We start from the raw sequence: 54,726 nt of genomic DNA, 5'->3' as shown, positions 1-54,726 counted from the left end.
TGGTGCTCGGCGTGGACCCGCGCTGGCTCGTCGGGTCCCTGCGCAGCCACTACGCGGACGTCCTGCGCGGTCCCGGAACTACGCCGTCGTCGTGGCGGGTGCTGCCGGAGGACTACCTGGAGAAGATCATCAACATCCCGTTCACGCTGCCCGAGATGCCCCGGGGCAGCCTGGGCTCGGTGCTGAGCTCGATGGTCGAGACCAAGACCGCCACCCCGTCCGACCGGTCCACCGCGGAACCGCGCCCCGCGCCGGCGCCGTCGGCCGAGCTGGAGATCGAGGCGGGCGCGCAACTGGACGCACCGCGTTCGCCCGCGCCCGCCCGGCTGCTGACCAGGCCCGAGCTGGAGTTCCTGAGCGCGCTGGAACACCTGGTGGGCACACCGCGCGCGGCGAAGCGGCTGCTGAACGTGTACCGGATGATCCGGGCGACCCGCTTCCTCGGTGACGCCGCCGGCTTCCTCGGCGCCGCGGGCCGCCCCGGCGAGTTCCAGGCGGTGGTCGTGCTGCTGGGGGTGACCGCCGCCGCGCCCGCCCTGGCCGCCGACGTGTTCGACGCGCCGAAGTCGGACGACGCCCGCGGTGGCCTCGTGCACCGCGACCCGGCCACGCCGTGGGTGTCGTTCGCGGCGGACCTGCTGCCCCGGGACGGCCACTCGCCGGTCGTCGGATCCGTCGGGCAGGACGCCGCGGCCCAGTGGTCGAGGCTGCACCAGGGGCTGGAAGAGGTCACCGAACTGGTCACCCTGCCGGACCTGACCGCGTTCCAGGCGTGGACTCCGCACGTCCGCCGGTTCTCCTACCTCAGCCGCTGAACCTCCCGCCTGGGTGAAGACCCGACGGAGGTCGGTGAGGTGCGGGCGGTGGTTCTGGCATCATCTCGAAAGTGACAATCACTGGCGAGATCCGCGGATCGCGCCCGCGCCGCACGCCGCCGCGCTGGAAGATCACTTCGCTGGAAGTGCTCTGCGCGCTGCTCGTGCTGGCGCTGGTGTTGCAGGACTGGCTGGTCGGCGTGCTCGACGTGCCGGTGCTGCGCACCGCGTCCACCGTGTTCGTCGCGGTCTGCGTGCAGGCCCTGCCCTTCCTCGTGCTCGGCGTGCTGATCAGCGGCGCGATCGCGGCGTTCATCCCGGCCGGCGCGCTGCGGCGGGCGCTGCCCCGCAAGACGGCCGTGGCGGTGCCCGTCGCCGGGGTCGCCGGGGTCGCGCTGCCCGGCTGCGAGTGCGCCTCCGTGCCCGTCGCCCGCCGGCTGATGCAGCAGGGCGTGGCGCCCGCGGTGGCGTTGACGTTCCTGCTCGCCGCGCCCGCCGTGAACCCGATCGTGCTGGTCGCCACCGCCGTGGCGTTCCCCAACGCGCCGATGATGGTGCCCGCGCGGTTCTTCGGCGCGCTGCTCACCGCGATCGTCATGGGCTGGCTGTGGACCCGGTTCGGCAAGGCCGAGTGGATCGCCGAGCGCGCCCTGCGCCGGCTGCCGGACAACGACGGCACGTCGCGCTGGGTGGTGTTCGCCGAGACCGCGCGGCACGACCTGGTCGACGCGGGCGGGTTCCTGGTGCTCGGCGGGGTGTTCGCGGCGGCGTTCAACGTGCTCGTGCCGCAGGCGTGGCTGGAGACGCTGGGCGGCCAGGTCGTGCTCGCCGTGGTGGTGCTGTCGCTGCTGGCCGTGGTGCTGGCGCTGTGCAGCGAGGCCGACGCGTTCGTCGCGGCCTCCATGTCGGCGCTGCCGCTGCTGCCCCGGCTGGTGTTCCTGGTGGTCGGCCCGGCGGTCGACGTCAAGCTCATCGCGCTGCAGGCGGGCGCGTTCGGCAAGTCCTTCGCGGCGCGCTTCGCCCCGGCCACGTTCGTGGTGGCGATCGCGTCGGCCCTGGCGGCGGGAGCGGTGTTCCTGTGAGGCGGAGCGACCATGAGGCGTGAGACGCAGAACATCCTGCTGGTCCTGCTCGGCGGCGCGCTGCTGAAGCTGGCGCTGACCGGCACCTACCTGCGGTACGTCAAGGAGTCGCTGCAACCGTGGCTGGTCGGCACCGGCGCGGTCATGGTGGCGCTGGCGCTGGTCTCGATCGTCCGCGACGTCCGCGGCGGCCTGCCGCACCACGGCGGGCACGAGCACGGCACGTCCCGCAGCCCGTGGATGCTGCTGCTGCCGGTGCTGGCGGTGTTCCTGATCAGCCCGCCCGCGCTCGGCGCGGACACGGTCAACCGGTCCGACCGCAACGCCGCCCAGGAGTCCAGGGCGTCCAGCGGGTTCGCGCCGCTGCCGTCGGACGCGGTCGTGCCGCTGACCATCTCCGAGTTCGTCACCCGCACCGCCTGGGACGACTCCGGCTCGCTGGACGACCGCACGGTCGAGCTGACCGGGTTCGTGGTGCGCAAGGACGCCGACGTGTTCATCGCCCGGCTGACCATCTCGTGCTGCGCCGCCGACGCCTCGCCGGTCAAGGCGAGGATGACCGGCCAGGACTTCGCCGCCCTGCCGACCGACCAGTGGGTCCGGGCCACCGGCCGGGTGGTGCCCGGCTCGGCGACCAAGGAGACCGCGTTCGTGCCGACGTTCACCGTCTCGCGGGTGACGCCGATCGCCACGCCCGAGGACACCTACGAGGGCTGAGCCTTCCCGCAGCACTCGCGGCAGGTGCCGAAGATCTCCACGGTGTGGCTGACCTCGACGAACCCATTCTCCGCCGCGACCCGGTCGGCCCACTTCTCCACCGCGGGGCCCTCCACCTCGACCGTGCGGCCGCAGTTGCGGCACACCAGGTGGTGGTGGTGGTGCTGCGAGCAGCGGCGGTAGATCGCCTCGCCCGAGTCGGTGCGCAGCACGTCCACCTCGCCCGCGTCGGCCAGCGACTGCAGCGTGCGGTACACCGTGGTCAGGCCGATGCCCTCGCCCCGCTTGCGCAGCTCCTCGTGCAGCTCCTGGGCCGAGCGGAACTCGCCGAGCGAGTCGAGCAACTTGGACACGGCGGTGCGCTGCTTGGTCGAACGCAGCCCCGGCACCGCGGTGGTCGGGCGCTCGCTAGTGGTCACATCTCCTCCGTCCGGGGGGTCCGGTCGGTCTCGTTGATACCACGCGGCCCCTCGTCGACGTGGGTCACGGCGTCCACCACGATGTGCGCCAGGTGCTCGTCTACGAGCCGGTAGACGACCTCGCGGCCGTGCCGCTCGCCGTGCACCACGCCCGCGGCCTTGAGCACGCGCAGGTGCTGGCTGATCAGCGGTTGGGCCACGCCCAGCGCCTCGACCAGCTCGTGCACGCACCGGTCCGCCTCGCGCAGCTGCAGCACGATGGCGATCCGCACCGGGGCGGCGAGCGCCCGCAGCAGCTCGCCGGCCGCGGACAGGGTCCGGGTGGGTTTTCGCGGCGCGGGCGGCGGCACGTGGCGTTCCGGGGAGTGCACGTGCTCGCCTCGCACTCCGACCGTCACGGCGCCTCCCACGTGGTATGGATTTTCACCACCGATACTACGGCGCTAGAGCACGGACACCGTGATGAGCACCAGCACGGCCAGCACGAGCACCCTCAGGAGCCGCGCGCTGGGCGTGAGCAGGGGCCAGGTCACGGCGAGCAGCGCCCCCACGCCGAGCGCCAGCACGCCCAGCAGGAGTGCGCCGACCGCCCCCTGCACCCACACGCCCGCCACGAACAGGGCCAGGACCAGCAGGAACGCCGCCGGCGCGGGCACCCGGGAGAGGGGGCCGGAGCCGGGGATCAGGGTGCGCTTCGAGTCACGAGCCACCGTGGCATCCTTGCACCGTGCTGCTCGTGTGCCGCTTCACCGTGGCGGAAACCGAAGTCGAGGCGTTCACCGGGCGGGTCGACCGGGCGCTCGCGCTGCTCACCGCGCAGCCCGGCTGCCCGCGGGCGCAGCTGTCGCGGTCGACGGACGAGGCGGACCGGTTCGTGCTGACCGCCGAGTTCGACTCGGTGGTGGCCTACCGGCGGGCGATGTCGCCGTTCGAGGTGCGCGAGCACGTCATCCCGCTGCTGTCCGAGGCGAACACCGACGAGCCCGCCGCCTACGAGCCGCTGCTGGTCGCCGCGGACGGCGCGGTGCGCCGCGAGGTGAGCCTGCTGGCCCGCGACGCGGGCACCGTCCGCCTCGGCGAGGCCGCCGGGCCGGCCACGCCGCGCTGACTCAGCCCTTGACGCCGTAGAAGTGCACCGTCGAGTTCGGCCGCAGGCCGATCCGCCGGTACACGGGCGCGCCGGCGGGGGTCGCGTGCAGGGTGGCGCGGGTCAGCCCGGTGGCCCGGTGGCCCTCGTGCAGCGCCTTGCGCGTCACCGCCTCGCCGTAACCCCGGCGTTGGCAGTCCGGGTCGGTGGCGACCAGCGCGACGAAGAGGCGGCCGTCCGCCTCGACGGCCGCGGCGCACGTCACCGGGACGCCGTCCCGCAGCCCCAGGTAGGCGAACGCCCCTTCCTTCCACAGCGCGGAGCCCGCGATCCCGTCGCGACCGGCTTCCAGCGGGAAGTCGTAGGCGCGCGAGTTGAGGTCCGCGTAGTCCCGCAGCTGCTCGTCGGTGCTGACCCGGGCGAACGTCAGCTCGGGGTGCTCCGGCTCGTCGTCGAACACCAGGTCACCCGCCATGCCGACGCCGGGGAAGGCGTGCTGGAGCCCCGCCCGCTCGGCCGCCGCGTCGAGCGAGGCGCGCGCGTCGTCGGTCAGGAGGTCTTCGAACAGCCACAGGAAGCCGGACCGCCGCTTCGAGCGCATGATGTCGGCGACCTGGCCGAGGCGTTCCCCGAGCAGGTCCGCGTCCGCGCCGACGTCGGTCAGCGTGACGCAGTTCCAGAACGGGAACAGGCAGTCGGCCCAGCGGACGGCGATGCCGGGCAGGTCGCGCACGTCGGCCGCCGGGTCGCGGTCGAGGACCGCGCGGCGCCAGACCAGGGCGAGCTGTTCCGCCGATTCGATCGAGCTCGCGAGATCCGCCACCGAAGCTCCCCGTGGGTTGTCGAGTCGGCGGATCCTACCGGGGTGACGCCCCGCCGGTCGCTGGGTGTGCGCCGGTCGCCCGATGGCGGCACGGGAGCTAGGACTACCCTGGCAAGCCCCTTTCCCGTCCTCTTCTGCTTCTCCCGATGGAGTGTCCGTGGCAGCCGATCGCATCGAGACCGTCGTCAGCCTCTGCAAGCGTCGCGGGTTCGTGTACCCCTGCGGCGAGATCTACGGCGGCACCAGGTCGGCCTGGGACTACGGTCCGCTCGGCGTCGAGCTGAAGGACAACATCAAGCGCCAGTGGTGGAACTTCATGGTGCGCGGCCGGGAGGACGTCGTCGGCCTGGACTCGTCGGTGATCCTGCCGCGCGAGGTGTGGGTCGCGTCCGGCCACGTCGAGGCGTTCGTCGACCCGCTGGTCGAGTGCAACTCGTGCCACAAGCGGTTCCGGCAGGACACGCTGGTCGAGGAGTACGCGGAGCGCACCGGCAAGCAGGTCGCCGAGGGCGACGTCTCCGACGTCCCGTGCCCCAACTGCGGCACCCGCGGCCAGTACACCGAGCCGAAGATGTTCAACGGCCTGCTCAAGACCCACCTCGGTCCGATCGAGACCGACGAGGGCCTGCACTACCTGCGCCCGGAGACCGCGCAGGGCATCTTCACGAACTTCCTGAACGTGCAGACCACGTCGCGCCGCAAGCCGCCGTTCGGCATCGGCCAGATCGGCAAGAGCTTCCGCAACGAGATCACGCCGGGCAACTTCATCTTCCGCACGCGCGAGTTCGAGCAGATGGAGATGGAGTTCTTCGTCGAGCCGGGCACCGACGAGGAGTGGCACCAGTACTGGATCGACGAGCGCACCCGCTGGTACAACGACCTGGGCATCTCCAAGGAGAACCTGCGGCACTACGAGCACCCCAAGGAAAAGCTGTCGCACTACTCGAAGCGCACCGTCGACATCGAGTACCGGTTCCAGTTCGGCGGTCAGGAGTGGGGCGAGCTGGAGGGCGTCGCCAACCGCACCGACTTCGACCTGAACACCCACTCCAACCACTCGGGCGTCGACCTGTCGTACTTCGACCAGGCCACCAACTCGCGCTACCGGCCGTTCGTGATCGAGCCCGCGGCGGGCGTCGGCCGGCCGATGATGGCGTTCCTGCTGGAGGCCTACAGCGAGGACGAGGCGCCGAACGCCAAGGGCGGCGTGGACAAGCGCGTCGTGCTGCGCCTGGACCGCAGGCTCGCGCCGGTGAAGGCGGCCGTGCTGCCGCTGTCGCGCAACGCCGACCTGTCGCCCAAGGCCAAGGACCTGGCCAACGCCCTGCGCAAGCACTGGAACATCGAGTTCGACGACGCGGGCGCCATCGGCCGCCGGTACCGCAGGCAGGACGAGATCGGCACGCCGTTCTGCGTCACGGTCGACTTCGACACGCTGACCGACCACGCGGTGACCGTGCGGGAGCGCGACACGATGTCGCAGGAGCGGGTGTCGATGGACCAGCTGGAGGGCTACCTCGCCGCGCGCCTGATCGGCGCCTGAGCGGGTCGCGTCACGCGTTGGCGCGGTGCTCGGACGGGCTCACGCCGCGTTCCCGCTTGAACGCCGTGCTCAGCGCGAACGCGGTGCTGTAGCCGACCCGGCGGGCCACCGCGCCGACCGTGGCGCCCGGCTCGCGCAGCAGGTCGGCGGCCAGCGCGAGCCGCCAGTCGGTCAGGTAGGCCATCGGCGGTTCGCCGACCAGCTCGGTGAACCGCCTGGCCAGCGCCGCCCGCGACACGCCGACCGCCCCGGCCAGCGAGCCCACCGTCCACGGTCGCGCCGGGTCGCCGTGCAGCAGCCGCAGCGCCCGGCCGACCACGGGGTCGGCGTGCGCCGAGTACCAGGCGGGCGCCCGCGCCTCCGGTCGGCAGAACCACGCCCGCAGCACGGAGATCAGCAGCAGGTCGAGCAGCCGGTCCAGCACCGCCTCCTGGCCGGGCTCGTCGCGGGCGACCTCGTCGGCCAGCAGCGGCACCAGCGGCAGTTCCGCGCGCGGCACGACGAGGGACGGCGGCAGCGCCGACAGCAGCCGCCCGCTCACCTCGCTGTCGAGCTGGTAGGCGCCGCTGAGCAGCACCACGGACCCGTCGGCGTTCGCGCCCCACGTGCGCACGCCGAGGCCCCACTGCTCGCACAGCGCGGACCCGTCCGGCGTCGTGGTGATCCCGCCGGGGTGCACCACCGCCTGCACGGGCGTGGCCGGGTCGTCGGCCAGCGCGTACGGGTCCGGCCCGCGCAGCACCGCCACGTCACCGGCGCGCAGCGGCGCCGGTTCGCCGTCGTGCGGCAGCAACCACCCGTCGCCGCGCACCAGCGCCACCACGGTCAGCGGCGCGCGGTCCTCGACGCGCAGCGACCACGGCGGGTCCAGGACGGTCCGCATGAGGAACGCGCCACGGGCGCGCGGTCCGTTCAGCAGTCCGGCGAGAGCGTCCACGGGGTCAAGCCTAGAGATGTGCGGGACGATGTCGGCCGCGTTCGTCGTGCCCGTCGTGTCCGTCGTGGAGCCCCGCCGTCGAGACGATGGCGCATGCGATCGAGTCGCTGGGCGATGGCCGGTCCGGGACCCGTCGGCTTGACTGGCCCCATGTTCCCCACGGTGACGATCGTCGCGGCTCTCGGCTGCGGGATGATGGCTGGGGTCTTCTTCGCGTTCTCCGCGATGGTCATGCCCGGGCTGCGGCGGGCCGGGCCCGAGGTCGGGGTCGCGGCCATGCGGGCGATCAACCTCGCGGTGGTGAACCCGGCGTTCATCGGCGTCTTCCTCGGCACGGCGGTGGTCGGTGTGGTGGCGGCGTTCGGGGGCGGTCCGTGGGCGTGGGCGGGCGCGGTCCTCTACCTGCTGGGCGGTGTCGTGCTGACGGGCGCCTTCCACGTCCCGCGCAACAACGGGCTGGAGCGGTCGGGCACGCCGGAGGACTGGACCCGGTACCTGCGCGAGTGGGTGCCCGCGAACCACCTGCGGGCGCTGCTCTCGCTCGCCGCCGCCGTCTCGTTCACCGCGGCGGCACTCCAGTAGTAGTGACTTTCTGTAATCATTCAGTCTTTCGATGATCTGCGTCACGAACTATCGGGTGAATATCGGTCGGATTGCACGAAGACGCCTTTCTGTTAACCCGCGCATCACCCGGCTTTGTGACACTTGAGCGAGGCGCAGCTCATCGGGGGGTGTCATGGCGCGGGTCGTTGTCGTCGCACTCGCATTGGCGCTCCTCGCCGTGCTCGCGCCATCTCCGTTCGGTCACGCGCAGGCCGTGCGGGCCCTCCCGGTGGGCCACTCGACGGCCTTCGTCCCCGAGGAGGAACCGCCCAGGGAGTGCCGCAAGGGCCCCGAGCCGCGATCTTGGTCCACCCGATCATCGCCGGCCGGACCTGCGCCCGTTCCCGGACGACCCGCCGCGCGCCCGAACCGCCGCGAGGCGCGGGCCCGCGTCGCCCCGCCCGTGCGCCGCGGCCGCGCGGAACACCTCCACCCGTGGTCCAGACCCTCGGCACTGCAGGTGTTCCGGCACTGATCCACACCCCACCGCAGTCGATCGCACCGTCCGACCAAGACGAGTGGGGAAAGCAGATGGAATTCCGTCAACCGGTCCACCACGCCCGCGCGCATTCGTTGCGCGGTTCCCAGGAAATGGGACGCGGGCTCGCCGGTGGCCAATCACCGACCGCCCTCTTCACCACCTGCGCGGACTCACGCATCGTGACCGCCGCCGGCACCGGGGACCGGCCCGGCAGCCTCCTGGCGCAGCCGGGCGGCCACCCGTTCGTGCGGGACCGGGTCGATTCCGGCGACCTGCGCGTGCACGGGCGGTTCCACGACATCGAGTCCGGTGAGGTCCTGGCCCACCGCTCGGACCTCCTCCAGCCGCTGTGACCGGCTGCACCGACTTCCGCGGAGCTGACGAGTGAGCACTCGAACCGAACGACCCGCCCCACCGGGGCGGAGAACCCCGTGGCCCGACGTCGGAGCGTCGCTGGTGGTGTTCCTGGTGGCGCTCCCGCTGTGCGTGGGCATCGCCGTCGCCTCCGGCGTCCCGGCCGAACTGGGCATCATCACCGGCGTGGTGGGCGGCCTCGTGGTCGGCCTGCTGCCCGGCAGCACCATGCAGGTCAGCGGACCGGCGGCGGGGCTGACCGTGCTGGTCGCCGACACCGTCGCGGCGCACGGCCTGGGCGCGCTGGGCGTCATCGTCCTGGGCGCGGGCCTGCTCCAGGTGGCGATGGGCCTGCTGCGGCTCGGCCGCTGGTTCCGCGCCATCTCGCCCGCCGTGGTGCAGGGCATGCTGGCGGGCATCGGCCTGGTGCTGGTGCTCGGCCAGCTCTACCCGTTCGCCGGGCAGGACCAGCCGGCCACGACCGGCGCCAAGTTCGCCGGCCTGGTGGACCTGGTCCGGGCCGCGGTCACCACCGCGGTCGGCCTGAGCGGCGTGGCCGTCGGCGTGCTGACGCTGGTGGTGGCGTGGCTGTGGAAGCGGACGCCGTGGCGTGCCGTGCCGGGGATGCTGGTGGCCGTCGTGGTCGCGTCCGCGGTCGGGGCGCTGTTCCCGCTGCCGCGGATCTCGGTCGGTCCGCTGACCGACGTGGTGGCGCTGGTCGACTTCGACCTGCTGGACGCGGGCGTGCTCGGCGCGATGCTGACGTTCGCCCTCGTGGCGTCGGCGGAGAGCCTGTTCAGCGCGGCGGCCGTCGACCGGATGCACGGCGGGCCGCGGACGCGGTACAACCAGGAGCTGGTCGCGCAGGGCGTCGGCAACGCGGTGTGCGGCGTGCTCGGCGCGCTGCCGATGACCGCCGTGATCGTGCGCAGCGCGACCAACGTGGAGGCGGGCGCGCGCACCCGGCTGTCCCGCGTGCTGCACGGCTGGTGGCTGCTGGTGTTCGTCGTGCTGCTGCCCGGCGTGCTGTCCTACGTGCCGCTGGCGGTGCTGGCCGCCCTGCTGGTGCAGGCGGGCTGGAAGCTGCTGGCGCCCGGGCAGGTCGTGGCGCTGGCCCGCGTCGACCGCGCCGAGGCGGGCGTCCTGGTCCTCACCGCGGGCCTGATCGTGCTGACCGACCTGCTCACCGGCACCCTCGCGGGCCTGCTGGCGGCGGTGGTCAAGACGGCCTGGGACATGTCCCGGCTGACCGTCACGGTGACCGCCCAGGGCGAGGACCACCACCACGTGGCGGTGCGCGGCAACGCGACGTTCCTGCAGCTGCCCAACCTGCTGGAGACCCTGGAAGCCCTGCCGGACAGCAGGCCCGTCCGGATGGACCTGACCGGCGTGCGCCACCTCGACCAGGCGTGCGGCCAGGCGATCGAGCACTGGGCCGCGCAGCGCGGCAGCGTGGAGCTGATCCGCCCGACGCCCGACCGGGTGTGACGACCGGGGCCCGGTGCGACCGCCCTCGCACCGGGCCCCACCTCACCTCGCGCGCCGGGCGTGGTTCGCGTGCTTGCGCGCCGCGAACCCGTGCGCCTCGACCAGCAGCGGCCGGACGGCCTCCAGCGTCGCCCCGCTCGGCGACACGACGCAGACCCAGTGCTGCGACGCGTAGAACGGGTGCGGCAGCAAGCGATCCCGCTCCGCGTAGTCGAACCCGGAGTCCAGGACGCCGTCACCGTCGCGCTCGGTCGGCACGGCGCCGAACATCGCCGCGTAGGACGCCTTGGTCAGCCCGATGTTGAGCCGGTACGCGCCGTCCTCGCCCAACCGCGAGACCCGGTCGTAGCGGTCGCCGGTGACGATCGTGGCGAACGGCATCTGCCGTTCCGGCGGGAGGTCGCCGTCGGGGTCGTAGAGGAAGAACGTGTCGCCGGACGCCTCCACGACGCGGATGCCGGCGAAGGTCGAGCTGATGTGGTCCTTGAGTTCATCGACGTTCACCCCTTCAACCGTATCGTTGAACTCCTTTGTGAGGCTTCGACGCGGAACCGCCAGGGAGTCGACTGAAAACCTTCAACTCGCGCTTCAACCCGCCGGGCCGGTGAGCCCGCTGATGAGGGCGGTCGTGATCGCGGTCAGCCGGTCCTTGGCGTCCTGCTCGTCCACGCCGGTCTGGACCGACAGCACGGCGACGGCGTACCGGTTCGCGACCACGCCCGCGCTGTGCAGGTGGAGGTCCGCCGGCAGGTACCACATCCAGCCCTGCTTGGCGTACGCGTCGACGCCCGGCGCGAGCAGCCCGTAAGCCTGGTCGAAGCCGTCCGCGGCGGTGGGGGAGGCCGACGACAGGGCGGTCACGACGAACTCCCGGTCGGCGGAGGGCAGCCCGGTCAGCACGTACCGGTAGAGCCGCGCGACGTCGGCGGCCGACATCTCGACGTCGCCCCACTGCGAGGCGTCCGCCGGCGCGCGGGTGGTGGTCAGGCCCGCCCGTGCGGCCACGCGGTCGATCGCGCCCATGCCGTCGTGCAGCGTCCACAGGGCGTTCATGGCGTCGTCGTCGCTCAGGCGGAGCGCCCGGGACAGGAGGTCGAGGTCGTCGGACGGCACCTCGCCGGAGGTCAGCAGGTCCACGGCCACCAGCAGCTTGCTCAGCGACGCCGAGCGGAACGGGGTGTCGGCGCCGGAACCGGCCGCGGCGCCGGTGTCGAGGTCGACCACGGCCAACCCGAGGTCGACACCGGCGCCCACCTCGGCCGCCCGCGCTACCGCCGCCGGGAGGTCCGGGGCGGGTGTCCCGGCGGCACGTGGCGCGGCCGGGTGCGGGGTGTCCGCCGGAGCGGTGGCCGACGGTCCGCCGGCGGTCGACGGCCTGTCAGCGGTCGCCGGTCCGTCGGCGGTCGACGGCGCGGCGGTGCCCGGCGGTGCGGTGAGCGACGCCTCGGCGGCGTCCTCGGGCAGGCTCGGCCACACCAGCGCGGCCACGCCCACGACCAGCGCGACCACGACTACCGCCCAGCGTCTTCCCACTCCTCCACGGTCCGGTTCACAACCGCCTGGTGTCGAGGGGTTCCTCCTGTGCGGTTGCTGAAGACTCGTCGCGGGTGACGACGTAGGCGCCGCCCGTCGACCGCTCGGACACCGCCTCCACCAGTTCGGCGCCGTGGTAGACGAGTCCGGCTCCGTCGTCGGTGCAGTGCGTCACCGGCAGGGCGCCCGCCGCGACCGCCGCGTGGATGGTCGGCCGGCGCGCGGCCTCGGTGTCGTAGTGCACGCCGTTGCCGTACGGCAGGAAGCCGAGCCCGTTGGTGACGATCCGCAGCTCCGGGCCGAACGAGTCCGTCGAACCGCCCACGAACCAGCAGATCGACCCGGCCGACACGCCGCCGAGCACGACGCCGTCCTGCCACGCCCCGCGCAGGACCGGCCCGAGGTCGTGCACCGCCCACACGGCCAGCAGGTTCGCCACCGAACCACCGCCGACCCACACCACGTCGTGCTCGCCGACGAAGCCCGCGAGGTCGGTCGTCGGCGGCATGGTGAACAGGTTCAGGTGCGACACCTCCCACCCGGCGAGCTGCCCGGCTTCGGAGATGTCGGCGTTGAACCACCGCTGGTCGCCCGCCGCCGTGCCGACGTGGCACAGCTTCGGCTTGCGCCCGTGCACGCCGGACAGGTCGACGGCGTGGTGGACGAGTCGGTGGAACTCCAGGTGGGTGCGACGCCCGGCGCGGAATCCGCCCGAGGTGGCCACGATCGTCGGCTGGTCTGCTGGCATGGGAGCGATCCTGGCAGGGGTCGTGCCGGAGCGGGTGTGCCATTATCCGGGGCGTGACGTTCCTGCCGAGGCTCCGCAGGCTGGTGACCCGCGTCGTGCTCGGCGCCGTCGTGATCGGGTTCCTCGTCGTCGGGGGCACGGCGTTCCGCGTCTGGCAGGTGGCGCGCGAGGACGACCGCACGCACGCCGACATGGCCGTCGTGCTCGGCGCGGCCCAGTTCAACGGCGTGCCGTCGGAAGTGCTCGAAGCCCGGCTGGAGCACGCCCGCCGGCTGTACGAGCAGGGGGTGGTCAACTACATCGCCACCACCGGCGGCCGGCAGCCCGGCGACAACTTCACCGAGGGCGAGGCCGGTCGGATCTGGCTGGAGGAGCACGACGTGCCCGCCGACCGGATCCTCGAGGTCGGCGAGGGCACCGACACGCTGGGCAGCATCCGCGCGCTCGCCGCCGCGGCCCGCGAGAAGTCCCTCACCACCGCCGTGATCGTCAGCGACCCGTGGCACTCCCTGCGGGCGCGCACGATGGCCGAGGACGAGGGCCTGTCGGCGTGGACGTCGCCGACCCGCAGCGGGCCGAACGTGCAGACCCGCGAGACCCAGTTGTTCTACATCCGCCGCGAGACCGGCGCGCTGCTCTACTACCACCTGATGAAGGCCCCGGCGGGCGCTTTCGACGGCATCCTGCTGTAGCTCATACCCTGTCCGGATGACGCAGGGCTACACCCCGCACGACTCGGCGCGGTTGCTGTCCGAGCGGCCGAAGGGCGCCGTGCTGCCCGGCGCCCGCACCGAGCGCCGCTCGCCGTTCTCCCGCGACCGGGCCAGGGTGCTGCACTCGGCGGCGCTGCGCAGGCTCGCGGGCAAGACCCAGGTCGTCGGACCCGGCGAGGGCGCGGAGGTGACCGGTGTGCCGCGCACCCGGCTCACCCACTCGCTGGAGGTCGCCCAGATCGGCCGGGGCATCGGCGAGGAGCTCGGCTGCGACCCGGACGTGGTCGACACCGCCGGGCTCGCGCACGACATCGGGCACCCGCCGTTCGGGCACAACGGGGAACGCGCGCTGGACGAGCTGGCCGGGCCGTGCGGCGGCTTCGAGGGCAACGCCCAGACCCTGCGCATCCTGACCAGGCTGGAACCCAAGACCGCCAAGGGCCTCAACCTGACCAGGGCGTGCCTGGACGCGGCGGCCAAGTACCCGTGGACCCGCCGTCCCGGGGTGGTGAAGTTCGGCGCGTACGACGACGACCTCGCGGTGTTCACCTGGCTGCGCGACGGCGCGCCGGAGGGCAGGCGGTGCCTGGAGGCGCAGGTCATGGACTGGGCCGACGACGTCGCCTACTCCGTGCACGACGTGGAGGACGGCGTGCTGGCTCACCGGATCAGCCTGTCCGCGCTCGGCGACCCGGCCGAGCGGGCGGCCATCGCGGAGCTGGCCGCCAAGCACTTCTCCGCCGAACCGGTGTCCGCGCTCGAAGCCACCGCCGGCGACCTGCTCGCGCTGCCGGTCATCGCCGAGCTGGCCGAGTACGACGGCTCGCTGCGCGCCCAGGTCGCGCTGAAGCGGCTCACCAGCGAGCTGGTCGGCCGGTTCGCCTCGGCCGCCGTCGGCGCGACCCGCGAGGCGCACGGCGACGGCCCGCTGAGCCGCTACCAGGCCGACCTGGTCGTGCCGCCCCGGGTCGCGGCCGAGGTGGCGCTGCTCAAGGCGGTCGCGGTGCGGTACGTGATGAGCGACCCGGCGCGGCTGGCCGTGCAGGCGTGGCAGCGGGAGCTGGTGGCCGAGCTGGTCCACCTGCTGCTCGACCGCGCGCCGGACTCGCTCGACCCCGCCTTCCACCCCGCGTGGGCCGCCGCCGGCACGGACGCCGAACGGCTGCGCGTCGTGGTCGACCAGGTCGCCTCGCTGACCGACGCCCAGGCGGTGGCGTGGCGGTCGGCGCTGGCGAAAGCCGCCCCCGAACCGCTGTGACCGGTGGCACACTCGGTGGCATGGCCGATGAGTCCAGGAGACCGCCAGGCCGTCCGTGGCCGTGGCGCAGACCGTCCCGTGAACCGGTGCACGCCGGTTTCGAGGTGCCGTACGACGGGTGGGACGACGAACCCGACGACGGTTCCGCCGGGGTGCGCGAACCACGCCACCCCAGGCCGCTCGGACCCACGAGCGGCGCGGGTGAACGTCCGATCCCGGACGAGCCCACAGCTGTCAAGGAGACCCTGTGCCTGATCGAGCGCACCTGACGTTCGCCCTCACCCTGCACGACGCCGTCGCGCCCGATCGCACCCGGAACGCGTGCTGGTCGCCGTACTCGGTGGCCAGCGCCCTCGGTCTGACCGCGCGAGCGGCGCGCGGGCAGACCGAGGCTGAGCTGGTCGCGCTGTTGGGCGCGGACCACGCGGACGTGCTCAAGGCCGCGGTGGTGGGCGACGACGCCGAGTTCGCCGTGGCCAACACGCTGTGGGCGTCCGACGAGCTGCCGATCGACGAGGGCTTCCTCGCCGACCTCGCCGGGTGGCCGGGCGCGGCGGCGCGCTCCGCGCCGTTCGCCGCGGACCCGGAGGGCGCCCGCAAGCTGATCAACGCCGACGTGGCCGAGACGACCCACCAGCTGGTCCCCGAGCTGCTGGCGTCGGGCGCGATCACGTCGGACACGGTCGCGACGCTGGTCAACGCGCTGTACCTGAAGTCGGCGTGGACCGACGAGTTCCCCGAGCACGACACCGCCGACCTGCCGTTCCGCGGCGCCGGCGACGTCCCGACCATGCGCCGCGAGGGCAACGCGCGCTACGCCCGGCAGGCCGGGTGGGAGGCCGTGGCGCTGGCCGCGCAGGGCGGCGTCGAGGCGGTCGTGCTGCTGCCGGAGGGCGACCTGGGCGGCACGGAGGGCGTGCCCGAGGTGCTGGCCGCGCTGGAGCACGACCGGGTCGAGCTGTTCCTGCCGAAGCTGGAGCTGTCGGTGAACTGCTCGCTCGCCGAGGCGTTGCAGCAGGTCGGCGTGCGGACCATGTTCACCGACGCGGCCGACCTGACCGGGCTGAGCCCCGACCCGCGGCTGCGCGTGGACGACGTGGTGCACGAGGCCGTGCTGCGGCTGGACGAGCAGGGCTTCGAGGGCGCGGCGGCGACCGCGGTGGTGATGCGGCTCACGTCGTTCATCCCGGCCGAGCCCGCGCGCACGGTCCGCGTCGACCGGCCGCACCTGCTGCTGGTCCGGCACGCCGGAACGGGTGCGATCTTCTTCTTCGCCCAGGTCGCCAAGCCGTAGCCGCCGTTCCGGCGGGGGACTGTCACGTCCCGGGCGCCCTCCTCGTCCACCGGGTGCAGACCCGAAACGAGGAGGGGACATGCCCAGGATCCCGGTCGTCACCACCAGGCAGGCCAACCCGCTGGTCCGGCTCGCGTACCGGTTCGCCAAGCGGCGGTTCGGCGCGGTGCCGGAGCCGTTCACCGTCGCGGCGCACCACCGCCGGCTGTTCGTGGCGAGCGCGCGGCACGAGCTGGCGGTGGAGAAGGCGGCCACGACGCTGCCGGTGTCGCTGCGCGAGCTGGTCGTCCTCCTGACCGCGGTGAAGCTCGGCTGCTCGTGGTGCGTCGACTTCGGCACCATGCTGATCAAGCACGAGGGCCTGGACGTCGACCGGCTCAAGGAGATCCACGACTACCGGACCTCGGACTCCTACACCGAGCTGGAGAAGCTGGCGCTCGCCTACGCCGACGCGATGACCGAGACGCCGACCGCCGTCACCGACGAGCAGGTCGCCGAGCTGGACCGGCGGCTCGGGCACCGGGGCCTGGTCGAGCTGACCTACCTGATCGCCCTGGAGAACCAGCGCGGCCGGTTCAACTCGGCGTTCGGCATCACCGACCAGGGCTTCACCTCCGGCGACGCCTGCCGGGCGCCGCTGCCCTAGGCGGGTTCGGGGAACGGCACGTGGCCGAGCTTGTCCGGGTTCGAGATGTCGTACACGCCGGCCACCCTGCCGTCCCGCACCGCGAACGCGCTGACCCGCGCGGTGAGCTTGCCGCGGGCGGCGAACAGCAGCCCCAGGTCGCCGTTGACCAGCACCGGTCGCCCGGTCTCCAGCGCGCCGTCGTACTGCCGCAGCAGGCCGAGCACCAGGCGCGCCACCCGGTCCGCGCCGCTGACCACGTTGACCGCGGTCTTGGCCTTGCCGCCGCCGTCGCCCACCAGCACCGCGTCCGGGTGCAGCAGGCTCACCACGGCGTTGACGTCACCGGAGGCCATGGCCCGGAGGAACCGCTCCAGCACCTCGCGCTGCTCCTCCAGCGCCACCCGCGGCGGCGGGTCGGCGTCGGCCGCCGCACGCCTGCCCCGCGAGGCGTGCTGGCGGGCGGTGGCGACCTCGCAGCCCAGCGCGTCGGCGATCTCCGCGAACGGCACGTCGAACGCGTCGTGCAGCACGAAGGCCACCCGCTGCTCGGGCGTGAGGCGGTCCAGCACCACCAGGGCCGCCAGCCGCACGCCGTCGTCGCGCACCACCGCGTCCAGCGGGTCGTCCTCGCCGGAGGTGACCAGCGGCTCGGGCAACCACTGCCCGACGTACCGCTCCCGCCGCACCGCCGCCGACCGCAGCCGGTCCAGGCAGATCCGGCCGACCACGGTCGTCAGCCAGCCGCGCAGGTCCCGGATGTCCGCGCGGCCCCGGTCGCTCAGGCCCGCCAGCCGCAGCCACGCCTCCTGCACCGCGTCCTCGGCGTCCGCGACGCTGCCGGTGAGCCGGTAGGCCACGCCGATCAGGTGGGTGCGGTGCCCGGTGAACGCCGAGGCGACGTCGGGCGCGGTCTCCTCGCCTGCGGTCACGGGCGCCAGTCTGCCAGCACTAGACTCGCTCGACGTGGCAGGACGCATCCGGGAGAGCGACGTCGCACTGGTGCGTGACCGCAGTCGGGTCGACGAGGTCGTGGGCGACCACGTCTCGCTGCGCCGGGCCGGTGGCGGCGCGCTGAAGGGCCTGTGCCCGTTCCACGACGAGAAGTCGCCGTCGTTCAACGTCCGCCCCTCGCACGGCACGTTCCACTGCTTCGGCTGCGGCGAGGGCGGCGACGTCATCGCGTTCGTGATGAAGATCGAGCACCTGGGGTTCGTGGAGGCCGTCGAGCGGCTGGCCGACCGGGCGGGCATCCAGCTCACCTACGAGGGCGGCGGCGCGACGATCCAGCGCGACCGGGGCACCCGCAGCAGGCTCATCGAGGCGCACCGGGCCGCCGCCGAGTTCTACGCCGAGCAGCTGGCCACGCCGGACGCGCTGGCCGCGCGCGAGTTCCTGGCGCAACGCGGCTTCGACGAGGCCGCGGCCCGCCAGTTCGGCTGCGGCTTCGCGCCCGGCGGCTGGGACAAGCTCACCAAGCACCTGCTCGGGCGCGGGTTCGAGCTGACCGAGCTGATCAAGGCCCAGCTGACCAAGGAGGGCAGGCAGGGCCCGATCGACCGGTTCCACCGCAGGTTGCTGTGGCCGATCCGGGACATGGGCGGCGAGGTCGTCGGCTTCGGCGCCCGCCGGATCTTCGACGACGACCCGATCCAGGCCAAGTACCTCAACACCAGCGAGAGCCCGATCTACAAGAAGTCGCAGGTGCTGTTCGGGCTGGACCTGGCCAAGCGGGAGATCGCCAAGCGCAGGCAGGCCGTCGTGGTCGAGGGCTACACCGACGTGATGGCGATGCACCTGGCCGGCGTGCCGACGGCGGTCGCGTCCTGCGGCACGGCGTTCGGCGCGGACCACATGAACGTGCTGCGCCGGCTGCTGATCGACGACTCGCTCAACGGCGAGGTGATCTTCACCTTCGACGGCGACGCGGCCGGCCAGAAGGCGGCGCTGAAGGCGTTCGAGGGCGAGCAGGCGTTCTCCGCGCAGACCTACATCGCCATCGCGCCGGACGGCATGGACCCGTGCGAGCTGCGCCAGGACAAGGGCGACGTGGCGGTGCGCGACCTGGTGGCCCGGCGCACGCCGCTGTTCGAGTTCGCCATCAAGACCCGGTTGAAGGACTACGACCTGGACTCGGTGGACGGCCGGGTCGAGGCGCTGAAGACGATGGTGCCGTTCGTGGCGCAGATCAAGGACCGGGCCAAGCGGGACGGCTACGCGACCCGGTTGGCCTGGTGGGTCGGCTGGGAGGACGAGTCGGCCGTGGTGCGCCGGGTGCGCGAGACGGCGACCGGCCGCGCGCCCGCGCCGTCCCGCCGCGCCGCGCCGGTCGACCCGAACCAGGGCGCGCTGAACGTGGACGTCGACGGTCCGGCGCGGCCCGACCCGCGCGACCCGGCGCTGTGGGCGCAGCGGGAGGCGTTGAAGGCGGCGCTGCAGCTGCCGGAGATGGCCGGGCCGTACTACGACTCGCTGCCCGACGAGGCGTTCACCCACCCCGCGTACCTGGCGCTGCACCAGGCCGTCCGGGAGGCGGGCGGCGCGTCGTCCGGGTTGTCGGGGCCCGCGTTCCTGGACGCGGTGTCGCAGGCGTGCCGGCAGCAGGCCGTGCGGTCGGTGCTGACCGAGCTGAGCGTCGAGCCGCTGCGGGTCAAGTCCGACGACGAGTACCGGTACGTGCAGAGCGTGCTGGCGCGGTTGCAGCAGATCCTGGTGTCCGGGCAGATCACCGAGATCAAGTCGAGGCTGCGGCGGGTGTCGCCGATCGAGGAGCCGGACGAGTACCGGGCCCTGTTCGGCGACCTGATCGCGCTGGAGGACTACCACAAGGCGTTGGGCCAACAAGCGGTGGGCGGGCTGTGATGGGGCTGTTCCGGAGGGTTTTCGGCTCGGGTGCGCCCGAGGGGTTCACCGGGTCGCTGGAGGCCGACGAGAACGTGCTGGCGTCGGCCGCCGTCGGCTCCGAGTGGCTGGTGGCGACGTCGCACGGGCTGTGGTTGCCCGATCCGGGGCAGCCCGGTCCGCGGCGGGTCGGGTGGCACCTGATCAGCAAGGCGGCGTGGAGCGGGAACGCGTTGACGGTGATCGAGGCGGTCGAGGACGGCGCGGCGGGCGCGGCCGTGGTGCTGCGCGACCTCGCGCCGCAGCGGTTCGCGCTGACGTCGGAGGGCAACCTGCCCAAGGTGGTGCACGAGCGGGTGACCGGGTCGATCAAGTCGCGGGAGCACAACACCGCGGTCGGCGCGTGGTTCGTGCAGCGGAAGGTGGCCGGGCGGGACGGCGTGGTGCTGCAGGTGCGGCCGGACCCGGGCGCCGACGTGGAGCGGGTGCGCGAGGTGGCGGCGGCGGTGGCGGCGAAGATCGCGAAGCTGCGCGGTTGACTCCTTGCAGTACGGGCGTACTGTCCAGTGTTAGTGCGTCCGTACTGCTACTGGGGGTGCGCGCGTGTGGGATCCGGGCAAGTACCTGGCGTTCGCCGATCACCGGTCGCGACCGTTCCACGAGCTGGTGGCGCGGGTCGGCGCCGAGTCGCCGCGGCGGGTGGTGGACCTGGGCTGCGGTCCGGGCAACCTGACCGCGTCGCTGGCCGAGCGCTGGCCGTCGGCGGTGCTGGAGGCGCTGGACTCGTCACCGGAGATGGTCTCGGCGGCGCGGGCGCGCGGTGTCGACGCGCGGGTCGGTGACGTGGCGTCGTGGGAGCCCGCGCCGGACACCGACGTGGTGGTGACCAACGCGGTGCTGCAGTGGGTGCCGGGGCACGAGGACCTGCTGCGGTCGTGGGTCCGGGCGCTGCCGTCCGGCGCGTGGCTGGCGACGCAGGTGCCGGGCAACTTCTCCGGGCCGTCGCACGAGCTGGTGCGGTCGCTGGTCGACGCGTCGTGGCCCGAGCTGCGGGGGCTGCTGCGGCCGTCGCCGGTGCTCGACCCGCGCGGGTACGCGGAGGTGTTGGACGGCTGCGCGGTGGACGCGTGGGAGACGACGTACCTCCAGCGGCTGGAGGGCGAGGACGCCGTGCTGGAGTGGATCACGGGAACGGCGCTGCGGCCGATCAGGGCGGCGCTGGACGACGCGGGCTGGGCCGCGTTCCGGGGCGAACTGGCGCCCGCGCTGCGCGAGGCGTACCCGCGGCGGTCGGACGGCACGACCTGGTTCCCGTTCCGCCGGGTCTTCGCCGTGGCGCAAGTGGCCTGAACTCTTCGAGGCCGCCCTCCTGCGCGGGAGGGCGGCCTCGGAGTCGCGCACTAGTTGGCGCGGGGGATGACCGGATCGCGCCGGTGGCCGTTGGCGTGCGAGCGGTGGCGGTCGAAGCCGGTCTTCTCGCCCACCTTGGCCCGGACGATGCCCGCCGCTCCCTGGACGGCCGGGTGGTCGGCCAGCGAGCGGTAGGCGCGCACGATCTGGTCGTAGCGCTGGCGTCCGGCGCGTGCCCCTAGGACGTAGCCGACGGCGGCGCCGAGCAGGATGCCCTTCATGAGGATGTCCTCTCCTGGAGATCGTGCCTGGTCACACCCCTTCCTACCGGAAGGGGAGGGGGTGTGTGCGGACACTGTTGAGGATGCGCTAGAGTTACGTCCTGTCGGGCCGGGAGGCCCGGTCCACAACAGAACATTCCCCCTTAGCTCAATGGCAGAGCATTCGACTGTTAATCGAAGGGTTACTGGTTCGAATCCAGTAGGGGGAGCGCGATGGCACCCCAGGTCCGGCGGACCTGGGGTTTTGTCGTCTCATGGGTGCGGGGTACCCGCACGTCACCCGATTGTCACTCCCTCCGGGCCGGTTTCTTGGGGCACGCTGATCCACATGGCCGACCGCTTCGCCAACCGTCGCCGCATCACGTCGCTGGACCCCGAGCGGGACCACGTCGAGATCATGCGCCTGTCGTCCGGGTACGAGTTCCCGTGGGACTACGTGCGGGCGCTGGAGTTCGCCCTGTTCCGGACCTACTGCGTGCCGTCCATCTCGGCGCTGCTGGCCAAGACCGGCGAGTTCGAGCGCCGGCCGCAGAAGCGGTACGACGACACGGCGCTGCTGATGGCGGAGCTGGTCGACCACGGCTACGACTCGCCGCGCGGGCGTGAGGCGCTGCGCGTGGTGAACCGGCTGCACGGGCGGTACGACATCTCGAACGACGACATGCGGTACGTGCTGTCGACGTTCATCTTCGACCCGATCGAGTGGATCACGAAGTACGGCTGGCGACCGCTGACGGACCACGAGCGCCTGGCCGCGTTCCACTTCTACACGGCGGTGGGCGCGCGGATGGGGATCAAGGCGCTGCCGGGGTCGTACGAGGAGTACCGGACGTTCAAGCGCGAGTACGAGGCTTCGCGGTTCACCTACAGCGACACGAACCGGGCGATCGGCCGGTACACCCTGGACCTGTTCTGCTCCTGGTACCCGGCGCCCCGCAGCCTGACCTCCCGCGCCGTGCTGGCCATGCTCGACCGACCGATGCTCGACGCCTTCGGCTTCCCCGCCCAGCCCACCTGGCTGACCCGAGCCGCCGAACTGGCCCTGCACACCCGCGCCCACACCGTCCGCCTCCTCCCACCGCGCCGGACCCCGCGGTTGACGAACGACCCGCGCAACCGCACCTACCCCGGCTACCCGAACACCTACCGGCCGTCCGACCTCGGAGCCCCGTAGTCGGGAGTGCACAGCTTGGTCACGCCGTGCCGGGTTGTGGAGACGCGGGGTAGTCCCCCTCTGTACCCTCCAGAACCGCACGTCAGGGGGCGGTAGCTCAGCCGGTCAGAGCAGCGGACTCATAATCCGTCAGGTCGTGGGTTCGAACCCCACCCGCCCCACTGTTTCCGCTGGTCAACGAGGTGGCATCAGACGGCACCATGATCAACGCCATGCTTTTGCCCCACTTTACGGGCGGAACCCCTTAACCGCCTCCAGGGCTTCAGCTGCCCTGCGACTGGTCACTCGGCGCGCCATGTAGACGTCCTGCGACGTCGAGACCTTCGAGTGGCCGAGCTGGTCGGCGATCTGCCGAGCGGTCAACCCGGCCTCGTCCAGGATGGTCGCCACCGACCGCCGGAACGTGCGGAAGGTGACCCAGGGATAGCCCGCGCGCTGCCGGAACTCGCGCCATCGGGCAAGCGTGTTGTGCTTGTCCCGCAGGCCGCCGAGGGTGTTCGGGTACACCGGGCCGGTCAGCTGCTCCGGCGCGACCCCGAAGCGCTCGGCCACCCGAACACGGCGATCACGGAGGTTGAGCACCAGCCAACTCGGCAGCGCCAAGGCCCGCTCGGACACGTCCGTCTTACCCGTGTTGATCCTCTGCCCCTGGCCCTTGACCCGGATGAGGCTCCCGCCCCAGTTCACCACGCCCGCGTCCAAGTCGAGGTGTTCCCAGTGGACGGCGAGCCCTTCCCCGGTGCGCTCCCCTGTGCCCGCGTACCACCGAGCCAGGTCCGGGAGGTCTTGGCGGACCGCCACCTCGTCGTCATCCAGCTTGCCCAACAGGTCCGCCAACTCGTCTTCGGACAGCGCACGCGGCCGTGACTTCTTGCCCTCCAACCGCCCGACGTCTCGCACCGGGTTGGCCGGGAGGGCACCGTGCCGGACGGCCAGGCCGCAGACGCCGGACAGGATCGTGCGCACCGTCTTGGCGGTGGCCGAGCTGTGCAAGTCCTGTGCTGCGGCCACCACCTTGTCCAGACGCGGCACGGTCAACTCGCGCACCCGCAGATCACCGATCGCGGGCAGCACCAAGCCGTTGAGCCTGCTTTCGTAGGTCTCCTTCGAGGTGGGGGACCGCCTGCCCGAGTCAACGGCCCGCTGGAACTCCCGCAACCACAACTCGGCGGCCGTCCGGAACCGCATGTCGGGCGTGATGCCTTCCGAGTCCACCGGGGCCGTGCGTTCCGCCAACGCCTTCTTCAGCGCCCGGATCGCCGTAGCCTCCGTCCGACCCCGACGTTCCACCGGCCTGGTGACGCCGTCGAAGTCCCGGAAGTTGGTCCTGGCCCGCCAGCCCGCCGAGTCCTGGTAGGTGCGGATCTTGCCGTAGGTGCCGAGCGGCAGCGGTGGCCGAGGCATCAGGCGAGTCCGTCCGGCAGCGAGTCGACCCAGGCTTTGACCTGGTCGGGGACGAAGCGCACGTACTTGCCGATGCGCTTGCCGGGCGGGCCGTAGTTGCGGGTGCGCCACTGGTAAAGGGTGTTGACCGGGACGCCCAGGAAGTCGGCGACCTCCTTCATCCCCCAGAGCTTGCTCATGCTGCTACCTCCTGTTCGTACTTGCGCTTGCGCTGCTCACGGGTTCGTTCAGCGATGGCCAGGGCAAGTTCGCGCTCGGCGTCGTCGGCGTAGCCGGTGCCGGTGTAGGTCCAGTCGTTGACCACCAGGACCGAGCCGGGGTCGTGGCCGAGCTGGTCGAGCATTTCGGCGGTGCGGAACGCGCGACGTTCGCCCCGGATGGCCTTGAAGGTGGTCGAGTAGGCGCGGGACTTGCTCAGGAAGTGGCCCCGGAAGGCGAGCATGTGCGCCCAGCGCCGCAGGTTGAGCTTCGCGAACTGCTCCAGGTCGCCGAGGTCCCAGGCGGTCTGGATGATCCGGCGGTGGTGGGCGTGCACCCGCAGGTGGTCGATGTCGAGTTGGGAGCGGATCGGCCGGTCGGCGGCTTCGCTCTTGCCGGTGCCCTTGGTGGCGTACTTCGCGACGTAGCCCGCCAACCGAGACTCGCTGATCTCGCCGTCCTCTTCGACCTCGGCGGCGCTGGTCGGGCGGATGCGCCGCACGTCGACCTGCGAGCCCCACCGCAGCGTGGACTTGCTCCCGTCGGGGAGCACCTGGCCCAGGGCGACTGAGCGAGCGGCGCCCATGATGGCCGTCTCCAACAGCTCCGCCGAAGCCCACGAGGGAGTGGGGTCGGCCGGTCCCTCGGGTCCGTCCAGGCGCACGACGGCGTGGAAGTGGACCAGGCCGCGCCGCTGGTACTCAGCGACCTTGGCGTAGGACAGCCGGGCATGGTCCTTGAACTCCCGGACCGGCAGCCCGGCCGCCTTCATCAGCTCCCGCTTCAGCGCGGTGACGAACCGGTGCCACAGCTCACCGGCGTTGGCCTGCCACAGCACCGAGCCGACGTAGTCGTAGGCGTCGGCGTCAAGCGGGGTGCCGATGGCCGGGTCGTCGGGGTGGTGCCAGGAGCCGCACGCGCAGGGCAGGACCTTCCCGCGGCTTGTGGTGCGTCGGTTGTGCACCGGCCCGAATGACGGCGCGGTGAGCGTGGCGAACACGCGCGGCTTCTCGGTAACCGAGACCGGGACGCCCTTGGAGCCACCGGCCAGGCCAGCGTGCATCAGGTGGTAGGCGTCGGCCGCGTACCGGTCCGAGCACGAGGGGCACACCGACTCGCGCCGGTTGCCGCAGGGGATGAACACGTCCCCGCCGTGCCAGTCCAGCAGCGCGCCGGTGGCCTGGTCCTGGACCTGCCAGCCGCCGGTCATGCGGATCGGCTGGGCGCAGCCACCGATGCCGGTGACCTTGTCGCGCCAGTCGCGGTAGTCGGCCCGCCTCAGCCGGTGGGCGATGCGGTCTTCCAGCGTGGACACCACGCGTCACCTCCTTTCGAGCAGGACGAGGAGCGGGGCACGGCCAGGGGAGTGGCCGTGCCCCGCTCATACGGGCAGGTAGGAGTTCCTGCCGTGGATCAGGCGAAGGCGTGCCCGTTGTGGGCGTGCACTTCGGCGACGATGCGGTCGGCGAGGTCGGCGGGGACGCGCGCCGCCTGGCGGACGTCGTCGGCGGTCAACGTGCGCCCTTCGGCGGCGACCTGGTCGACCTTGGCCTTGACCGCGTCGCGGATCGGCTCCGGCAGCTTGAGCCGGGTACCGGTGGCCAGCGCCGCTTGGACCGGCAGGGCAGCTGCCGCAGCGGGTGCCGGGGCAGGCTGCGGTGTGGCGGTGCTGGCAGCGCGGTAGGCGTCGGTGATGGCCTGGTTCATCCGCTGCTGGATCACCGGCATCACCTCGGCGACGCCGAACACCACGACCGGCACCATGACGTGGATGGCGAGGTTGCCGACCTCGAACCGCTCACCGGCCCGCACGGCGATCGTGGGGTAGACGTTCATGAACAGCGTCGAGATCAACAGGATGCGCTTGAGCCAGTCCACCCACTTGCTGTCCACCGGCACGCCCCGGTGCAGCACCTCGGACTCGAACACCAGCAACATGATCAGGATGCCCGCCAGCATCGGTTCGGCCAGCCACGCCGCCCACCACAGCGGGTCGGAAACCGGCCGGTGACCGGCCAGGAAGTCCTGAACCCCAGCCGTGGTGAAGCCGAGGCCCAACGCGAGGAAGAACCACATGCCGCGCGTGATCAACCGGCGTTGCGACTCGATCCGCACCGCCACCATGTCAGGGTCATCGACCAGGCCGCGAAGCTGCGCGGACTCGGCACGCTTGCGGCGCAGGCCCACGACCCGTCTGGTGACCCCCGCCTGGACGTCGATCTCGTCGGAGTCGTGAGCCTGCACGGGGTTCACCTCTTCGAGTCGAGCCGCGCGAGCAGGTCGCGTCCGGCCGGGGTGATCTCCATCAACTGAGCGTTGAACAACTCACCCGATTCGTCCTTCAACACGTGCATCTGCGACGGGACGATGCAGCGGTGCTCCTCCAACAGCCAGACGACTCCGGACTCGTCACCTGCGGCCGGTGTCGCCTGGTCTCCCGGGTCGAGGTACCAGCCCCACGTGCCCGTCCCATCGCCACCACGGGTGTAGAGCCGGTCGGCGACGGCCAAGCGCAGGAACTTGACCACGTCATCCCTGATCCAGTCCGGCGGGTCCTCCTTCGTCCAGTCCGGCCACTTCGGTTGGTTCCCTGGTTCGGGCATCAGTGACGATTCCTTCCCTCTCGGTGTTCCAAGGACAGTCGGCGGTAGTGCTCGGACTCCTCACCCAGCAGCACGTGCAGCCGGTGAGCGATCTCGGCGACCTGCACCGCCCGGTGGTCCGGCAGCTCGCCGTTGTCGTCGGCGTAGCGGCGCACCAGGTCGTCGTACTCGGCCGCCAACCCCGCGATCAGCCGCAGGTTCGACAGCTCGACCAGCGCCGCGACCCCCGTGCGGGCGGGCCGCCTGAGGTCGAAGTCGAAGCGGCTCCGCGCCGTCACCGCGCACCCCGCAGGCTCGACCAGCGAGCACGGATCGCGTGACCGGAGTTGGTCAGGTCGAGCACATAGGTGTTCTTGCGGATCACGCCGTGCAGTTGGGTGGTGAACTCGCCCTGAGCCGCATAGCGCTGTTTGATCAGGGACTCCACCACGGTGGCGATGTCGTCGTCGGCGTGGCGGCAGTGCCCGTCACCGTCGAGCACCACCACCCGCCCCGACGAGTCGAACTGACCGACCGACCCGGCCGAGATGCTGTCGAGCACCTGCGGCACCAGGTCGGGAGTGCCACCGAACCCCGCCAGCGGCACCGGCTTCGATTCGGGAGCAGCAGCGGCTTGCTTCCAGTCGTCGGCGAACAGGTCGACCTGACCGGGGTCGACCCCGCCGCGCGGCCGAGGGGCACGGGTCGCACCACGGGCGCGGATGCGGGCCATCACAGCCGCCCGCGTCGGTGGTCGACCTCGCGGCGGACGAAGTCGCGCAGGATGTAGAACACCGCCACGACACCCACCAGCGCCAGGACGAGGGTCCAGCCGAAGAACGCGCCGAACCCGTCGACCTGGTAGACCACGAACAGCACCCCGGCCGCGACGCCGAGGAACAGCGCGAACCGCCACGCCGCCCACAGCCGGATACCCAGGTTCCACATGGTTGCTCCTCCACTCCGGATCAAGCGATGTGCTTGTGCGGCAACGGATCGCGCCGCGTGATGTGCGATGAGTCAGGCGACCGCGTGCAGGCGCGGGCGGCCCGAGGTGACGAACGCGACCAGGTCGCGGATGTCCTGGTCGGACTGGTAGGAGGCCCGCACGCGCAGCGGGTTGCGGGAGCCCTGCTCCACCACGAACCCGATACCGGCGTGCGCGGAGTCCAACGGGATCTCGTCGGCCAGCGCCCCGCGCAGCCGCATCCCGTCACCCAGGACCATGTCCACCTGGCTCTGCGAGGTCACCGACAGGCACACCCGCGCGGTGAACAGCTCCCGGATCGGGACCGTGTCCTTGGTCGGCTCCTGCACGTAGCCGCACACGCCGAACCCCGCCGCCCGACCCTGCGTCATGACCTCCGAGAGCAGCTTGAGCACACCGCGCACCTCGGACGCCGGACCGTAGGACGTCAACATCCCCAGCTCGTCAATCTGCAACAGCCGCAACGGCGTCTCGACCGACGGCGTGAACTTGCGCCTACCCTGCTCGCGCAGCTCGGCCTGCCGCGCCTTCAGCTCGTCCCGGAACGACTCGACTACCTCGACCGCGTCGCCCCACTCGATCGCCCGGCGGTGGAAGATCGGAGCACCGATCTCGGTCTCCATTCCCTCCTTCAGGTCGATCACGTCCGGCAGGACGACCCCGTCCCGCAACAGCGGAGCCATGCCCCGCAACGGCGACCACAGCAGCGAGCCCTTGCCCGAGCCGGTCGCCCCCGCGACGAACACGTGCTGGCCCACGAACGACTGCGTCCAGGCCGTGCCGTACTCGGTGTCGCCCAGCTCGATCGCGCCCAGGTCGACCTCGTCGGAGTCGTGCGGCAGGTCGATAGCCGGGATCGGGTCGGCGTCGAACGGGTTCTCTCGCTCGACCACCAGGCCGATGACCTGCGGCTTGATCTTCACCACCGCGACCCGCTGAGCCAGCAGAGCGTGCGCCAGGGCGTCAGCGCGCTCCTCGAACATCGACGGCGTCTGGCCCCGGTTGAGCCTCACGTGGATCGTGTCTATCGACGGCGACGCCGACCGCACCCGCAGGATGCGCGGCACCACCATCGCGTCCGTGCGCCGGTTGACCGTGACCAGATCGCAGTCCGCCAGGATGTCCGCCCACCGGCGCCCTACGTAGGTCAGCCAGCGCCGACGGAACGCCCGCAACCGGGGCAGCATCAGGTGGTCGAACGACGCCGGGTGACCCCGATACCAACCCGCCAACCCCAACGCCGCACCGCCCACGATTCCGCCCGTAGTCGGCAACCCCATCTCCACCACACCCACACCCACCGCAGCCGCCAGGGCGGGCGGAACCGCCACCATGCCGGGGTGTCGGACACCCCACTTCACCGCCCGGACCTCGAAACCCTGACTGCGAGTCGGTTTCGGCATCACGAACACCCCTTCTCTTCGTGCGTGTGGAAACCAGAGACCCGATCAGCCGTATTCGGCGTGATCGGGTCTCCGGCGAAACGTTGAAAACCGTGTTGCTAGTCGTCCCGCAGGTACGGCTTCACGTCCTGCATCGCGATCGACAGGTTGGCCACCGCTCGCGTGACCGCCTTGTGCTGACCGGCGAAGCGGAACCGCGCGAACGGCATCCCGTCCACCGCCTCCCGGAGCTGGTTCATGGCCTGGTCAATCGCGTCGACCGCCTGGTTCGCGCCGTAACGAGCAGCCACCGTCAGACCCTCCAGTTCTTCGCGACCAGGTCCGCCTCGTACTTCTTGGCGTCCTTGGTGAACTCTTCGATCTCCCGAACGGCCTTGTCGCACAACGACTTCAGCTCGTCCGCCGTCGGCACCGCCCAGGCGTCCGCCGGGATGTCCGCGTCCTCCGCCTTCGCGATGAAGCCCCGGACGTACTCGTCCACGGTCTCCTGCAACAGCGTGATCGCGGCCCGGAACGTCGCGTAGTTCTCCTGCGCCGCCTTGTTCACGATCTCCACCACACCACCTCATTTCCGTAAGGAACGGGAGACACAAAGCCCCCGGCATTGGACACCGGACGTGCCGGGGGCAACGAATCTCCCGGCACCCGATGAGTCGGTGCCGGAAAAGGTATGGATCTACCCACTGTGGAATTCTCAAAGAACGAACGGACACCCCTGCTTGACGGCAGCACTGCCTACCCCGACAACGCGGAGCGGTTCACGTGGCCACAGGAGCCCGATTCTCGAAACGGGTCAGGAAACTCGCGAGTGAAGCGGCTCAGCCGAGCGGCTTCAGGCCGACCGCCCGCCACGCCAGGCCGGACACCGTCTCACCCTTGCCGTTCTTGAAGCTGTACGGCGACACCGTCGCCCCCACCAGCTCCACCAAGGTGCCCTCCTCGAAGCCCTCGCCGGGGTCGGTGCCGAGGGTCACGCGGATCTCCTCGCCCTTCTGCCCCTTGGACTTCACGAACACCGACACGACGAACTGCGACGCGCCATCGCGGTCGGTCACGACCTCCGCCGTGCCGTCCACCTCTCGCGTCTTCAGCGTCGGCTCTTCCGTCACCATCAGCCGCCAACCGGTCAGCACCACCGGGATCTCACGCATGGCATCTCCTCTGTACAGAACTTGGTAGCTACAGATAACCATGGTTCTGTACCGAACTCAAGGTATATCTGTACAGAGGTTGCAAAAGCGAATGCACGTGTTGCGCGCAAGCAACACTGTCGGCCGGGTGTGCCGCTTAGTCGTCAGCGGCGAACTTATACTCCAGAACGTACGACGAGCTGTCGAGCACCATGAGGTTCACCTCTACCGGCAAGTTCTCGCTGGTGTAGGCAGTGCGGACAATCTCGATGACAGGCGTTCCCTGCGCCAGTTCAAGCGTTTGCCGCTCGTGCTCCCGAGGCATGCGGGTCCGCAGTTCTTCCCGGAACCTCACTGGCTTGTGCCCCAGCTCGGCCAGCCGCGCGTACGAGCCGCCTTCACCCGTGTTCGGTTGGGTGATCGGCGAGCCCTCTACGAGTTGGGCCGGGTAGTACGAGGTGGCTAGCTGTACCGGCTTGTCCTCAACCGCGAAGCGGCGTCGCCGCACAACGACCGCAGTGCCCTCGTCAAGTTCGAGCACGTGAGCGACGATCGGGGGAGCGGGTTCGGTGGTCACGGTCGTGCCCTGATCCAGTGGCCGAAGCCCAAGGTCGGCGCTCCAGATCGAACGACCGGCGCCCCACACCACGGCCTTGAGCCGGTCGGGCGAGACCCTGCGGATGGGGCGGAACTCTCGGACGAAGGTGCCCGAACCACGCTTGGCGACCACCAGGCCCTCGTTCTTGAGGACGTCCAGCGCACGGCGCGCCGTAGGCTGCTCCACGCCGTACCTGGTCATCAGGTCGTTCTCGCCTGGAACCTTCTCACCAGGCTTGAGCTGCCCGGAGTCGATCTCCTGGCGTAGCTCATCAGCGATCTCGCGGTAGCCCACTCGGGCCAAACCGTCTCCCACGGGCCACCTCCGCTACCTCACGTAGTTCTGTACAGCTCGTACAGCCCCAAGTTACCCCGTCCGTGTTGCACGCATGCAACGGCCTCGCCAGGTCACACCGACGTGTTCAGAGTTTCTTTTCTTCATCAAGGCGGCCCCTGCCGGGGCCGCTCGCGCCGCTCTGCTTGAGGCCGCTCGGCAAGGGCCAGGGGCCCGGCTCCGCCACCCTGGCCCGCCGGCGGCCGAAGACGCGACCGACCCCAGCAGGCCCCGTAGAGGGAAAGACATGTCCTCGCCGGACGGGCAGGCCAGCAGGATGACCGGAGGACACCGCCAGCTCGGCTACCAGCGTGGGTCGGGTTTCGTGTCATCCCGCCGACCTCCACGAGGGCAACCACACGCGTCAAGGGGGCAGTCCCAGCCTGACAGTCCTGTGCGGACGGATAGCGCCCCCTTGACACGCGTGGTTGGGGCGAGCCAGGTCGGCGGGATGACACGAAGCCCTTAGTTGACACAAAGCAAGGTGCTCGTGTTTATCGAACTGGTTACTGTGTGCACATATGCTGAATTGGCCTTATTCTGCTATGGTTTGCGTCTCGTTTTCATTTGATTCGGTATGAGATTTACGCACATGGGCGAGGACTCGCGTCCTTCTTTCGTTCGCTTCGATATCATTTTCGTAAATATGACACTCATGGGAGACCTTCAATACTCCCTGGGGTAGTCCCCATTTGGCGCGTGCTCTAGTGTCGATGTCGAACGCCGCAAGAATCAAGGTGGACATCATGTCCAATGCGTTATATTGAGTAGCAACATGGCCTATTGAATTGCCATACTTGGCCGCGTCGCGGGCCAGGCGTTCATCGACAACGCTGTTATTGTGAACGATGACGTTACGGAGGCCGACTGCCTCGACGGCTGTGTTCAGCACGGCGACATCCGTGAATAGTTGAAAGTCACATTTGTTTTTGATGTCACGGTAGAGGTCGCGCAGACTCTTGTAGCTCAAATCTTGCACGTATTTATCGACTGCGTAACCGATTATTGAATCTTTATCCGGAGCATTGAGTACGGCTGCAAGGGGTACTGTAACTACATTCTGTAGAATTTCCGGCTTTTCTCTGAAAAGCAACCCTAGAAGGCGCGACACATAGGTCAAGAAGGCGTCGGTCGTGCGAGTTAGGAGTAGCTCGCCGATAATTCCTCTGTCCTCTGTGAGGCGGTCGGAATATCGCATTAAGTCGTTTCGGTCAAACTTGTAGATTTCACTAAGCGAGTCTAGGGTCTCGTCCATTCTGGAGGCGACCTTGTAAATCCTTCCGATGAAATGCCAAAAGCTGTGCACGCGGGAGGTGAATATCCGGTACGGGTCGGTTGTCTCGCCAGCCCTCGGGTTGCACATCAGTGCGCCAGCCTGTATGAATTTGTTACTGCTTTCATCGGTAGGACTGACCATTCGCGCGATTGTACACTAGTGGACGTTTTTGGTCGACCGCAATATGGTTCGATGCGATTGATCGGTTTGGTCGTCTTTAGATTCGTCCGTCGACGACGACGGTCTTGCGTAGAAGATCAACGCCACACCTTTGCCCCACAAAACGACGGCAGACGACGGTGAACCACGATCCACAGTGGTCGTTCGCGGACGCGAAGCGCGCTGGTGGTGACGAGTGCTGGCAGGTGTCGGCAGACGGCGGGAGAGGCGGCCAACAATCCGTCAGGTCGTGGGTTCGAACCCCACCCGCCCCACTCGACTACCTGCGGAAACGTCTGGGTCAAGATCCACTGTAGATCATCTGTCCAGGTTGTTGGCCATGAGCCTCAGGGTGATCGTCGGCCGGAACCGCGGGCGGCGGTGGTCGGTGTCGTCATTCGCCGATCTTCTTCGCGCTCAGCAGGATTTCCGTGTCGCAGTCGACGACCTCGCCCGCGGCGGGGCTTTGGGCGGTGGTGGTCCAGTTGCGGTCCAGGACGAGGACGCGGCCCTGGCCGGTGGCGTCTTCTTCGCGGAGCAGGTAGAGGCCGGCGGCCTGCATGGTGTCCTGGGCGGTTTGGTGGACCATTCCGACGACGTTCGGGACGGTGCACGTTGTGGGGGCTGCGGGAGGTTCGGGGGACGCAGGCGGTGCGGGGGACGTGAGGGGGGTGGGGGCCTCGGTGGTGGGGATCGGGGTGGGGGAGGGGGGATTGGTGGTCGGCGCGCCGGTGGGTGATGAGGTCGAGCACCCGGTGAGCAGGGCGGTGGTGCAGAGCAGCACGGCTAAGCGGGTCCTCACGAGTCCTCCTGGCGAGACGGTGTCGTCGCGCATGTCGTCCAGTAGGCGTAGGGCGTTACCTCCATCGGACACCGCCTGAACGGTCAGTCCACGCACGGAACGGGGTCGGTTGGACCGCCCGCGCCCGACGAACCACCACCGCCCAGAGCCGACGCGACAGCCTCCCGGAGCACGGGCTGGACGTCGACCGACGGGTCGTTCTCCAACGGCAGCGTCCGGAACCGGACACCGGACACGCCCTGCGCCAGCGACAGCAGGTCCCAGCCCTCCGACAGCACGACGTTCCCCTTGGCCACCTCCGCCACCGGCCCCAGCGCGTCCGCCCCGCGCGAGCGCAGCCGGTGCGCCACGGCGCTCAGGAAAGCCTGCTGCCGACGCGTCCGGTCGAGGTCGCCGTTGGCCAACCCGTGCCGCTGCCGGACGAACGCCAGCGCCTGCGCCGCCGTCAGGTGCTGCCGACCGGCCGGGAAGTCGGCGCCCGAGTAGGTGTCCGACGTGGCGTTGTTCAAGCACACCTCGACCCCGCCCAGCGCCTCCGCCAGGTGGTAGAAGCCGACCATGCTCACCTCGACGAGGTGGTCGACCGGCACGCCGAGCAGCGACCGCACCGTCTCCACCTGCGCCCGCCGACCCGCCTCGCGCCCCCGCCACTCGACCTCGGCGACGTCCATCGGGGCCAGCTCCGCCAGCCGCCGCTCCTCGGCCTCCTTCGCCCGCCCGTACGCCTCCTTCACCTTCCCGTGCTGCGGCCCGCCCGGTATGCCGAGCAGCGTGGCGTGGTTGTCCCGCGGCACGGACAGGGCCGTCGCCGCCGAACCGTCCGCCGGCACGTGCAGCAGGATCAACGTGTTCGCGTTGTACCCGCCGCGGTCCACGTCACCGGCGTGCAGCGCGGCCAGCACGTCGTCGGGCGGTGTCCCGCCGTCCAGGTCCCGTCGCGTGGTCAACCCGACCAGCAGCACGTTCACCCCGGACGTCGACCTCACGTCGTCCGCCCGCACCGCCTGCGACCGCCGCACCCCCGTGTCCACGTCCTGGTAAGTGGTCCAGGCCACTCCCGCCAGCACCAGCACCGCCGCCGACAGCACCACCCATGTGCCGCGAACCACGCCGAGCAATATCGCGCGCAACATCCACGCCCCCTTCACGTCACTTAACCTAGGAGACGTTCAGGGGGGCGTGGCGTGGCCGACCGCATGGCTCACTTGCCGAGCATGGCGGCACTCGCCGTGTCGGCGGTCTTCACCGGCGTCGGGATCCGGGTCGACGGCGGCGAAAACGGCTTGGTGCTCGGCGTCATGATGGTGCTCGGCACGACCCTCGCCGCCGCGATGGTGCGGCCGATCGGGCTGTGGACCGTCGTGCCCGCGCCACCGCTGCTCTACGCGGGGCTCGTGGTCGGGGTGGCCGCGGTCCGGGGGAAGTCGTTGGGGGAGTTGACGGTTCTCGTCGCGCCTCCGGTGATCCGCGCGTTCCCGCACCTCGCGGTGGCGGTCGGGTGCGGGTTGTCGGTCGCGTTGGTGAGGGTGGGGGGATCGTGGTGGAGGAGCAGGTCTTCGTCGACCGGACGGGGAGACGCCGGGGGCTGATGCGGGCGGTGAGCATCGCGCTGGCGACGTCGTTGCTGAGCCTGTCGGCGCTGATCGTGACGACCGTCTTCGAGCACGTCAGGTGAGAGCGCACTGGATCTCGCTGGTGCTGGGGCTGGGACTGCTGATGGGCGCGTTGAGCTTCCACGCCTACGCCACGTCCCTGGCCGACGAACCCGCGCTGGTCGCCGCCGGGGACGAGCCGGTGGTGGACGGCGCGGTGGCGCTGGTGTTCCACGGCGGGCCGCACCCGCGCTACACGCCGCGGGTGCTGGACGCGTTGGCCGAGCGCGGTCTGCGGGCGACGTTCTTCGTGGTCGGCGCGCACGTCAACGAGCACCCGGACCTGGTGCGGCGGATGGTCGCCGAGGGGCACGAGGTCGGCGTCTCGGGGTTCCGCTCGGGCGAGTCGACCGGGTTGGGCCGGGCGTTCGCGCAGCACGCCCTGGCCGACGCGGCGAACGTCCACACCGGACTGGAGGAGGCCGAGCCGGACACGCTCGACCGCCACCTCTACGACGCGCACCACGTCGTCGCCGCCGTCGACCCCGGTCACGTCATCCGGCTGCACGTCTCCAGCACCGCGCCCGCCGTGGTCGCCCTGCTGGCCGACGCGCTGCCGGACCGCCGCTTCACCACCCTGACCGACGCCACCGGCCGCGCCGACGCGATGACCGACGCCGGGTTCGGCGCCAGGGTCACCGGCCGGGCGCAGGCGTGGGCGCAGCACCACGGCGACGTGCTCGCCGCGGTCCTGGGCGTCGTCTGCGCGATCGTCGCCGTGCTGGCCGTGCTGCGGACGGTGCTGCAGCTCGGCCTGGCGCACACGTCGCGCCGGCTGCACCGGGAGACCGAGGTGCGGCCGCACGCGCCGCCGGTGTCGGTGATCGTCCCCGCCTACAACGAGGCCGCGAACATCGCCGCCGCCGTGCGGTCGATCGCGGCCTCCGAGCACCCCGCCGAGGTGGAGGTGGTCGTGGTGGACGACGGCTCGACCGACGGCACGGCCGCGGTGGTCGAGGCGCTGGGGCTGCCCGGCGTGCGGGTGGTCAGCCAGCCGAACCGGGGCAAGTTCGCCGCCCTCAACGCGGGCATCGCGCTGGCCCGGCACGACGCCCTGGTGCTGGTGGACGGCGACACGGTGTTCGAGCCGGACACCGTCTCCAAGGTGGTGCGCCCGCTCGGCGACACCGGCGTCGGCGCGGTCTCGGGCAACGTCAAGGTCGCCAACCGGGGCGGGCTGCTCGGCCGCTGGCAGCACCTGGAGTACTGCGCGGGCTCGAACCTGGACCGGCAGATCCTCAACGCGCTGGAGTGCATCCCGACCATCCCCGGCGCGATCGGCGCGTTCCGCCGGGAGGCGGTGGAGGAGGTCGGCGGGATCAGCGCGGACACGCTGGCCGAGGACACCGACCTGACCATGGCGATCACCCGGGCCGGGTGGCGGGTGGTGTACGAGCCGGCGGCGCGGGCGTGGACCGAGGTGCCGACGGGCGCGCGCGGGCTGTACAAGCAGCGGTACCGGTGGTCGTACGGGACGTTCCAGTCGATGTGGAAGCACCGGACCGCGTTGCGCGAGGACGGCCGGATGGGCCGGTTCGGGCTGCTGTACCTGCTGGTCTTCCACGTGGTGCTGCCGGTGCTCGCGCCCGCGCTCGACGTGTACGTGCTGTACGGGGCGTTCGTGGCGGACGCGCCGCTCGGGCTGGTGATCTGGGGCGTCTTCCTGGCCGTGCAGACGGCGAGCGCCGGCTACGCGCTGCGGCTCGACGGCGAGTCGCTGAAACCGCTCTGGGCGTTCCCGCTCCAGCAGCTGGCGTACCGGCAGCTGACCTACCTCGTGGTGGTCCAGTCGCTGGTCACGGCCGCGCACGGGACGCCGCTCAAGTGGCAGACGGCGCGTCGCAGCGGGTTGGCCGAGGTGGCTACCGGGTAATACCGGAGGTAGCATCGCTGGTATGAAAATCAGTGTGAGCCTCCCTGAGGAGGACGTAGAGTTCGTTGATCACTACCTGCGGCAACACCACAGCGCATCACGGTCGTCGGTGATCCACCAGGCGATCGCGTTGCTGCGCGAGGCGGGGCTGGAGAACGCCTACGCGAGCGCGTGGGAGGAGTGGGAGACCGGAGGAGACGCCGAGATGTGGGACGTGACCGCGCCGGACGGTGTCTCCGATGCGCCGAGGTGACATCTACTGGGTGGACCTGGAGCCGGTGCGGGGCGCCGAGGCGAACAAGGTCCGCCCGGCCGTGGTCGTGAGCAACGACGCGGCGAACCGGGTCGCCGGCCGGGGCGGCCGGGGTGTGGTGACGGTCGTGCCGATCACCTCCAACACCGCGCGGGTGTACCCGTTCCAGGTGCTGCTGACCGCCAAGGACTGCGGGCTCGGCGCGGACTCCAAGGCGCAGGCCGAGCAGGTGCGCACGGTCGCCGCGGCCAGGCTCCGCGCCCGGATCGGCGGCCTGCCGCCCGCCGTGCTCAAGCAGCTCGACGAGGCCCTTCGCGTGCACCTCGCGCTCTGAGCACGCCGTCGCACCGTTAGGGTCGACGCGTGCTCGACGTCGCGATCGACCGCAACCGCCTGCTGACCGCGCTCGCCACCGGGCTGTCCGACATCGCGGGCGCCTGGTCGGTGGACGGCGGGGTGGTCCGCACCGAGGGCTCGCCGGTGGTCCTGGTCGAGGACCTGCACGGCGGCGAGCAGCCGGCCGGTCACGTCGACGTCGGCTTCGCCTTCAACCCGGAGGCGCCCGGGGCACCGGTGCTGTGGGACTGCGCCGTCGGCTTCGGCGGGACGCCGGCCGAGGTCGCCGAGCAGGCGGCGAGGACGTGGCTGTCGACCACCGCGCCCGCGCTGCTGGAACTGCTCGCCCAACGCGGCGAGCTCGCCGACCACATCTCCGGCGACGACCCGGTGGGACTGCCCGGCCACCACGTGATCCACGGCCCGATCCAGTCGTGGGGCCTCGACCCCGTGGCGATGCGCGACTGGACGGCCGACCACCCGCTGGCGCCCGCGCTGCGCGACACCCTGCCCGCCCACCTCGACCAGCCGGTCAACGGCGTGAAGCTCATCTTCGGCGGCAGCGCCGGCTCCGAGGTGGTCGAGGCGCGGGTCAACGGCGTCGTGCGGCCGGACGTCACGGAAGCGCTGCGCGCCCTCGACTGGCCGCGCGGCGAGTCGGCGAACTTCGCCCGCGCGTTCCTGGTCGTGCTGACCGACCAGCAGCACTAGGGAGCACCGCCGGGACCGCCCCGGTGGGACGGCCCCGACGGCGTGGTCACCCCACGACGCGGATCGCGCCCGCCGGGCACAGGTGCGCCGCTTCCCGCGCCGCCGTCCCGTGCTCGCCGGTCGGGGACGGCTCCAGGAGCACGACCGTCCCGTCCACCTCGTCCTGGTCGAACACCACCGGGTCGGTCAACGCGCACATGCCCGACCCGACGCACCGCTCCTGGTCGACCTCCACCCTCACGAGAACTCCACCGGCAGCTCGTGCACCCCGTAGATCGCCATGTCGGTCCGCGGTCGGACCTCCTCGGCGGGCACCGCGAGCCGCAGGTCCGGGAACTCGCGGAACAGCGCGGTGAACCCGACCCGCATCTCGATCCGGGCCAGCTGCTGGCCGAGGCACTGGTGCACGCCGTGGCCGAACCCGATGTGCCCGGACGCCGGCCGGTGGACGTCGAACTCGTCGGGCCGCTCGAACCGCGCCGGGTCCCGGTTGGCGGCGGAGACGGAGATCGACACCGACTCGCCGGCCCGGACCACCACGCCGCCGACCTCCACGTCCTCCAGCGCCGTGCGCAGCGTGCCGAACTGGAGGATCGACAGGTACCGCATCATCTCCTCGACCGCGTTGTCCACCAGGGACGGGTCGGCCCGCAGCGCCGCCAGCTGCTCCGGGTGCTGCAGCAGCAGCAAGGTGCCGATGCCCAGCATGTTGGCCGTGGTCTCGTGCCCGGCGACGAGCAGGAGCAGCCCCATGTTGGCGACTTCCTCGTCGGTCAGCTCGCCGGTGGCGATCAACCCGGACAGCATGTCGTCGCCCGGCGTGACGTGCTTGCGCTCGACGAGCCGGAGCACGAACGCCTCCAGCCGCTCGAACGCCGCCATGACCTCCTCGAACGTGGAGTCCAGGCTCAGCAGCCGCGCGGTGTCGTGCTGGAACGACTCGCGCTCGTCGTAGGGCACCCCCAGCAGTTCGCAGATCACCAGTGACGGCACCGGCAGCGCGAAGTTCGCCACCAGGTCCGCCGGCGAGCCCGCCGCGCGCAGCGCGGCCAGGTGGTCGGCCACGATCCGCTCGATCCGCGGCATCAGCTGGTTCATCCGGCGGACGGTGAACTGGCCGGTCAGCAGCTTGCGGTAGCGGGTGTGGTCCGGCGCGTCCATCGAGATGAACATGCCCGGCTTGGCCGGCGGCCGCTGCTGGATCGGCTGCCCCGCGGCCATCCGCGGCGGGTGCTGCAGCTCGGCCCGGCTGCTGAACCGGCGGTCCGCGTGCACCTCCCGCGCCAGCTCGTAGCTGGTCACGAGCCAGCCGACGTGGCCGTCGGGGAACCGCATCCGGCTGATGGGGGCCCGCTCGCGGAGCAACCCCAACTCCGCGGGCGGGTCGAACACCGTGCTGCGCTGCGTGGGCAGCTCGGAGTACAGCGTTTCGGTCATCTCGCACACCTCCCAGTGCGTTAAGGGACCTACTTCGCAACGTACAGAAGTTTCACGAAGCCATGAAGTAAATATGCCGTAAGGGTGTGGAGCTAGTACGTCCGATAGCAGGTGTGCTACAAATCGGCCGAGAACTCTGACAAGGGGGAGGTGAGGGTCCTTGGTCATCGAGGTGCGCGATCTGCGGATGCGCTACGGCACGACGGACGTGCTGCGCGGGGTCGACTTCACCGCGGGGCCGGGCGAGGTGGTGGCCCTGCTCGGGCCCAACGGCGCGGGCAAGACCACCACGATCGAAATCCTGGAGGGCTTCCGGCTGCCCTCCGCCGGCCACGTGCGGGTGCTCGGCGTCGACCCGGCGACCGGTGACGAGGCTTGGCGGGCCCGGCTGGGCGTGGTGCTCCAGTCGTGGCGCGACCACGGCCGCTGGAGGGTCCGGGAGCTGCTGCACCACCTCGGCCGCTACTACGAGCCGTACGCGACGCCGCACCAGTCGCGGCCGTTCGGGACCGACGAGCTGATCGAGACGGTCGGCCTGACCGAGCACGCGCGGCAGAAGATCGGCAGCCTGTCCGGCGGCCAGCGGCGGCGGCTGGACGTCGCGATCGGCATCGTCGGCAAGCCGGACCTGCTGTTCCTGGACGAGCCGACGGCCGGGTTCGACCCGCACGCGCGGCGGGACTTCCACGACCTGGTGCACCGGCTGTCGGACCTGGAGGGCATGACGATCCTGCTCACCACGCACGACCTGGCCGAGGCGGAGAGGCTGGCGGACCGCATCCTGGTGCTCGCGGGCGGCCGGATCATCGCCGACGGCAGCCCGGACCGGCTCGGCCGCGAGGTCGCGGGCAAGTCCGAGGTCCGCTGGACGCGCGACGGCTCGCGGCACGTGCACACGACCGACGACGCGACGGAGTTCGTGCGCGACCTGTTCCGGCAGCACCCGTCCGGCATCTCGGAGCTGGAGGTGCGGCGCAGTACGTTGGAGGACACCTACATGGCACTCGTGCAGCGGCACGAGAGCGGCCAGGCGACCGGGGACGGGGTGGCGGTCCGGTGAACACGAGGACGCAGGCCATCCGGCTCGGCGTGGACCGCGGCGTGCGCGAGTTCCGGCACTCCATGGGCAGCTCGGACCAGTGGTACAACGTGTTCGTCTCGCTCGGCTTCCTGAGCGTGCTGTGGTTCCAGCGCGACTCGCCCGCCGACGCCTCCGGCATCTCGCTGGCCGCGCTCACCCTGCCGGGCATGCTCGGCATGGGGATGGTGTTCGGCAGCCTGGTCGGGCCCGCGGGCCAGCTCTCGATGAACCGCGAGGACGGCACGCTGCTGCGGGCCAAGGCGGTGCCGAACGGCATGCTCGGCTACCTGGTCGGCCGGGCCGTGCAGACGTCGCTGGACAACGTGGTCAGCCTGCTGGTCGTGCTGGTGCCGGGCTCGTTCCTGGTGAACGTGCTGGCCGACGCGGGCGTCGACGGCGTGCTCGGCCTGCTCGCGGTGCTGGCGCTGGGCATGGCGTCGGTGCTGCCGTGGGGCGCGGTCGCCGGGTCGATCACCAAGTCGCCGTCCGGCGCGATGGGGATCACCATGTTGCCGATGATGGGCATCGTGGCGATCTCGGGCATCTTCTACCCGATCACCGCGCTGCCCGGCTGGTTGCAGGGCGTGGCGCAGGTCTTCCCGGTGTACTGGGCGGGCCACGGCGCCAGGGCGGCCCTGCTGCCGGACGCGGCGGCGGCCGAGGAGGTCGGCGGTTCCTGGCGGGTGCCGGAGATGGTGGGCGTGCTCGGGGTGTGGGCGGTGGTCGGCTTCCTGCTAGCGCCTACGATCCTGCGTCGGATGGCTCGTCGGGAGTCCGGAGCGGAGATGGAGCAGCGCCGACAGGCGGCGATGCAGAGGGTGAGATGAGCGAGAGCGTCTACAACCGGATCGCGATGCTGCGCGCGGAACGGGGTGTGTCACGCCGGCAGCTCTCCGAGGCGTTGGGCATCCACTACCAGACCGTCGGCTACCTCGAACGGGGCGAGTACAGCCCCAGCCTGTACCTGGCGCTGCGCATCGCGCAGTACTTCGAGGTGCCGGTGGAGGTCGTGTTCTCCACCGACCCGTTCCCCCGGCTGGGCAGTTCCGAGCGGTCCGCGTAGGCGGCCGGGGGTGAGCACGGAGGGGGCGACGCCGCGGCGCCGCCCCCCGGTGCTCACCCCAGTTCGGCCTCGATCACGTCGGCCGCCGCGGTCGTGCCGCCGGCCTGCCGCACCTCGGCCCTGATCGCGGCCAGCCGCCGGGCCACCTCGGGGTCGTCCGCCAGGTCGAGCACGGCGGCGCGCAGCTCGCCGGCGGTGACCGCCTCGCGGTCCAGGAGCCTGCCGACGCCCAGCTCGACCAGGCGCAGCGCGTTCATCGCCTGCTCGCCGAGCACCGGCAGGGCCACCATCGGCACGCCGTGGTACAGCCCCTCCATCGTGCCGCCCATGCCGCAGTGCGTGATGAACGCCTTGGCGTGCGACAGCACCTCCAGCTGCGGCACCCACCGGTGCAGCTCGACGTTGGCCGGTGGCTCGCCCAGCTCGGCGAGGTCCACGTGCTTGCCGATGTTGATCACCACGTGCCAGTCGAGGTCGCCGAACGCCTCGAAGCACGCCCGGTACACGCCCGGCTCGTTGGTGTAGGCCGAGCCGAACGACACCAGCAGCACCGGCCGGTCGTCCGCCGGCCGCTCCCACGTGCCCTGGAACGACGACCGGTCGGCCAGGCACGGTCCCACGAAGGTGTACTTCGGGTGCACGGACCCGTGGTTGGGCTGGAACGACCGCGCGATGCTCACCACCGCCCGGTCCGGGTGGCCGACGTAGGTCCGGCCGGGGGTGGCCGAGCCCTCCGCCGCGAGCCACCCGTCCAGCTCGCCGAAGAACGCCTCCACGTCGGGGTGGTCGTACAGGTGCGCCACCTCCTCCTCCCACCCCTCGTAGGTGACGAAGGTGGGGGAAACTGGATCGCCGGCACGCCCCAGCGGTCGGCCAGCAGGCGCGCGGTCCACGCGCCGATGTCGTAGACGACCAGGTCCGGCCGGTCGTCGGCGTACGCGCGTTCGAGCACCGGCAGGACCGACCTGGCCTCGTCCAGGAACAGCCGCATGGCGGGCGCCACCTCGGTCGGCCACTCGCGGTCGTCGGCGGGCAGGACGGTCGGGTGGGCCACGGGCCGCGCGCCCGCTCGCGCGACGAGGTCGGCGAACCCGGTCGGGACGGCGTAGGTGACGCGGTGGCCGCGGTTCACCAGCTCGGTGACGACGGGCAGGGTCGGGTTGACGTGGCCGTGGCCGGGGATGTTGAAGAAAGCGATGTGCGACATGGGGTCTCCGCTGTGGTTCCAGGGGTGATCACCCCGTCGCGCGAGGACCGCGCGGGGGTGGACGGCTGCCCTGGGATCAGAGGTAGAAGACCCGGAATGCCCACATGCGATCGACTATAGCGACCGGTCGCCACCGGTTTTCCCGGCGCGCGGACCGAGCACGCCGCGCAGCGCGGCGCGGACCGCACCGGCCAGCTCGGCCCGGCTCTCCGGCGTCCCGGGGGTCGGCGCGGCCAGCGCTCCCGCCCCGACGAGCCGGTCGAACAGCAGGCCGTCGACGAACGCCACCAGTTCCCGGCTCCGCCGCTCCGGGTCCTCCGCCCCGAGCGCCGCCAGCACCTCCCGCGCCTGGGCCCGCGGCCGTTCGCCGTGAGCCAGGACGCCGCGCAGCTCGGGGTGGTGGGTGGCCTCCAGCAGGCACGCGTACCGGGCCAGCGTGCGCTCCCGGGCCGTCGTCATCCAGTGGTCGAGCACGGCCGCGATGCCCTCGGCGAGCAGGTCCGGGTCGGGTGGCGCGGTCAGCCGGGCCGCTGCCACCTCGGCGTCGTCCAGGTCGGCCAACCGCTGCACCACGCCCTCCACCAGCGCCTTGCGGGTGCGGAAGTAGGCCGAGGTGGAGCCGGTCGGCACGCCCGCCTGCGCGTCGACCGCGCGGTGGGTCAGCCCCCGCATCCCCTTGGTGGCCACCACGTGGATCGCCGCGTCGGCGAGGGCGGCCATGCGCTCCGTCACAGTGCGTCCTCCTTCTACAGCTGTAGAGTACTGGTATCTACAGGTGTAGAAGGAGGACGCGGTGAAGGCGGTCGTGGTGGGTGGTGGCCTCGGCGGGGTCACGGCGGCGGTGGCGTTGCGCGCGGTCGGGTGGGAGGTCGTCGTGCTGGAGCGCGCGCCGGAGTTCGGCGAGGTCGGCGCGGGCGTGGGGGTGATGCCGAACGCCATGCGCGCGTTGGACGCGCTCGGGCTGGCCGACGACGTGCGGCGGATCGGCACGCCCCGGGTGGCGGGCGGCATCCTGGACCGCGCGGGTCGGTCGCTGACCAGGGTGGAACCGACCGGGGTCGAGCACGTGGTGGCCGTGCACCGGGCGGACCTGCACCGGGTGCTGCGGTCGGCGCTGCCGGAGTCCTGCCTGGTGACGAACACCGAGGTGCGGTCGGTGGCCGACCTGGACGCGGACCTGGTGGTCGCGGCGGACGGCATCCGCAGCCGGCTGCGGGAGGCGTTGTTCCCGGCGTTGCCCCGGCCGAGGTACGTGGGCACGACGGCGTGGCGCAGCGTGACCACCGCCCGGTTCCCGCGCGACCTGAGGATCAGCCAGACGCTCGGGCCGGGCTCGGAGTTCGGCGTCCTGCCGCTGGGTGACGGCCGGGTGTGCTGGTACGCGGCGACGGTCGCGCCCGCGGGCGGTCGTTCGGAGGACGAACTGGGCGAGGTGCGCCGGCTCGTCGGCGACTGGCACGACCCGATCCCGGCGGTGCTGGGCGCGACGCCGCCCGCCACCGTGCTGCGGCACGACATCCACGAGCTGGCCAAGCCGCTGCCGACCTACGTCGCCGGCCGGGTGGCGCTGCTCGGCGATGCGGCCCACGCCATGACCCCCTACCTGGGGCAGGGCGCGTGCATGGCGATCGAGGACGCCGTCGTGCTGGCCGCCGCGTGCGCCCGTGCCGACGACGTGCCGACCGCGCTGGCCGAGTACGACCGGCAGCGCCGGCCGCGCACGCAGTCGATGGCGAAGGCGTCGCGGGCGCTCGGCCGGGTCGGGCACAAGCTGCGCAACCCGGTGGCCGTGGCGGTGCGCGACGCCGCCATGCGCGCGGTCCCGGCGCGGGTCGGCGCGCGCGGGATGGCGAAGTTCCTGGGCTGGTCGCCACCGTCTTTGTCACCCGATAGGGGAAATATGGCCGGTGACCTAAATCACAAATGAGGAGCTTGGTGGAAATGAATAACGATTGAATATCACTCGTTTTCGCAGGATGCGTCACCCTTGTGAAGGATCAAGCACTCACTGTGCGGCATCAATCGCACGCCGTGTCGACCTCCGGGTCCCCGACGCGGCGGTGCACCGACGGCACCGGGCCAACTACGGTGTGCCGCCATGGCCCCCGTCCCCTCGTGTCCGGCTGAAGCCATCCCCCTGCGCGAGACCGCGGTAGACCTCGCCGAGGCCGACGACTTCATCCGGCTGCACCACTCCGAGCACCCCGAACTGGGCTCGGCCGAGCACCGCCTCGCCGAGGTGCACGCCGAGGTCGCGGCGACCGGCACCTACCGCCACACCCCTGACGAGCTGACCTTCGGCGCCCGGGTCGCGTGGCGCAACAGCGCCCGCTGCATCGGCCGGCTGTACTGGCGCAGCCTGAAGGTCCGCGACCTGCGCGACCTGCGCGACCCCAAGGAGGTCGCGGACGAGTGCGTCGAGCACCTGAAGCTCGCCACCAACGGCGGCAAGGTCCGCCCGGTGATCACCGTGTTCGCGCCCGACGAGCCCGGCCGGCCCGCGCCGCGCATCCGCAACGAGCAGCTGATCCGCTACGCGGGCTACCTCGGCCCGGACGGCGGCGTGCTCGGCGACCGGCGCAACGTCGAGCTGACCGACCTGGCCGTCGACCTGGGCTGGCGCCCGCCCGCCCGGCGCGGCCCGTTCGACGTGCTGCCGCTGGTCGTGGAGCGGGAGGACGCCGAGCCGTGCCTGGTCGAGCTGCCGCCGGACGCGGTGCTCGAAGTGCCGATCGGCCACCCCGAGCTGCCCTGGCTCGCCGAGCTGGGGCTGCGCTGGCACGCCGTGCCCGCGATCGGCAACATGCGCCTGCGCATCGGCGGGATCGACTACCCGGCCGCGCCGTTCAACGGCTGGTACATGGGCACCGAGATCGGCGCCCGCAACTTCGCCGACGTCGACCGGTACGACCTGCTGCCGTACCTGGCCAGGCGGATGGGCCTGGACACGTCGTCCGCGCGGACGCTGTGGAAGGACCGGGTGCTGGTCGAGCTGAACCGCGCGGTGCTGCACTCGTTCGGCGAGGCCGGGGTGACCATCACCGACCACCACACCGAGTCCGACCGGTTCCTGACGCACCTGGAGAAGGAGGAGGCGGCGGGCCGGTCGTGCCCGGCCGACTGGACCTGGATCGTGCCGCCCATGTCCAGCGGCGTCACCAGCGTCTTCCACCGGTACTACGACAAGCGCGAGCTGGTGCCGAACTTCTTCGCCGGCGACACGCGGGGCGTGTGCCCGGTCATCCACTGACGCGGTCCGGTCTCAGCAAGACGTATGTACGGTTAACGTGAACGGCTATGTGTGGCGTAGATCACCTCAGTCGGACTAGGGTGACTCTCCGTGAGAGTGGGCATACCCGTCGAGGCGCGGCCCGCTGAGCGCCGCGTAGCCGGTCTACCGGAAACGGTGACCACGCTGATCGGTGCCGGACTCACGGTCGACGTGCAAGCCGGAGCGGGCCGCCACGCCCACGCCTCCGACGCCGCCTACCGCGCAGCCGGTGCGAACGTCATCGCCGACCACCCGGCCGGTCGGTCCGACGTGGTCGTCTCCGTCCAACCACCGACACCCGAGCAGGCCGCCGCCCTGCGCGAGGGCGACATCACGATCAGCTTCCTGCAGCCCCACAGCGAGCCGGAGCTGGTCGAGGTGCTGGTCGCCAACAAGGTCACCGCGTTCAGCCTGGACCTGCTACCCAGGGTGACCAGGGCGCAGTCCGCCGACGCCCTGTCGTCGCAGGCCCTGGTCGCGGGGTACCGGGCGGTCGTGGAGGCGGTGGGCAGGTTGCCGAAGTTCCTGCCCATGTTCACCACGGCGGCGGGCACCATCCCGCCGGCCAAGGTGCTCGTCCTCGGCGCGGGCGTGGCCGGGCTCCAGGCCATCGCCACCGCGCGCCGGCTCGGGGCCGTGGTCGAGGCGTACGACGTGCGCGCGGCGGCCCGTGACGAGGTCCGGAGCCTCGGCGCGCGGTTCCTCGAACTGGACCTGGAGACGCAGCAGGGCGTCTACGCCGAGGTGCAGTCGGAGACGTTCCTGGAACGCCAGCGCGAGCTGATCGCGGAGCGGGTCGCCGCCTCCGACGTGGTGATCTCCACCGCCGCCATCCCCGGCCGCAAGGCGCCGGTGCTGGTCACCAACGACATGCTCGGGGCGATGGCGCCCGGCTCGGTGGTGGTCGACCTGGCCGCCGAGTCCGGCGGCAACGTGACCGCGAGCAGCCCGGGCGAGCAGACCTGGGTCGGCGAGGTGCTGGTCTACGGCGCGAAGAACATGCCGAGCAGCATGCCGGTGCACGCCAGCAGGCTCTACGCGCGCAACGTGGCCAACCTGCTGATGATGATGACCCACGACGGTCGGGTCGTCCCGGACCTCGCCGACGAGGTGCTGTCCGGCTGCTGCCTCACGCACGCGGGCGAGCTGAGGAGGGAGCTGCGGTGATCGACCTGTTGACGATCTTCGTGCTGGCCGTGTTCGTGGGCTTCGAGGTCGTGTCGAAGGTGTCCACGATCCTGCACACGCCGCTGATGTCCGGCGCGAACGCCATCCACGGCGTGATCCTGGTCGGCGCCATCCTCATCACCGGCCGCGCCGAGCGGCCGCTGGAGGTCGTGCTCGGCCTGGCCGCCGTCTTCCTGGCCACGGTCAACGTGGTCGGCGGCTTCGTGGTGACCGACCGGATGCTGGAGATGTTCAAGGGCCACCGGGCGGGCAAGCCGGTCAAGAGCGGCAGCAACGGGCACAAGGAGGTGGGGAGGTGAGCAGCCCCACCTGGGTCCAGCTCGCGTACCTCGTCGCCGCCCTGTGCTTCGTGCTCGCGCTCAAGGGCCTGAGCACGCCGAAGTACGCCCGCGCGGGCAACCTGCTCGGCGCGGCGGGCATGGCGCTGGCCGTGGTCACCGCGTACGCGCACGGCGCGGTCCACAACGGACTGCTGATCCTGCTCGCCGTCGCGGCGGGCGTGGTCGTCGGCATCCCGGCGGCGCGGTCGGTGAAGATGACCGCCATCCCGCAGATGGTGGCGCTGTTCAACGGCGTCGGCGGCGCGGCGGCGGCGCTGGTGGCGCTGACCGAGTTCCTGGCCGTGCCGCACGGCTCGGTGCTGTTCCAGGTCGCCACCGTGCTCACCGTGCTGATCGGCTCGGTCAGCTTCTCCGGCAGCGTGGTCACGTTCCTCAAGCTCCAGGAGATCATGACCACCCGGCCGGTGCTGCTGCCCGCGGGCCGGTTCCTCGGCATCGGCGTGGCCGCGGCGAGCGCGCTATTGGCGCTGGCGGTCGTGCTGACCGGGAGCAGCGCCCTGCTGGTGCTGCTGGCGGTGGCCGGTCTCGTGCTGGGCGTGCTGTTCGTGCTGCCGGTCGGCGGCGCGGACGTGCCGATCGCGATCTCACTGCTCAACGCGTTCACCGGCCTGGCCGTCGCGGCCTCCGGCTACGTGCTGGCCAACACCCTGCTGATCGTCGCGGGCACGCTCGTCGGCGCGTCCGGCACGATCCTGACCCGGCTGATGGCGCAGGCCATGGGCCGACCGCTGACCAACATCCTGTTCGGCGCGTTCCAGGCCACCGCGGCCACCGCTGTCACCGACGAGCAGCGCACCGTCCGCGCCGGCACGGTGGAGGACGTCGCCATCCTGCTCGGCTACGCCCACTCCGTGCTCGTGGTGCCCGGCTACGGCCTGGCCGTGGCCCAGGGGCAGCACGCCGCGCGGGAGCTGGCGCAGGTGCTGGAGCAGCGCGGCATCACCGTGCACTACGGCATCCACCCGGTCGCGGGCCGGATGCCGGGCCACATGAACGTCCTGCTCGCCGAGGCCGACGTGCCGTACGAGCACCTGAAGGAGCTGGACGACGTCAACCCGGGCATCGGCAGCGTCGACGTGGTGCTGGTGGTCGGGGCGAACGACGTGGTCAACCCCGGCGCGCGGGACGAGCCGAGCAGCCCGATCTACGGCATGCCGATCTTCGACGTGGACCGGGCCAAGGCCGTGGTGTTCATGAAGCGCTCGATGCGGCCGGGGTTCGCGGGCGTGGACAACAGCCTGCTGTACAACCCCAAGACCACCATGCTGTTCGGCGACGCCAAGGAGTCGCTGACCAAGCTGCTGGCCGCGGTGAAGCACGTCTGAGCACGACCGGGTGTTCGTCAGGCGCCGTCCCTAGGCGCCGGACAGCTCGTAACCCGGCACGGCGGGCGCGAGGTGGTCGCCGAACGCGGCGTCCACCTCGACCCGCGCCCACCACGCCGCCTGCTCCTCGGTGGCGATGCCGGGCACCAGCACGGACACCCCGGACAGCCGGATCAGGCCGACCATCCGCGCCACCGCCTCGTGCAGGAACGACTCCGGCCGCTCGGCGAGCCTGCGCACCACCGACGGGTCCAGGACCAGCGCGTCCACCCGCAGGTCGGCCAGCAGCGCCAGCTCGGCCTGCCCGCCGTTGAACCGGGTCAGCCCGGTGGCGATCCCGTTGTCCCGCAACACCTGCGCGTTGTCCTCGCCGACGCCTTCGAGCATGGACCGGGTGTCCAGGAAGAGCCGCAGCCGGGACGCGGGCAGCCCGGTCTCCTCCAGCGTCCGCTTCACCCGGCGGACCAGGTCCTCGTCGCGCGACTGCATCGGCGACAGCTCGAAGTGCAGCGGCCCGAAGCCGGGCGCGCCCGCGTCGCCCGCCGCCTCGCGCAGCGCCCACTGGCCGAGCGCCAGGGACAACCCGGTCTCCTCGGCCAGCTGCAGGCACTCGTCGTGCCCGGCGTCGTCCCAGCGCAGCCGGGCCACGTGCCCGAGCACCCGGCCGTCGGCCAGGTCCAGCACCGGCTGGTGCTCCACCTCCAGCTCGTGGTCGGCCAGCGCGCCGGGCATCCGCGCGGCCCGCGCCTGCCGGTCCCGGAACCGCTGGTCGGCGTGCCGGTCGTGGGGCAGCCACTGCCGCTTGCCGGACGCCTTGGCCCGGCGCAGCGTCGCGTCGGCCGCGCGCAGCACCTCGGCCGCGCCCCAGCCCGCGGGCGGCCGGTCGACCACGCCGATCGACGCGGACGCGGCCACGCCGCCGTCCATCGGCCGGCCCAGCGCCTCGTTGATCCGGTCCACCATGGCGGGCACGGTCGGCGTGGTCGGCGAGTTGTCCACCACGACGGCGAACTCGTCGCCGCCCATCCGGGCGACCAGCGCCACCTCGTCGGCCACCACGGCTTCGAGCCGGTGGCCGACCTCGGTGAGCAGCCGGTCGCCGACCGCGTGGCCGAGGCCGTTGTTCACCACCGAGAACGCGTCCAGGCCGAGGTGGTAGAGCGTGACGCCGTCGCGGGACGCGCCCAGCAGCGCCTCCAGCCGGGTGGCGAAGCGCTGCCGGTTCGACAGGCCGGTCAGCGAGTCGTGCAGCAGCTGGAAGTCCAGGTTCTTCTGCAGCAGGTGCAGCTCGCTGACGTCCTCGACCATCGTGACGTGGCACGCGGGCGCGCCGTCCGCGTCGCGCAGCAGCGACACCGCCAGGTGCGCCCACACCGGCTCGCCGTCCTCGCGCAGCAGCCGCCGCTGCTCGCGGACCCGTTCCCGCCCGCCCTCGCCGACCTCCCGGTAGGCGTCCGCCAGCGCGCCCGCGTCGGCCGGGTCGAACAGCCCGATCAACGGCGTGCCGACCAGCTCGGCGCGGTCGCGGCCGACCATGGCGGCCAGCGCGGCGTTCACCTCGACGCACTCGCCGCGCAGGTCGGTGATCGCGATGCCCAGCGCGGAGGAGTCGAACACCTCGCGGAACCTGGCCTCGCTGACCTGCAGCACCCGCTCGGCCCGGACCTCGGCAGCCAGCAGCGCCCGGTTGACCTCCTCCTGCCGGTCGAGCGCGTCCAGCCGCATCGCGGTGGCGAAGCCGGCGCCGAGGCTGCCCAGGATGGCGACGACCTTCTCCGCCAGCCGCGGCACGTCCTGCAGCTCGGGGGTGAACAGCAGCGCGTGCCCGAGCACGTCCACCGTGCGGCGCAACGTCTCCGGCCCGGTGAAGTGGGCCTGGACCAGCCGGTCGCCCACGACGCCGACCGGGTCGACGGTGAACGGGTCGGCCTGCACCGCGTCGGCGATCACGTCGACGAGCCCGAGCAGGAACTCCTCGATCTCGGCGGGCGACATCGGCACGTACGCGGTCGGGTAGACCGCCCGCAGCCACGACCGCGCGATGTCCTGCCGCCGGGTCCTAGCGCGTGGCGACAATTCGGCTCACCTCTTGCGACCCACCCCGGCGAAGATCCCGGACCTCTCGGCGTCCTCCTCGGTGGCGCCCTCCTCCGGACGCCACCGAGGCAGCGGGACCACCCCCGGCTCGACCAGCTCGAAGCCCTCGAACAGGGCGGTGATCCCGGCGTGCGTGCGCGGGAACACCGGGTCGGTGCTGTGCCGCATCACCGCCACCACCCCGGCCATCTCCTCGGGTTGCAGGTCCGAGGTGAACTGGGACAGGGCCAGGCAGCTGCCCGGCGCGACGGCGTCCCGGTACCCGGCGACCACGCCCGCCGGGTCCCGCTCGGGCGGCACGAAGTGGAACACCCCGACGGCGAGCACGCCGATCGGCTCGGCGAAGTCGACCAGGCCGGTGCCGCGGACGCCCGCGAGCACCGCGGCCGGGTCGGTGATGTCCTCCTGGACGACGGTGGCCAGCTCGTCGTCCGCCAGGATCATGTGGCTGTGCGCGACGGCGACGTCCTCGTAGTCGACGTAGACCACGCGCGCGTCGGGCGCGGCCCTGCGCGCGACCTCGTGCACGTTGCCGACGGTCGGGATGCCCGAGCCGAGGTCCAGGAACTGCCGCACGCCCGCGTCGACCAGGTGCAGCACGGCCCGGCGCAGGAACGCGCGGTTGAGGCGGGCGATCGTGCGGCCGTTGGGCTGGGCGCGGAGGAACTGCTCGGCGAGCTGCCGGTCGGCGGCGAAGTTGTGGCCCCCGCCGAGCAGGTAGTCGTACAGCCGCGCGGCGCTGGGCAGGTCCGTGTCGACCCCGTCGGGCACCCAGCTCAGCCGTTCCGCCACCGCATCCTCACCCGTGTGTGTGCCAGCCCGAGCCTTCGCCCCCGCGGGGCGAGATTACTGATCCGGCGCGACTCGTGGGCAGGCGCGGAGCCGGCTTGTCCCCGATCGGCGTACACGACGTCAGCGAAGCGATGACCGCGAGCAGGCCGAACGCGGCGCCGACGCGCCGAGTCGTCCCGCGATGCGGGCAGGGCGGGTGTGACGGCGCTCGCGTCGAACCGGTCGGAGAACGCGACGAGGCGGACCGGCGCCGCCACGACCAGGGCGATTCCGCGCCGGAGCGGCGTCACGAGAAGTTCATCGGGACCAGATCAACTCTGCAGCGGACGTATTTCGGCGCAGTACCCTTCGCGCATGTCAGACGAGGCACGCTCGCTCACCGACGTGGTCACCAGGCTGCGTCGCGCGCTGCGCACGAGCATCCGGTCGGAGTGGCCGTGGGACTCCCTGCCGATGGCGCAGGTCGAGCTGCTGCAGACGCTCGCCGAGCGCCCGCCGATGCGCGTCGGCGACCTCGCGGCCGAGCTGCGGCTGGCGCCCAACACGGTCAGCGGGCTCGTCGGCCAGCTGATCGAGGCCGGTCTGGTCGAGCGGGGCGGCGACCCGAGCGACCGCCGGGTGGCCCGGCTCTCGGTGACGCCGCAGGGGCACGAGCAGCTGGCCGTCTGGCAGTCCGCGCACGAGAAGCGCATCGGCGCCGCGCTGGACAAGCTCGACCCGGGCGAGCGCGCCGACGTGGTCCGCGCCCTGGCCGCCCTGGACCACCTGGTGGACCACCTGCGTGCGAACTGAGGCCGGGGTCGTCGCGGCCGTCGCACTGGGCGGCGGCCTCGGTGGTGTGGCGCGCCTCGGCCTGACCGCGGTGGTGCACGGTCCACTGGGGACACTCGTGGTCAACGTCCTGGGCTGCGCGCTGATCGGGGTGCTGATGGTGCTGGCGCCCCGCCTGCACCCGCTCGCCCGGCCGTTCCTCGGGATCGGTGTGCTCGGCGGCTTCACCACGTTCTCGGGGTACGCGCTGGACGCGGTGCGGTTGGGCGGTTTCCCCGGGCTCGCCTACCTGGGCGGGACGCTGGTGCTGGCCCTGGGCGCGACGTTCGGCGCGATGGCCGCGACCCGGCGGGTGACGGCGTGACGGTGCTGCTGGTCTTCGTCGGCGCGGCGGTCGGCGCGGTGCTGCGGTACGCGACCGGGCGGCTGCTCCGGCGCTCGTTCCCGTGGGCCACCCTCGTGGTGAACGCGCTGGGCTCGTTCGTGCTCGGCTGCGTGGCCGGCGCGTCACCGGACCTGGTCGCGCTGCTCGGCACCGGCCTGTGCGGCGGCCTCACGACCTACAGCGCGTTCGGCTACGAGACGATCAAGCTGGCCGAGGACGGCGAGCACCGGCAAGCGTTTGCCAACGTCGTCACCAGCGTCGCCGTCGGTGTGGGCGCCGCCGCCCTCGGCTACGCCCTCACCCGCTGACGACCCCCCTCACACGGCGGCCAGCCTCCGCAGCACCTCGGGCAGGTCGCCGGTGTGCACGACGCCGAGCCGCTGGGTGGCCCGGGTCAGCGCGACGTACAGGTCGCTCGCACCGCGCGGCGACTCGGCCAGGATGCCCGCCGGGTCGACGACCAGCACCGAGTCGAACTCCAGCCCCTTGGCGTCGGTCACGCCGAGCACCACGACCTGCGTGTCGAGGTCGTCCGACGCGCCCGGCACGGCGGCGCGCAGCGACGACACCAGCGCGGCGGGCACGATCACCGCCAGCTTGCCGTCCCCGATCGCGGCGACCTCCTTGTCCACCACCGGCGGCAGGGCGTCGGGCAGGGACGGCGCCCGCAGGCTCCACGGCTCGAAACCGCTGTCACGCACCGACGTCGGCGGTGCCAGGTCCGGGTCCACCGACTCCAGCACGTCCGCCGCCACCGCCATGATCTCCGACGGCGTCCGGTAGTTCACCGTCAGCTCGGTGAGCTTCCAGCGGTCCATCACGTACGGCGACAGGACCTCGTGCCACGAGGACGCGCCCGCGATGTCCCCGGTCTGCGCGATGTCGCCCACCACGGTCATCGACTTGGAGGGGCAGCGCCGCATCAGCGTCCGCCACGCCATCGGCGACAGCTCCTGCGCCTCGTCCACGATGACGTGCCCGAACGTCCACGTCCGGTCCGCCGCGGCCCGCTCGGCGGCGGTCTCGTAGCGCTCCGCGCCGTGCCGCTCGGCCAACCGGTAGGCGTCCACCAGGTCGGTCGCCATCAGGATCTCCGGGTCGGCGTCGTCCTCCAGGTCGAGGATGTCCAGCACGCCCTGCGCGTAGTCGATCGCCTGCCGCCGCTGCCGCTCGGCCCGCGCCTTGGCCTCGGTGTCGTCCTCGCCGAGCAGTTCCGCCGCCTCGTCCAGCAGCGGCACGTCGGCGGGCGTCCACTCCGAGCCGCGCGGGCGCTCCAGCAGCGCGCGTTCCTCGGCGGAGGACTTCGGCATGGCCTTGGCGATCAGCTTCGGCGTCGCGTACAGGTCTTCCAGCAGCCGCTGCGGCGACAGCGTCGGCCACAGCTTCTCGATCGCGGCCTGCACCCCGGGGTCCTCGCGCAGCTCGCGCCGGATGTCGTCGATGTCGGCCTGGTCCAGCAGGTGCCTGCCCAACCGGGACACCGCCTGCGACGCCAGCGTGGAGATGATCTCGCGCTGGAACGTCCGCCGCGCCTCGTTGTGCGGACGACGGGTCCGGCGGGCCCGACCGCGGGCCTCGGTGATCGCCCGCCGGTCCAGCCGCAGCACGTCCTGGTCGAACGGGACCTCGACCAGGCCGGGCGCCTCCTGCCGGTCCCGGATCGCGTGCGCGACCACGTCCGCCATCCCGACGCGGCCCTTGAGCGCGGCGGCCTCGGCCGACTCGCGGCCGACCGCGGTCAGGCCGGGGAACAGCTCGCCGACGGTGGACAGCAGCACGCCGGTCTCGCCCAGCGACGGCAGCACCTGGCCGATGTAGCGCAGGAACGTCGGGTTCGGGCCGACCACCAGCACGCCGCGCTTGGCCAGCTGCCGCCGGTGGGTGTAGAGCAGGTACGCGGCGCG

The 54,726-nt window shown here is 71.6% G+C and carries 66 protein-coding genes and 2 tRNA genes (2 of these 68 running past the window's edge); 34 read left to right on the top strand and 34 right to left on the bottom strand.

Annotated elements, in window-relative coordinates:
• The 3 genes from AB0F89_RS37360 to AB0F89_RS37350 all read left to right on the top strand — a co-directional run.
• Positions 1–815 carry the final stretch of a P-loop NTPase fold protein gene (locus tag AB0F89_RS37360; RefSeq protein ID WP_367131219.1) on the top strand. The gene continues 1,882 nt to the left of window position 1, outside the view, so the window shows 815 of its 2,697 coding nt (coding positions 1,883–2,697); its start codon lies beyond the left edge, outside the window; the stop codon is at positions 813–815.
• A 71-nt stretch (positions 816–886) separates the two neighbouring features.
• The gene (locus AB0F89_RS37355) at positions 887–1,897 is read left to right on the top strand and encodes a permease (RefSeq protein ID WP_367131217.1); all 1,011 of its coding nucleotides are present in this window, start codon (positions 887–889) and stop codon (positions 1,895–1,897) included.
• Positions 1,898–1,909: 12 nt separating this feature from the next.
• Positions 1,910–2,614 carry a TIGR03943 family protein gene (locus AB0F89_RS37350; protein ID WP_367131216.1) on the top strand — a complete coding sequence of 235 codons (705 nt, stop codon included), beginning with the start codon at positions 1,910–1,912 and terminating at the stop codon, positions 2,612–2,614.
• On the opposite strand, the gene AB0F89_RS37345 is transcribed toward AB0F89_RS37350, so the two are convergent.
• From AB0F89_RS37345 to AB0F89_RS37335, 3 genes are all read right to left on the bottom strand, one after another.
• Positions 2,602–3,033, bottom strand: a complete 432-nt coding sequence (locus AB0F89_RS37345; RefSeq protein WP_367131214.1) for a Fur family transcriptional regulator — start codon at positions 3,031–3,033, stop codon at positions 2,602–2,604. The two genes, AB0F89_RS37350 and AB0F89_RS37345, sit on opposite strands and share 13 nt — an antisense overlap.
• Positions 3,030–3,404, bottom strand: coding sequence for an ArsR/SmtB family transcription factor (locus tag AB0F89_RS37340; protein WP_367139171.1), 375 nt, complete (start codon positions 3,402–3,404; stop codon positions 3,030–3,032). Before AB0F89_RS37340 ends, AB0F89_RS37345 begins: the two co-directional genes overlap by 4 nt.
• Positions 3,405–3,476: 72 nt before the next feature.
• On the bottom strand, positions 3,477–3,743 hold the full coding sequence (locus AB0F89_RS37335; protein WP_367131212.1) for a DUF6703 family protein: 267 nt from the start codon (positions 3,741–3,743) through the stop codon (positions 3,477–3,479).
• Positions 3,744–3,760: 17 nt separating this feature from the next.
• Between AB0F89_RS37335 and AB0F89_RS37330 the strand changes: the two genes are divergently transcribed.
• On the top strand, positions 3,761–4,141 hold the full coding sequence (locus AB0F89_RS37330) for an antibiotic biosynthesis monooxygenase family protein (RefSeq protein ID WP_367131210.1): 381 nt from the start codon (positions 3,761–3,763) through the stop codon (positions 4,139–4,141).
• A gap of 1 nt (position 4,142) precedes the next feature.
• Here the strand turns inward: AB0F89_RS37330 and AB0F89_RS37325 are convergent, their stop codons facing one another.
• Positions 4,143–4,943, bottom strand: a complete 801-nt coding sequence (locus AB0F89_RS37325) for a GNAT family N-acetyltransferase (protein WP_367131208.1) — start codon at positions 4,941–4,943, stop codon at positions 4,143–4,145.
• 157 nt (positions 4,944–5,100) lie between these two features.
• Between AB0F89_RS37325 and AB0F89_RS37320 the strand changes: the two genes are divergently transcribed.
• Positions 5,101–6,486: a glycine--tRNA ligase gene (locus AB0F89_RS37320; RefSeq protein ID WP_367131206.1), complete on the top strand. Its 1,386-nt coding sequence runs from the start codon at positions 5,101–5,103 to the stop codon at positions 6,484–6,486.
• Between the two features lie 10 nt (positions 6,487–6,496).
• On the opposite strand, the gene AB0F89_RS37315 is transcribed toward AB0F89_RS37320, so the two are convergent.
• Positions 6,497–7,423, bottom strand: a complete 927-nt coding sequence (locus AB0F89_RS37315; RefSeq protein WP_367131204.1) for an AraC family transcriptional regulator — start codon at positions 7,421–7,423, stop codon at positions 6,497–6,499.
• Between the two features lie 150 nt (positions 7,424–7,573).
• Between AB0F89_RS37315 and AB0F89_RS37310 the strand changes: the two genes are divergently transcribed.
• The 3 genes from AB0F89_RS37310 (at position 7,574) to AB0F89_RS37300 (ending at position 10,349) form a co-directional block, all read left to right on the top strand.
• Positions 7,574–8,005 (top strand): DUF1772 domain-containing protein, encoded by a 432-nt coding sequence (locus tag AB0F89_RS37310; protein ID WP_367131202.1) that lies wholly within the window; start codon positions 7,574–7,576, stop codon positions 8,003–8,005.
• A gap of 456 nt (positions 8,006–8,461) precedes the next feature.
• Positions 8,462–8,860 (top strand): hypothetical protein, encoded by a 399-nt coding sequence (locus tag AB0F89_RS37305; RefSeq protein ID WP_367131201.1) that lies wholly within the window; start codon positions 8,462–8,464, stop codon positions 8,858–8,860.
• Between the two features lie 31 nt (positions 8,861–8,891).
• Complete coding sequence (locus AB0F89_RS37300) at positions 8,892–10,349, top strand: SulP family inorganic anion transporter (RefSeq protein ID WP_367131200.1); 1,458 nt, start codon at positions 8,892–8,894, stop codon at positions 10,347–10,349.
• Between the two features lie 42 nt (positions 10,350–10,391).
• Here AB0F89_RS37300 and AB0F89_RS37295 read toward each other — a convergent pair whose 3' ends face one another.
• From AB0F89_RS37295 to AB0F89_RS37285, 3 genes are all read right to left on the bottom strand, one after another.
• Complete coding sequence (locus tag AB0F89_RS37295; protein ID WP_367131198.1) at positions 10,392–10,853, bottom strand: DUF6194 family protein; 462 nt, start codon at positions 10,851–10,853, stop codon at positions 10,392–10,394.
• An 84-nt stretch (positions 10,854–10,937) separates the two neighbouring features.
• Positions 10,938–11,882 (bottom strand): serine hydrolase, encoded by a 945-nt coding sequence (locus AB0F89_RS37290; RefSeq protein ID WP_367131196.1) that lies wholly within the window; start codon positions 11,880–11,882, stop codon positions 10,938–10,940.
• A gap of 16 nt (positions 11,883–11,898) precedes the next feature.
• Positions 11,899–12,630: a Type 1 glutamine amidotransferase-like domain-containing protein gene (locus AB0F89_RS37285; protein ID WP_367131194.1), complete on the bottom strand. Its 732-nt coding sequence runs from the start codon at positions 12,628–12,630 to the stop codon at positions 11,899–11,901.
• A gap of 53 nt (positions 12,631–12,683) precedes the next feature.
• Between AB0F89_RS37285 and AB0F89_RS37280 the strand changes: the two genes are divergently transcribed.
• The 4 genes from AB0F89_RS37280 to AB0F89_RS37265 all read left to right on the top strand — a co-directional run bounded on the left by AB0F89_RS37280 (position 12,684) and on the right by AB0F89_RS37265 (position 16,541).
• Positions 12,684–13,322: a YdcF family protein gene (locus tag AB0F89_RS37280; protein WP_367131192.1), complete on the top strand. Its 639-nt coding sequence runs from the start codon at positions 12,684–12,686 to the stop codon at positions 13,320–13,322.
• 16 nt (positions 13,323–13,338) lie between these two features.
• Complete coding sequence (locus AB0F89_RS37275; RefSeq protein WP_367131190.1) at positions 13,339–14,601, top strand: deoxyguanosinetriphosphate triphosphohydrolase; 1,263 nt, start codon at positions 13,339–13,341, stop codon at positions 14,599–14,601.
• A 247-nt stretch (positions 14,602–14,848) separates the two neighbouring features.
• Entirely contained in the window at positions 14,849–15,895 is a 1,047-nt protein-coding gene (locus tag AB0F89_RS37270) for a serpin family protein (protein WP_367131188.1), read from the top strand.
• A gap of 79 nt (positions 15,896–15,974) precedes the next feature.
• Positions 15,975–16,541, top strand: coding sequence for a carboxymuconolactone decarboxylase family protein (locus AB0F89_RS37265; protein ID WP_367131186.1), 567 nt, complete (start codon positions 15,975–15,977; stop codon positions 16,539–16,541).
• On the opposite strand, the gene AB0F89_RS37260 is transcribed toward AB0F89_RS37265, so the two are convergent.
• Entirely contained in the window at positions 16,538–17,452 is a 915-nt protein-coding gene (locus AB0F89_RS37260; RefSeq protein WP_367131185.1) for a sigma-70 family RNA polymerase sigma factor, read from the bottom strand. The genes AB0F89_RS37265 and AB0F89_RS37260 overlap by 4 nt on opposite strands.
• A gap of 34 nt (positions 17,453–17,486) precedes the next feature.
• On the opposite strand from AB0F89_RS37260, the gene dnaG reads away from it, so the two are divergent.
• The 3 genes from dnaG to AB0F89_RS37245 all read left to right on the top strand — a co-directional run bounded on the left by dnaG (position 17,487) and on the right by AB0F89_RS37245 (position 20,711).
• A complete protein-coding gene (gene dnaG, locus AB0F89_RS37255; RefSeq protein WP_367131183.1) occupies positions 17,487–19,382 on the top strand; it encodes a DNA primase in 1,896 nt (631 codons plus the stop codon).
• Positions 19,382–19,900, top strand: a complete 519-nt coding sequence (locus AB0F89_RS37250; protein ID WP_367131181.1) for a hypothetical protein — start codon at positions 19,382–19,384, stop codon at positions 19,898–19,900. The genes dnaG and AB0F89_RS37250 overlap by 1 nt, the downstream gene beginning before the upstream one ends.
• 64 nt (positions 19,901–19,964) lie before the next feature.
• Positions 19,965–20,711: a trans-aconitate 2-methyltransferase gene (locus tag AB0F89_RS37245; protein WP_367131179.1), complete on the top strand. Its 747-nt coding sequence runs from the start codon at positions 19,965–19,967 to the stop codon at positions 20,709–20,711.
• A 50-nt stretch (positions 20,712–20,761) separates the two neighbouring features.
• On the opposite strand, the gene AB0F89_RS37240 is transcribed toward AB0F89_RS37245, so the two are convergent.
• The gene (locus AB0F89_RS37240) at positions 20,762–20,992 is read right to left on the bottom strand and encodes a hypothetical protein (RefSeq protein ID WP_367131177.1); all 231 of its coding nucleotides are present in this window, start codon (positions 20,990–20,992) and stop codon (positions 20,762–20,764) included.
• A 137-nt stretch (positions 20,993–21,129) separates the two neighbouring features.
• Here AB0F89_RS37240 and AB0F89_RS37235 point away from each other — a divergent pair.
• The 3 genes from AB0F89_RS37235 (at position 21,130) to AB0F89_RS37225 (ending at position 22,327) form a co-directional block, all read left to right on the top strand.
• Positions 21,130–21,201 (top strand) — tRNA-Asn (locus tag AB0F89_RS37235).
• A gap of 119 nt (positions 21,202–21,320) precedes the next feature.
• A complete protein-coding gene (locus AB0F89_RS37230; protein ID WP_367131175.1) occupies positions 21,321–22,166 on the top strand; it encodes an oxygenase MpaB family protein in 846 nt (281 codons plus the stop codon).
• An 86-nt stretch (positions 22,167–22,252) separates the two neighbouring features.
• Positions 22,253–22,327: transfer RNA gene (locus AB0F89_RS37225), tRNA-Ile, on the top strand.
• A gap of 67 nt (positions 22,328–22,394) precedes the next feature.
• On the opposite strand, the gene xerC is transcribed toward AB0F89_RS37225, so the two are convergent.
• The 16 genes from xerC to AB0F89_RS37145 form a co-directional block, all read right to left on the bottom strand.
• Complete coding sequence (xerC, locus tag AB0F89_RS37220; RefSeq protein ID WP_367131173.1) at positions 22,395–23,570, bottom strand: tyrosine recombinase XerC; 1,176 nt, start codon at positions 23,568–23,570, stop codon at positions 22,395–22,397.
• Positions 23,570–23,749, bottom strand: coding sequence for a helix-turn-helix transcriptional regulator (locus AB0F89_RS37215; protein ID WP_367131171.1), 180 nt, complete (start codon positions 23,747–23,749; stop codon positions 23,570–23,572). The genes xerC and AB0F89_RS37215 overlap by 1 nt, the downstream gene beginning before the upstream one ends.
• Positions 23,746–25,086: a replication initiator gene (locus AB0F89_RS37210; RefSeq protein ID WP_367131169.1), complete on the bottom strand. Its 1,341-nt coding sequence runs from the start codon at positions 25,084–25,086 to the stop codon at positions 23,746–23,748. Before AB0F89_RS37210 ends, AB0F89_RS37215 begins: the two co-directional genes overlap by 4 nt.
• 95 nt (positions 25,087–25,181) lie before the next feature.
• Positions 25,182–26,012: a hypothetical protein gene (locus AB0F89_RS37205; protein ID WP_367131167.1), complete on the bottom strand. Its 831-nt coding sequence runs from the start codon at positions 26,010–26,012 to the stop codon at positions 25,182–25,184.
• Positions 26,013–26,017: 5 nt separating this feature from the next.
• Positions 26,018–26,371 (bottom strand): hypothetical protein, encoded by a 354-nt coding sequence (locus AB0F89_RS37200; RefSeq protein WP_367131165.1) that lies wholly within the window; start codon positions 26,369–26,371, stop codon positions 26,018–26,020.
• Entirely contained in the window at positions 26,371–26,649 is a 279-nt protein-coding gene (locus tag AB0F89_RS37195; RefSeq protein WP_367131163.1) for a hypothetical protein, read from the bottom strand. Before AB0F89_RS37195 ends, AB0F89_RS37200 begins: the two co-directional genes overlap by 1 nt.
• Positions 26,646–27,083 (bottom strand): hypothetical protein, encoded by a 438-nt coding sequence (locus AB0F89_RS37190; protein ID WP_367131161.1) that lies wholly within the window; start codon positions 27,081–27,083, stop codon positions 26,646–26,648. The genes AB0F89_RS37195 and AB0F89_RS37190 overlap by 4 nt, the downstream gene beginning before the upstream one ends.
• On the bottom strand, positions 27,083–27,298 hold the full coding sequence (locus AB0F89_RS37185; RefSeq protein ID WP_367131160.1) for a hypothetical protein: 216 nt from the start codon (positions 27,296–27,298) through the stop codon (positions 27,083–27,085). Before AB0F89_RS37185 ends, AB0F89_RS37190 begins: the two co-directional genes overlap by 1 nt.
• Positions 27,299–27,370: 72 nt before the next feature.
• Positions 27,371–28,741 (bottom strand): cell division protein FtsK, encoded by a 1,371-nt coding sequence (locus AB0F89_RS37180; RefSeq protein WP_367131158.1) that lies wholly within the window; start codon positions 28,739–28,741, stop codon positions 27,371–27,373.
• Positions 28,742–28,839: 98 nt separating this feature from the next.
• On the bottom strand, positions 28,840–29,031 hold the full coding sequence (locus tag AB0F89_RS37175) for a hypothetical protein (protein WP_367131157.1): 192 nt from the start codon (positions 29,029–29,031) through the stop codon (positions 28,840–28,842).
• A 2-nt stretch (positions 29,032–29,033) separates the two neighbouring features.
• Positions 29,034–29,297: a hypothetical protein gene (locus AB0F89_RS37170; RefSeq protein ID WP_367131155.1), complete on the bottom strand. Its 264-nt coding sequence runs from the start codon at positions 29,295–29,297 to the stop codon at positions 29,034–29,036.
• A 262-nt stretch (positions 29,298–29,559) separates the two neighbouring features.
• Entirely contained in the window at positions 29,560–29,892 is a 333-nt protein-coding gene (locus tag AB0F89_RS37165) for a hypothetical protein (RefSeq protein WP_367131153.1), read from the bottom strand.
• Between the two features lie 136 nt (positions 29,893–30,028).
• Entirely contained in the window at positions 30,029–30,763 is a 735-nt protein-coding gene (locus AB0F89_RS37160) for a GntR family transcriptional regulator (protein WP_367131151.1), read from the bottom strand.
• A 574-nt stretch (positions 30,764–31,337) separates the two neighbouring features.
• Complete coding sequence (locus AB0F89_RS37155; protein WP_367131149.1) at positions 31,338–32,219, bottom strand: hypothetical protein; 882 nt, start codon at positions 32,217–32,219, stop codon at positions 31,338–31,340.
• A 412-nt stretch (positions 32,220–32,631) separates the two neighbouring features.
• Positions 32,632–32,826 (bottom strand): hypothetical protein, encoded by a 195-nt coding sequence (locus AB0F89_RS37150; protein WP_367131147.1) that lies wholly within the window; start codon positions 32,824–32,826, stop codon positions 32,632–32,634.
• 296 nt (positions 32,827–33,122) lie between these two features.
• Entirely contained in the window at positions 33,123–34,172 is a 1,050-nt protein-coding gene (locus AB0F89_RS37145) for an LCP family protein (RefSeq protein ID WP_367131145.1), read from the bottom strand.
• A gap of 81 nt (positions 34,173–34,253) precedes the next feature.
• Between AB0F89_RS37145 and AB0F89_RS37140 the strand changes: the two genes are divergently transcribed.
• From AB0F89_RS37140 to AB0F89_RS37120, 5 genes are all read left to right on the top strand, one after another.
• Positions 34,254–34,628, top strand: coding sequence for a DUF6542 domain-containing protein (locus AB0F89_RS37140; protein ID WP_367131143.1), 375 nt, complete (start codon positions 34,254–34,256; stop codon positions 34,626–34,628).
• A gap of 82 nt (positions 34,629–34,710) precedes the next feature.
• Positions 34,711–36,564: a glycosyltransferase gene (locus tag AB0F89_RS37135; protein WP_367131141.1), complete on the top strand. Its 1,854-nt coding sequence runs from the start codon at positions 34,711–34,713 to the stop codon at positions 36,562–36,564.
• A gap of 109 nt (positions 36,565–36,673) precedes the next feature.
• Positions 36,674–36,817, top strand: coding sequence for a hypothetical protein (locus AB0F89_RS37130; RefSeq protein WP_367131139.1), 144 nt, complete (start codon positions 36,674–36,676; stop codon positions 36,815–36,817).
• A complete protein-coding gene (locus AB0F89_RS37125) occupies positions 36,804–37,151 on the top strand; it encodes a type II toxin-antitoxin system PemK/MazF family toxin (RefSeq protein WP_367131138.1) in 348 nt (115 codons plus the stop codon). Before AB0F89_RS37130 ends, AB0F89_RS37125 begins: the two co-directional genes overlap by 14 nt.
• Before the next feature lie 29 nt (positions 37,152–37,180).
• Positions 37,181–37,864, top strand: coding sequence for a DUF6348 family protein (locus tag AB0F89_RS37120; protein ID WP_367131136.1), 684 nt, complete (start codon positions 37,181–37,183; stop codon positions 37,862–37,864).
• Between the two features lie 46 nt (positions 37,865–37,910).
• On the opposite strand, the gene AB0F89_RS37115 is transcribed toward AB0F89_RS37120, so the two are convergent.
• Together AB0F89_RS37115 and AB0F89_RS37110 are read right to left on the bottom strand one after the other, a co-directional pair.
• Complete coding sequence (locus AB0F89_RS37115; protein WP_367131134.1) at positions 37,911–38,105, bottom strand: ferredoxin; 195 nt, start codon at positions 38,103–38,105, stop codon at positions 37,911–37,913.
• Complete coding sequence (locus tag AB0F89_RS37110) at positions 38,102–39,301, bottom strand: cytochrome P450 (RefSeq protein ID WP_367131132.1); 1,200 nt, start codon at positions 39,299–39,301, stop codon at positions 38,102–38,104. The genes AB0F89_RS37115 and AB0F89_RS37110 overlap by 4 nt, the downstream gene beginning before the upstream one ends.
• A 187-nt stretch (positions 39,302–39,488) precedes the next feature.
• On the opposite strand from AB0F89_RS37110, the gene AB0F89_RS37105 reads away from it, so the two are divergent.
• From AB0F89_RS37105 to AB0F89_RS37095, 3 genes are read left to right on the top strand one after another with little or no spacing between them, the layout of a single operon-like run.
• Entirely contained in the window at positions 39,489–40,361 is an 873-nt protein-coding gene (locus AB0F89_RS37105; RefSeq protein WP_367139169.1) for an ABC transporter ATP-binding protein, read from the top strand.
• Positions 40,358–41,209, top strand: a complete 852-nt coding sequence (locus tag AB0F89_RS37100; protein WP_367131130.1) for an ABC transporter permease — start codon at positions 40,358–40,360, stop codon at positions 41,207–41,209. Before AB0F89_RS37105 ends, AB0F89_RS37100 begins: the two co-directional genes overlap by 4 nt.
• A complete protein-coding gene (locus AB0F89_RS37095; RefSeq protein ID WP_033437276.1) occupies positions 41,206–41,445 on the top strand; it encodes a helix-turn-helix transcriptional regulator in 240 nt (79 codons plus the stop codon). Before AB0F89_RS37100 ends, AB0F89_RS37095 begins: the two co-directional genes overlap by 4 nt.
• A 53-nt stretch (positions 41,446–41,498) precedes the next feature.
• Here the strand turns inward: AB0F89_RS37095 and AB0F89_RS37090 are convergent, their stop codons facing one another.
• From AB0F89_RS37090 to AB0F89_RS37080, 3 genes are all read right to left on the bottom strand, one after another.
• Positions 41,499–42,239, bottom strand: coding sequence for a macrolide family glycosyltransferase (locus AB0F89_RS37090; protein ID WP_367139167.1), 741 nt, complete (start codon positions 42,237–42,239; stop codon positions 41,499–41,501).
• Positions 42,122–42,652 (bottom strand): hypothetical protein, encoded by a 531-nt coding sequence (locus AB0F89_RS37085; protein ID WP_367131128.1) that lies wholly within the window; start codon positions 42,650–42,652, stop codon positions 42,122–42,124. The genes AB0F89_RS37090 and AB0F89_RS37085 overlap by 118 nt, the downstream gene beginning before the upstream one ends.
• Before the next feature lie 114 nt (positions 42,653–42,766).
• A complete protein-coding gene (locus AB0F89_RS37080) occupies positions 42,767–43,384 on the bottom strand; it encodes a TetR/AcrR family transcriptional regulator (RefSeq protein ID WP_367131126.1) in 618 nt (205 codons plus the stop codon).
• Between the two features lie 61 nt (positions 43,385–43,445).
• Between AB0F89_RS37080 and AB0F89_RS37075 the strand changes: the two genes are divergently transcribed.
• The 5 genes from AB0F89_RS37075 to AB0F89_RS37055 all read left to right on the top strand — a co-directional run bounded on the left by AB0F89_RS37075 (position 43,446) and on the right by AB0F89_RS37055 (position 48,777).
• Positions 43,446–44,579 carry an FAD-dependent monooxygenase gene (locus AB0F89_RS37075; protein ID WP_367131124.1) on the top strand — a complete coding sequence of 378 codons (1,134 nt, stop codon included), beginning with the start codon at positions 43,446–43,448 and terminating at the stop codon, positions 44,577–44,579.
• 171 nt (positions 44,580–44,750) lie between these two features.
• On the top strand, positions 44,751–45,902 hold the full coding sequence (locus AB0F89_RS37070) for a nitric oxide synthase oxygenase (RefSeq protein ID WP_367131123.1): 1,152 nt from the start codon (positions 44,751–44,753) through the stop codon (positions 45,900–45,902).
• A gap of 90 nt (positions 45,903–45,992) precedes the next feature.
• The gene (locus tag AB0F89_RS37065) at positions 45,993–47,090 is read left to right on the top strand and encodes an NAD(P) transhydrogenase subunit alpha (protein ID WP_367131121.1); all 1,098 of its coding nucleotides are present in this window, start codon (positions 45,993–45,995) and stop codon (positions 47,088–47,090) included.
• The gene (locus AB0F89_RS37060; protein ID WP_367139166.1) at positions 47,048–47,410 is read left to right on the top strand and encodes an NAD(P) transhydrogenase subunit alpha; all 363 of its coding nucleotides are present in this window, start codon (positions 47,048–47,050) and stop codon (positions 47,408–47,410) included. Before AB0F89_RS37065 ends, AB0F89_RS37060 begins: the two co-directional genes overlap by 43 nt.
• Positions 47,407–48,777: an NAD(P)(+) transhydrogenase (Re/Si-specific) subunit beta gene (locus AB0F89_RS37055; protein WP_367131119.1), complete on the top strand. Its 1,371-nt coding sequence runs from the start codon at positions 47,407–47,409 to the stop codon at positions 48,775–48,777. Before AB0F89_RS37060 ends, AB0F89_RS37055 begins: the two co-directional genes overlap by 4 nt.
• A gap of 30 nt (positions 48,778–48,807) precedes the next feature.
• Here the strand turns inward: AB0F89_RS37055 and AB0F89_RS37050 are convergent, their stop codons facing one another.
• Entirely contained in the window at positions 48,808–50,853 is a 2,046-nt protein-coding gene (locus AB0F89_RS37050) for a putative bifunctional diguanylate cyclase/phosphodiesterase (protein ID WP_367131117.1), read from the bottom strand.
• A 6-nt stretch (positions 50,854–50,859) separates the two neighbouring features.
• Complete coding sequence (locus tag AB0F89_RS37045) at positions 50,860–51,666, bottom strand: SAM-dependent methyltransferase (RefSeq protein WP_367131116.1); 807 nt, start codon at positions 51,664–51,666, stop codon at positions 50,860–50,862.
• A gap of 354 nt (positions 51,667–52,020) precedes the next feature.
• On the opposite strand from AB0F89_RS37045, the gene AB0F89_RS37040 reads away from it, so the two are divergent.
• Genes AB0F89_RS37040 through AB0F89_RS37030 form a run of 3 tightly spaced genes read left to right on the top strand, consistent with a single transcriptional unit; the run spans position 52,021 to position 53,130 of the window.
• Complete coding sequence (locus AB0F89_RS37040) at positions 52,021–52,458, top strand: MarR family winged helix-turn-helix transcriptional regulator (RefSeq protein ID WP_367131114.1); 438 nt, start codon at positions 52,021–52,023, stop codon at positions 52,456–52,458.
• Positions 52,448–52,801: a CrcB family protein gene (locus tag AB0F89_RS37035; protein ID WP_367131112.1), complete on the top strand. Its 354-nt coding sequence runs from the start codon at positions 52,448–52,450 to the stop codon at positions 52,799–52,801. The genes AB0F89_RS37040 and AB0F89_RS37035 overlap by 11 nt, the downstream gene beginning before the upstream one ends.
• A complete protein-coding gene (locus AB0F89_RS37030; protein WP_367131110.1) occupies positions 52,798–53,130 on the top strand; it encodes a CrcB family protein in 333 nt (110 codons plus the stop codon). The genes AB0F89_RS37035 and AB0F89_RS37030 overlap by 4 nt, the downstream gene beginning before the upstream one ends.
• Before the next feature lie 9 nt (positions 53,131–53,139).
• Here the strand turns inward: AB0F89_RS37030 and AB0F89_RS37025 are convergent, their stop codons facing one another.
• Positions 53,140–54,726: the 3' portion of a helicase gene (locus AB0F89_RS37025; protein ID WP_367131108.1), read on the bottom strand. Its footprint extends 663 nt past the window's final position; only the last 1,587 of its 2,250 coding nucleotides appear in the window; the start codon falls outside the window, past its right edge; the stop codon is at positions 53,140–53,142.

Source organism: Saccharothrix sp. HUAS TT1, from assembly GCF_040744945.1.
GTDB lineage: Bacteria > Actinomycetota > Actinomycetes > Mycobacteriales > Pseudonocardiaceae > Actinosynnema.
Note: the sequence above shows the minus strand (reverse complement) of the source record. Positions and strands in the feature narration are given on the sequence as shown.

Coding starts and splice junctions, on each gene's coding strand:
- AB0F89_RS37180 (WP_367131158.1), bottom strand. CDS start 28,741: ATGCCGAAACCGACTCGCAGTCAGGGTTTCGAGGTCCGGGCGGTGAAG.
- xerC (WP_367131173.1), bottom strand. CDS start 23,570: ATGCCTCGGCCACCGCTGCCGCTCGGCACCTACGGCAAGATCCGCACC.
- AB0F89_RS37285 (WP_367131194.1), bottom strand. CDS start 12,630: ATGCCAGCAGACCAGCCGACGATCGTGGCCACCTCGGGCGGATTCCGC.
- AB0F89_RS37265 (WP_367131186.1), top strand. CDS start 15,975: ATGCCCAGGATCCCGGTCGTCACCACCAGGCAGGCCAACCCGCTGGTC.
- AB0F89_RS37200 (WP_367131165.1), bottom strand. CDS start 26,371: ATGCCCGAACCAGGGAACCAACCGAAGTGGCCGGACTGGACGAAGGAG.
- AB0F89_RS37125 (WP_367131138.1), top strand. CDS start 36,804: ATGCGCCGAGGTGACATCTACTGGGTGGACCTGGAGCCGGTGCGGGGC.
- AB0F89_RS37145 (WP_367131145.1), bottom strand. CDS start 34,172: ATGTTGCGCGCGATATTGCTCGGCGTGGTTCGCGGCACATGGGTGGTG.
- AB0F89_RS37190 (WP_367131161.1), bottom strand. CDS start 27,083: ATGGCCCGCATCCGCGCCCGTGGTGCGACCCGTGCCCCTCGGCCGCGC.
- AB0F89_RS37275 (WP_367131190.1), top strand. CDS start 13,339: ATGACGCAGGGCTACACCCCGCACGACTCGGCGCGGTTGCTGTCCGAG.
- AB0F89_RS37105 (WP_367139169.1), top strand. CDS start 39,489: ATGCGCTACGGCACGACGGACGTGCTGCGCGGGGTCGACTTCACCGCG.
- AB0F89_RS37095 (WP_033437276.1), top strand. CDS start 41,206: ATGAGCGAGAGCGTCTACAACCGGATCGCGATGCTGCGCGCGGAACGG.
- AB0F89_RS37185 (WP_367131160.1), bottom strand. CDS start 27,298: ATGTGGAACCTGGGTATCCGGCTGTGGGCGGCGTGGCGGTTCGCGCTG.
- AB0F89_RS37215 (WP_367131171.1), bottom strand. CDS start 23,749: ATGAGCAAGCTCTGGGGGATGAAGGAGGTCGCCGACTTCCTGGGCGTC.
- AB0F89_RS37350 (WP_367131216.1), top strand. CDS start 1,910: ATGAGGCGTGAGACGCAGAACATCCTGCTGGTCCTGCTCGGCGGCGCG.
- AB0F89_RS37310 (WP_367131202.1), top strand. CDS start 7,574: ATGTTCCCCACGGTGACGATCGTCGCGGCTCTCGGCTGCGGGATGATG.
- AB0F89_RS37150 (WP_367131147.1), bottom strand. CDS start 32,826: ATGGTCCACCAAACCGCCCAGGACACCATGCAGGCCGCCGGCCTCTAC.
- AB0F89_RS37085 (WP_367131128.1), bottom strand. CDS start 42,652: ATGTCGCACATCGCTTTCTTCAACATCCCCGGCCACGGCCACGTCAAC.
- AB0F89_RS37165 (WP_367131153.1), bottom strand. CDS start 29,892: ATGCGTGAGATCCCGGTGGTGCTGACCGGTTGGCGGCTGATGGTGACG.
- AB0F89_RS37110 (WP_367131132.1), bottom strand. CDS start 39,301: ATGACCGAAACGCTGTACTCCGAGCTGCCCACGCAGCGCAGCACGGTG.
- AB0F89_RS37230 (WP_367131175.1), top strand. CDS start 21,321: ATGGCCGACCGCTTCGCCAACCGTCGCCGCATCACGTCGCTGGACCCC.
- AB0F89_RS37250 (WP_367131181.1), top strand. CDS start 19,382: ATGGGGCTGTTCCGGAGGGTTTTCGGCTCGGGTGCGCCCGAGGGGTTC.
- AB0F89_RS37040 (WP_367131114.1), top strand. CDS start 52,021: ATGTCAGACGAGGCACGCTCGCTCACCGACGTGGTCACCAGGCTGCGT.
- AB0F89_RS37070 (WP_367131123.1), top strand. CDS start 44,751: ATGGCCCCCGTCCCCTCGTGTCCGGCTGAAGCCATCCCCCTGCGCGAG.
- AB0F89_RS37155 (WP_367131149.1), bottom strand. CDS start 32,219: ATGGTCAGTCCTACCGATGAAAGCAGTAACAAATTCATACAGGCTGGC.
- AB0F89_RS37140 (WP_367131143.1), top strand. CDS start 34,254: ATGGCGGCACTCGCCGTGTCGGCGGTCTTCACCGGCGTCGGGATCCGG.
- AB0F89_RS37240 (WP_367131177.1), bottom strand. CDS start 20,992: ATGAAGGGCATCCTGCTCGGCGCCGCCGTCGGCTACGTCCTAGGGGCA.